At 40.6% G+C, this 57135-nt stretch carries 63 protein-coding genes and 5 pseudogenes (1 of these 68 running past the window's edge); 13 read left to right on the forward strand and 55 right to left on the reverse strand.

Annotated elements, in window-relative coordinates; translation table 11 throughout:
• Window positions 1-95: 95 nt before the first annotated feature.
• The 7 genes and pseudogenes from recD2 to GPK58_RS13285 form a co-directional block, all read right to left on the reverse strand.
• Window positions 96-2726: an SF1B family DNA helicase RecD2 gene (recD2, locus tag GPK58_RS04220; protein WP_215638262.1), complete on the reverse strand. Its 2631-nt coding sequence runs from the start codon at window positions 2724-2726 to the stop codon at window positions 96-98.
• 121 nt (window positions 2727-2847) lie between these two features.
• Window positions 2848-3540, reverse strand: a complete 693-nt coding sequence (locus tag GPK58_RS04225; RefSeq protein WP_114002500.1) for an MBL fold metallo-hydrolase — start codon at window positions 3538-3540, stop codon at window positions 2848-2850.
• A gap of 258 nt (window positions 3541-3798) precedes the next feature.
• Window positions 3799-4467: a deoxyribose-phosphate aldolase gene (deoC, locus tag GPK58_RS04230; RefSeq protein ID WP_215638263.1), complete on the reverse strand. Its 669-nt coding sequence runs from the start codon at window positions 4465-4467 to the stop codon at window positions 3799-3801.
• A gap of 12 nt (window positions 4468-4479) precedes the next feature.
• Complete coding sequence (locus tag GPK58_RS04235; protein WP_015526454.1) at window positions 4480-5670, reverse strand: phosphopentomutase; 1191 nt, start codon at window positions 5668-5670, stop codon at window positions 4480-4482.
• A 37-nt stretch (window positions 5671-5707) separates the two neighbouring features.
• Window positions 5708-6520, reverse strand: coding sequence for a purine-nucleoside phosphorylase (locus tag GPK58_RS04240; RefSeq protein ID WP_022427082.1), 813 nt, complete (start codon window positions 6518-6520; stop codon window positions 5708-5710).
• Between the two features lie 160 nt (window positions 6521-6680).
• Window positions 6681-7106, reverse strand: a complete 426-nt coding sequence (locus tag GPK58_RS04245) for a GNAT family N-acetyltransferase (RefSeq protein WP_215638264.1) — start codon at window positions 7104-7106, stop codon at window positions 6681-6683.
• 233 nt (window positions 7107-7339) lie between these two features.
• Window positions 7340-7450: pseudogene (locus GPK58_RS13285) on the reverse strand (8-oxo-dGTP diphosphatase MutT); the annotation flags it as partial.
• A 451-nt stretch (window positions 7451-7901) separates the two neighbouring features.
• Here GPK58_RS13285 and GPK58_RS04250 point away from each other — a divergent pair.
• The 3 genes from GPK58_RS04250 to GPK58_RS04260 all read left to right on the forward strand — a co-directional run bounded on the left by GPK58_RS04250 (window position 7902) and on the right by GPK58_RS04260 (window position 9220).
• Window positions 7902-8417: a helix-turn-helix domain-containing protein gene (locus GPK58_RS04250; RefSeq protein ID WP_092071021.1), complete on the forward strand. Its 516-nt coding sequence runs from the start codon at window positions 7902-7904 to the stop codon at window positions 8415-8417.
• Window positions 8418-8553: 136 nt separating this feature from the next.
• Window positions 8554-8835: a nucleotidyltransferase family protein gene (locus GPK58_RS04255; RefSeq protein WP_092071024.1), complete on the forward strand. Its 282-nt coding sequence runs from the start codon at window positions 8554-8556 to the stop codon at window positions 8833-8835.
• Entirely contained in the window at window positions 8816-9220 is a 405-nt protein-coding gene (locus tag GPK58_RS04260; protein WP_022426101.1) for an HI0074 family nucleotidyltransferase substrate-binding subunit, read from the forward strand. The genes GPK58_RS04255 and GPK58_RS04260 overlap by 20 nt, the downstream gene beginning before the upstream one ends.
• A 28-nt stretch (window positions 9221-9248) precedes the next feature.
• Here GPK58_RS04260 and GPK58_RS04265 read toward each other — a convergent pair whose 3' ends face one another.
• The 9 genes from GPK58_RS04265 to GPK58_RS04305 form a co-directional block, all read right to left on the reverse strand.
• Complete coding sequence (locus GPK58_RS04265; protein ID WP_215638265.1) at window positions 9249-9662, reverse strand: hypothetical protein; 414 nt, start codon at window positions 9660-9662, stop codon at window positions 9249-9251.
• A 15-nt stretch (window positions 9663-9677) separates the two neighbouring features.
• Window positions 9678-11204, reverse strand: a complete 1527-nt coding sequence (locus tag GPK58_RS04270; protein ID WP_215638277.1) for a Y-family DNA polymerase — start codon at window positions 11202-11204, stop codon at window positions 9678-9680.
• Window positions 11205-11246: 42 nt separating this feature from the next.
• Window positions 11247-11456 carry a DHHA1 domain-containing protein gene (locus GPK58_RS04275; protein ID WP_173739564.1) on the reverse strand — a complete coding sequence of 70 codons (210 nt, stop codon included), beginning with the start codon at window positions 11454-11456 and terminating at the stop codon, window positions 11247-11249.
• 18 nt (window positions 11457-11474) lie between these two features.
• A complete protein-coding gene (locus GPK58_RS04280) occupies window positions 11475-11816 on the reverse strand; it encodes an arsenate reductase family protein (RefSeq protein ID WP_021650098.1) in 342 nt (113 codons plus the stop codon).
• A 1-nt stretch (window position 11817) separates the two neighbouring features.
• Window positions 11818-12273 (reverse strand): YaiI/YqxD family protein, encoded by a 456-nt coding sequence (locus tag GPK58_RS04285; protein ID WP_015526463.1) that lies wholly within the window; start codon window positions 12271-12273, stop codon window positions 11818-11820.
• A gap of 10 nt (window positions 12274-12283) precedes the next feature.
• Window positions 12284-12652: a VOC family protein gene (locus GPK58_RS04290; protein WP_215638266.1), complete on the reverse strand. Its 369-nt coding sequence runs from the start codon at window positions 12650-12652 to the stop codon at window positions 12284-12286.
• A gap of 56 nt (window positions 12653-12708) precedes the next feature.
• Complete coding sequence (locus GPK58_RS04295) at window positions 12709-13119, reverse strand: peptide deformylase (protein ID WP_015526465.1); 411 nt, start codon at window positions 13117-13119, stop codon at window positions 12709-12711.
• A 967-nt stretch (window positions 13120-14086) separates the two neighbouring features.
• The gene (locus GPK58_RS04300) at window positions 14087-14503 is read right to left on the reverse strand and encodes a hypothetical protein (protein ID WP_215638267.1); all 417 of its coding nucleotides are present in this window, start codon (window positions 14501-14503) and stop codon (window positions 14087-14089) included.
• Window positions 14504-14524: 21 nt separating this feature from the next.
• Complete coding sequence (locus GPK58_RS04305; protein ID WP_015526469.1) at window positions 14525-14740, reverse strand: hypothetical protein; 216 nt, start codon at window positions 14738-14740, stop codon at window positions 14525-14527.
• A 394-nt stretch (window positions 14741-15134) separates the two neighbouring features.
• Between GPK58_RS04305 and GPK58_RS04310 the strand changes: the two genes are divergently transcribed.
• A complete protein-coding gene (locus GPK58_RS04310; protein ID WP_059086559.1) occupies window positions 15135-15971 on the forward strand; it encodes an AIM24 family protein in 837 nt (278 codons plus the stop codon).
• 243 nt (window positions 15972-16214) lie between these two features.
• Here GPK58_RS04310 and GPK58_RS04315 read toward each other — a convergent pair.
• The 5 genes and pseudogenes from GPK58_RS04315 to modA form a co-directional block, all read right to left on the reverse strand.
• Window positions 16215-16490, reverse strand: a pseudogene (locus GPK58_RS04315) (transposase); the annotation flags it as partial.
• A gap of 167 nt (window positions 16491-16657) precedes the next feature.
• A complete protein-coding gene (locus tag GPK58_RS04320) occupies window positions 16658-17899 on the reverse strand; it encodes an IS256 family transposase (protein ID WP_008369914.1) in 1242 nt (413 codons plus the stop codon).
• Window positions 17900-17953: 54 nt separating this feature from the next.
• On the reverse strand, window positions 17954-18979 hold the full coding sequence (locus GPK58_RS04325) for a sulfate/molybdate ABC transporter ATP-binding protein (protein ID WP_215638268.1): 1026 nt from the start codon (window positions 18977-18979) through the stop codon (window positions 17954-17956).
• Complete coding sequence (gene modB / locus GPK58_RS04330) at window positions 18979-19671, reverse strand: molybdate ABC transporter permease subunit (protein WP_161284933.1); 693 nt, start codon at window positions 19669-19671, stop codon at window positions 18979-18981. The genes GPK58_RS04325 and modB overlap by 1 nt, the downstream gene beginning before the upstream one ends.
• Window positions 19672-19761: 90 nt before the next feature.
• Entirely contained in the window at window positions 19762-20634 is an 873-nt protein-coding gene (gene modA / locus GPK58_RS04335; protein WP_215638269.1) for a molybdate ABC transporter substrate-binding protein, read from the reverse strand.
• A gap of 156 nt (window positions 20635-20790) precedes the next feature.
• On the opposite strand from modA, the gene GPK58_RS04340 reads away from it, so the two are divergent.
• Together GPK58_RS04340 and GPK58_RS13290 are read left to right on the forward strand one after the other, a co-directional pair.
• Window positions 20791-21003, forward strand: a complete 213-nt coding sequence (locus tag GPK58_RS04340) for a TOBE domain-containing protein (protein WP_161284935.1) — start codon at window positions 20791-20793, stop codon at window positions 21001-21003.
• Window positions 20996-21091, forward strand: coding sequence for a helix-turn-helix domain-containing protein (locus GPK58_RS13290; protein ID WP_331479237.1), 96 nt, complete (start codon window positions 20996-20998; stop codon window positions 21089-21091). The genes GPK58_RS04340 and GPK58_RS13290 overlap by 8 nt, the downstream gene beginning before the upstream one ends.
• Before the next feature lie 96 nt (window positions 21092-21187).
• Here GPK58_RS13290 and GPK58_RS13060 read toward each other — a convergent pair whose 3' ends face one another.
• The 3 genes from GPK58_RS13060 to GPK58_RS04355 form a co-directional block, all read right to left on the reverse strand.
• On the reverse strand, window positions 21188-21652 hold the full coding sequence (locus GPK58_RS13060) for a transposase (RefSeq protein WP_330366555.1): 465 nt from the start codon (window positions 21650-21652) through the stop codon (window positions 21188-21190).
• A gap of 70 nt (window positions 21653-21722) precedes the next feature.
• On the reverse strand, window positions 21723-22403 hold the full coding sequence (locus GPK58_RS13065) for an IS110 family transposase (protein WP_252195765.1): 681 nt from the start codon (window positions 22401-22403) through the stop codon (window positions 21723-21725).
• Window positions 22404-22618: 215 nt separating this feature from the next.
• Entirely contained in the window at window positions 22619-22831 is a 213-nt protein-coding gene (locus tag GPK58_RS04355) for a cation-transporting P-type ATPase (RefSeq protein WP_252195766.1), read from the reverse strand.
• A gap of 330 nt (window positions 22832-23161) precedes the next feature.
• Between GPK58_RS04355 and GPK58_RS04360 the strand changes: the two genes are divergently transcribed.
• The gene (locus GPK58_RS04360; protein ID WP_059086549.1) at window positions 23162-23893 is read left to right on the forward strand and encodes a DUF5714 domain-containing protein; all 732 of its coding nucleotides are present in this window, start codon (window positions 23162-23164) and stop codon (window positions 23891-23893) included.
• A gap of 33 nt (window positions 23894-23926) precedes the next feature.
• On the opposite strand, the gene GPK58_RS04365 is transcribed toward GPK58_RS04360, so the two are convergent.
• The 8 genes from GPK58_RS04365 to GPK58_RS04400 all read right to left on the reverse strand — a co-directional run bounded on the left by GPK58_RS04365 (window position 23927) and on the right by GPK58_RS04400 (window position 33093).
• Entirely contained in the window at window positions 23927-25102 is a 1176-nt protein-coding gene (locus tag GPK58_RS04365; RefSeq protein WP_015526491.1) for a DVU_1553 family AMP-dependent CoA ligase, read from the reverse strand.
• A 20-nt stretch (window positions 25103-25122) separates the two neighbouring features.
• Window positions 25123-26448, reverse strand: coding sequence for a radical SAM (seleno)protein TrsS (trsS, locus tag GPK58_RS04370; protein WP_215638270.1), 1326 nt, complete (start codon window positions 26446-26448; stop codon window positions 25123-25125).
• Window positions 26445-26879 (reverse strand): DVU_1555 family C-GCAxxG-C-C protein, encoded by a 435-nt coding sequence (locus GPK58_RS04375; protein ID WP_021650124.1) that lies wholly within the window; start codon window positions 26877-26879, stop codon window positions 26445-26447. The genes trsS and GPK58_RS04375 overlap by 4 nt, the downstream gene beginning before the upstream one ends.
• A 3-nt stretch (window positions 26880-26882) precedes the next feature.
• Window positions 26883-27416, reverse strand: coding sequence for a class I SAM-dependent methyltransferase (locus GPK58_RS04380; protein ID WP_092071070.1), 534 nt, complete (start codon window positions 27414-27416; stop codon window positions 26883-26885).
• Complete coding sequence (locus GPK58_RS04385) at window positions 27417-27638, reverse strand: DVU_1557 family redox protein (protein ID WP_005427475.1); 222 nt, start codon at window positions 27636-27638, stop codon at window positions 27417-27419.
• Window positions 27638-29932: a pyridine nucleotide-disulfide oxidoreductase/dicluster-binding protein gene (locus tag GPK58_RS04390; RefSeq protein ID WP_092071073.1), complete on the reverse strand. Its 2295-nt coding sequence runs from the start codon at window positions 29930-29932 to the stop codon at window positions 27638-27640. The genes GPK58_RS04385 and GPK58_RS04390 overlap by 1 nt, the downstream gene beginning before the upstream one ends.
• Before the next feature lie 101 nt (window positions 29933-30033).
• Window positions 30034-32796 carry a molybdopterin-dependent aldehyde oxidoreductase gene (locus GPK58_RS04395; RefSeq protein WP_015526496.1) on the reverse strand — a complete coding sequence of 921 codons (2763 nt, stop codon included), beginning with the start codon at window positions 32794-32796 and terminating at the stop codon, window positions 30034-30036.
• A gap of 36 nt (window positions 32797-32832) precedes the next feature.
• A complete protein-coding gene (locus GPK58_RS04400) occupies window positions 32833-33093 on the reverse strand; it encodes a hypothetical protein (protein ID WP_015526497.1) in 261 nt (86 codons plus the stop codon).
• Between the two features lie 209 nt (window positions 33094-33302).
• Here GPK58_RS04400 and GPK58_RS04405 point away from each other — a divergent pair, with 209 nt between their 5' ends.
• Genes GPK58_RS04405 through GPK58_RS04420 form a run of 4 tightly spaced genes read left to right on the forward strand, consistent with a single transcriptional unit; the run spans window position 33303 to window position 37218 of the window.
• Window positions 33303-34235: an NTP transferase domain-containing protein gene (locus tag GPK58_RS04405; RefSeq protein WP_021650129.1), complete on the forward strand. Its 933-nt coding sequence runs from the start codon at window positions 33303-33305 to the stop codon at window positions 34233-34235.
• Window positions 34228-35301 carry a histidine phosphatase family protein gene (locus GPK58_RS04410; protein ID WP_021650130.1) on the forward strand — a complete coding sequence of 358 codons (1074 nt, stop codon included), beginning with the start codon at window positions 34228-34230 and terminating at the stop codon, window positions 35299-35301. The genes GPK58_RS04405 and GPK58_RS04410 overlap by 8 nt, the downstream gene beginning before the upstream one ends.
• A gap of 31 nt (window positions 35302-35332) precedes the next feature.
• The gene (locus GPK58_RS04415) at window positions 35333-36358 is read left to right on the forward strand and encodes an XdhC family protein (RefSeq protein WP_021650131.1); all 1026 of its coding nucleotides are present in this window, start codon (window positions 35333-35335) and stop codon (window positions 36356-36358) included.
• Window positions 36355-37218: a TylF/MycF/NovP-related O-methyltransferase gene (locus GPK58_RS04420; protein WP_215638271.1), complete on the forward strand. Its 864-nt coding sequence runs from the start codon at window positions 36355-36357 to the stop codon at window positions 37216-37218. Before GPK58_RS04415 ends, GPK58_RS04420 begins: the two co-directional genes overlap by 4 nt.
• Before the next feature lie 162 nt (window positions 37219-37380).
• Here GPK58_RS04420 and mobA read toward each other — a convergent pair.
• From mobA to GPK58_RS04450, 5 genes and pseudogenes are all read right to left on the reverse strand, one after another.
• A pseudogene (gene mobA / locus GPK58_RS04425) lies at window positions 37381-38043 on the reverse strand (molybdenum cofactor guanylyltransferase).
• 7 nt (window positions 38044-38050) lie between these two features.
• On the reverse strand, window positions 38051-38539 hold the full coding sequence (locus tag GPK58_RS04435) for a MogA/MoaB family molybdenum cofactor biosynthesis protein (RefSeq protein WP_252195767.1): 489 nt from the start codon (window positions 38537-38539) through the stop codon (window positions 38051-38053).
• 6 nt (window positions 38540-38545) lie between these two features.
• The gene (gene moaA, locus GPK58_RS04440; RefSeq protein WP_215638272.1) at window positions 38546-39520 is read right to left on the reverse strand and encodes a GTP 3',8-cyclase MoaA; all 975 of its coding nucleotides are present in this window, start codon (window positions 39518-39520) and stop codon (window positions 38546-38548) included.
• 1 nt (window position 39521) lies between these two features.
• Entirely contained in the window at window positions 39522-40007 is a 486-nt protein-coding gene (moaC, locus tag GPK58_RS04445; protein WP_119248129.1) for a cyclic pyranopterin monophosphate synthase MoaC, read from the reverse strand.
• Window positions 39997-40452, reverse strand: coding sequence for an MOSC domain-containing protein (locus tag GPK58_RS04450; RefSeq protein ID WP_015526506.1), 456 nt, complete (start codon window positions 40450-40452; stop codon window positions 39997-39999). Before GPK58_RS04450 ends, moaC begins: the two co-directional genes overlap by 11 nt.
• A 120-nt stretch (window positions 40453-40572) precedes the next feature.
• Here GPK58_RS04450 and GPK58_RS04455 point away from each other — a divergent pair, with 120 nt between their 5' ends.
• Window positions 40573-41226: a formate dehydrogenase accessory sulfurtransferase FdhD gene (locus GPK58_RS04455; RefSeq protein WP_252195768.1), complete on the forward strand. Its 654-nt coding sequence runs from the start codon at window positions 40573-40575 to the stop codon at window positions 41224-41226.
• Window positions 41227-41393: 167 nt separating this feature from the next.
• Here GPK58_RS04455 and GPK58_RS04460 read toward each other — a convergent pair whose 3' ends face one another.
• The 3 genes from GPK58_RS04460 to GPK58_RS04470 are packed head-to-tail and all read right to left on the reverse strand — an operon-like array spanning window position 41394 to window position 43477.
• Window positions 41394-42131: a molybdopterin-binding protein gene (locus GPK58_RS04460; RefSeq protein ID WP_215638273.1), complete on the reverse strand. Its 738-nt coding sequence runs from the start codon at window positions 42129-42131 to the stop codon at window positions 41394-41396.
• Window positions 42100-42402, reverse strand: a complete 303-nt coding sequence (locus GPK58_RS04465) for a hypothetical protein (RefSeq protein ID WP_084449111.1) — start codon at window positions 42400-42402, stop codon at window positions 42100-42102. Before GPK58_RS04465 ends, GPK58_RS04460 begins: the two co-directional genes overlap by 32 nt.
• 49 nt (window positions 42403-42451) lie before the next feature.
• Entirely contained in the window at window positions 42452-43477 is a 1026-nt protein-coding gene (locus GPK58_RS04470; RefSeq protein ID WP_021650138.1) for a molybdopterin-binding protein, read from the reverse strand.
• A gap of 136 nt (window positions 43478-43613) precedes the next feature.
• Between GPK58_RS04470 and GPK58_RS13295 the strand changes: the two genes are divergently transcribed.
• Complete coding sequence (locus GPK58_RS13295) at window positions 43614-43859, forward strand: helix-turn-helix domain-containing protein (protein ID WP_092071104.1); 246 nt, start codon at window positions 43614-43616, stop codon at window positions 43857-43859.
• A 268-nt stretch (window positions 43860-44127) separates the two neighbouring features.
• On the opposite strand, the gene GPK58_RS04480 is transcribed toward GPK58_RS13295, so the two are convergent.
• The 15 genes and pseudogenes from GPK58_RS04480 to GPK58_RS04550 form a co-directional block, all read right to left on the reverse strand.
• Complete coding sequence (locus GPK58_RS04480) at window positions 44128-45384, reverse strand: RNA-guided endonuclease InsQ/TnpB family protein (RefSeq protein ID WP_015526510.1); 1257 nt, start codon at window positions 45382-45384, stop codon at window positions 44128-44130.
• A 17-nt stretch (window positions 45385-45401) separates the two neighbouring features.
• Window positions 45402-45812, reverse strand: coding sequence for an IS200/IS605 family transposase (gene tnpA, locus GPK58_RS04485; protein ID WP_180211310.1), 411 nt, complete (start codon window positions 45810-45812; stop codon window positions 45402-45404).
• A 221-nt stretch (window positions 45813-46033) separates the two neighbouring features.
• Window positions 46034-46606, reverse strand: coding sequence for a CDP-alcohol phosphatidyltransferase family protein (locus GPK58_RS04490; RefSeq protein ID WP_055057096.1), 573 nt, complete (start codon window positions 46604-46606; stop codon window positions 46034-46036).
• A complete protein-coding gene (locus tag GPK58_RS04495) occupies window positions 46596-47660 on the reverse strand; it encodes an FUSC family protein (protein WP_092071115.1) in 1065 nt (354 codons plus the stop codon). Before GPK58_RS04495 ends, GPK58_RS04490 begins: the two co-directional genes overlap by 11 nt.
• A 33-nt stretch (window positions 47661-47693) precedes the next feature.
• On the reverse strand, window positions 47694-48737 hold the full coding sequence (locus GPK58_RS04500; RefSeq protein ID WP_005347239.1) for a HAMP domain-containing sensor histidine kinase: 1044 nt from the start codon (window positions 48735-48737) through the stop codon (window positions 47694-47696).
• Window positions 48737-49447, reverse strand: coding sequence for a response regulator transcription factor (locus GPK58_RS04505; protein ID WP_059086533.1), 711 nt, complete (start codon window positions 49445-49447; stop codon window positions 48737-48739). Before GPK58_RS04505 ends, GPK58_RS04500 begins: the two co-directional genes overlap by 1 nt.
• A complete protein-coding gene (locus tag GPK58_RS04510) occupies window positions 49426-50859 on the reverse strand; it encodes a phospholipase D family protein (RefSeq protein ID WP_215638274.1) in 1434 nt (477 codons plus the stop codon). Before GPK58_RS04510 ends, GPK58_RS04505 begins: the two co-directional genes overlap by 22 nt.
• Window positions 50860-51148: 289 nt before the next feature.
• Complete coding sequence (gene cls, locus GPK58_RS04515; protein ID WP_055166960.1) at window positions 51149-52708, reverse strand: cardiolipin synthase; 1560 nt, start codon at window positions 52706-52708, stop codon at window positions 51149-51151.
• Window positions 52709-52740: 32 nt separating this feature from the next.
• The gene (locus GPK58_RS04520; protein ID WP_005347231.1) at window positions 52741-53421 is read right to left on the reverse strand and encodes a GTP pyrophosphokinase; all 681 of its coding nucleotides are present in this window, start codon (window positions 53419-53421) and stop codon (window positions 52741-52743) included.
• A 38-nt stretch (window positions 53422-53459) separates the two neighbouring features.
• Window positions 53460-54437 (reverse strand): choloylglycine hydrolase, encoded by a 978-nt coding sequence (bsh, locus tag GPK58_RS04525; protein WP_215638275.1) that lies wholly within the window; start codon window positions 54435-54437, stop codon window positions 53460-53462.
• 134 nt (window positions 54438-54571) lie between these two features.
• A complete protein-coding gene (locus GPK58_RS04530; protein WP_021650147.1) occupies window positions 54572-54976 on the reverse strand; it encodes a hypothetical protein in 405 nt (134 codons plus the stop codon).
• Between the two features lie 7 nt (window positions 54977-54983).
• Window positions 54984-55280 carry a hypothetical protein gene (locus GPK58_RS04535; RefSeq protein ID WP_021650148.1) on the reverse strand — a complete coding sequence of 99 codons (297 nt, stop codon included), beginning with the start codon at window positions 55278-55280 and terminating at the stop codon, window positions 54984-54986.
• A 9-nt stretch (window positions 55281-55289) separates the two neighbouring features.
• Window positions 55290-56021, reverse strand: a pseudogene (locus GPK58_RS13300) (DUF6017 domain-containing protein); the annotation flags it as partial.
• 388 nt (window positions 56022-56409) lie between these two features.
• Window positions 56410-56601, reverse strand: a complete 192-nt coding sequence (locus GPK58_RS04545; protein ID WP_015526519.1) for a hypothetical protein — start codon at window positions 56599-56601, stop codon at window positions 56410-56412.
• Window positions 56602-56622: 21 nt separating this feature from the next.
• Window positions 56623-57135 (reverse strand): annotated as a pseudogene (locus GPK58_RS04550) (aldo/keto reductase) (it continues 492 nt past the right edge of the window).

Below are 57135 nucleotides of genomic sequence, written 5' to 3' on the forward strand. Positions count from 1 at the left end.
CCCACCTGAAGAGGTGGGAGAATTCTTGCTACATTTGTTAAAGATATTAAAGGGTTGCGGCTATAGAAATCAGCCCCCAAAGCTGAGACGTTCTCTCAATGAATTTCCCGACCGATCCATTCCATGATCACATTTACAACATATTCCTGCTCCGCTTCTGTCAATTCCCGTCCTTTCGGAATACGATGCCATTTTTCCAGACATCCCCTGCAACAGGTAGCTGTGGCATGCTGGGCTACAAAAACCGGATGCCCTCTCATCGGTGTCTGTTTTCCATCATTTGGTATTTCTGCCGGTGCAAGACGCTTTCTGATAAAATCACAGGCATGCTCACGTACTTTCTCCATTCCCTTTTCTGATACATAACTCCGATCGTTTGCCTTCAGGGAAAAACTGCTTCTGAACTTTGACTGCGACAGGCGTTTCCAGAGATTTCCCTCATAAACTGCCGGTGTCTCACATACCATAGAAGGCTGGATGCTGCCCTTATAGACGATCATCTTCTTACTGTCGCTTCCGTTCTCATTTGCGGTCTCGTCTACTGCTTCTTTCAAAAGCTGTGCCTTCACTTCCTGTGCTTCTTTGCTGTCCGGCTGCAGACGTCTTGCCAGACATGTATTTCTGCCAGTTGTCGTTTCATTTTTTATCGCATAATACACAGCTTTCTTCTCTCCGACAAGTACCAGGATCTTTTTCGCCCTGGTCACACCCGTATAAAGGAGATTTCTCTGCAACATGACAAAATGACTCATAGTAAATGGCATGACAACGATTGGATATTCGCTTCCCTGGGATTTGTGGATCGTCACTGCATAGGCAAGCGCCAGTTCGTCCAGCTCTGTCACATCATAGACTACTTTCCGTTCATCAAACAGAACTGTCAGTTCCCGTTCTTCCACGTCAACTTTTGTGATAGTACCAATATCTCCGTTGAATACTTCCTTATCGTAATCATTCCGGATCTGCATCACCTTATCCTTCAGCCGGTACTGTGTGCCGCCTCTCCGCAGAAAGATCTTTGACGGATTCATGGCTTCCTGCAGCACCTGGTTCAGATTTACTGCCCCACATTCGCCTCTCTGCATCGGAGTCAGCACCTGAATATCCTGCAATGGATCTACATGATAGTATCTCGGCAGGTTCGTCTTACAATATTGGACGATAGTATCCACCACTTCCTGATTACTCTCTTTGGTGGCAAAGAAAAAGTCGGCATCTTTCCCACCTCTCATATCAATGCCTTCCCCTCTATTGATCCGGTGTGCATTCATGATGATCCGACTTCCCTGTGCCTGACGGAAAATCCGTGTCAGACGAACTACCGGAACACATCCGGAATCAATAATATCTCTAAGAACATTGCCCGCTCCGACACTTGGCAGCTGATCAATGTCGCCTACCAGAATCAGAGACATCTGCTGCGGCAATGCTTTTAAAAGATTATACATCAGCATAATATCGATCATGGAACATTCATCCAGTATCAGCACATCTCCTTCCAGCGGATGTTCTTCATTTTTCTGATAGCCTTCCGGAGGTTTATATTCCAATAACCGGTGAATCGTTTTTGCTTCCATTCCAGTTGCTTCTGACATTCTCTTTGCTGCTCTTCCAGTCGGTGCAGCAAGAATGATCTGACATCCAGCCTGCTTATATGCAGAAATAATTCCCAGAGTTGTTGTAGTCTTTCCGGTTCCAGGTCCACCGGTCAGCACCATGACCTTAGAGGAAACCGCTGTCTTTACCGCCTGCCACTGAATCTCGTCATAAGTAATTTCTGATGAAGCTGCTACTTTCTTCAATATTTCTTCCGTATCCTCAGATTTCTTCTTTCCACAGGACATCAACCGAAGCAGCCGCTTTGCACAGCCACTTTCTGAAAAATAATATGGGGGCAGATAGATTGCTTCCCGATCTTCTGCTTCATCTCTGATCACATCATTCGTGCGGATCATCTCATCCAAGGTGATCTCCAGCTCCGGTTCTTCCACTTCCAGAAGTTCCTTTGCCCTTCCAGTCAGCTGTTCTCTTGTTGTATAACAATGACCTGCTTCTGCCAGCTTATTCAATGTATAAAAAATACCACTGCGCAGACGGACAAATTTGCCTTTGTCAATCCCCATCTTCTGTGCAATGGAATCCGCTGTCTTAAATCCAATTCCCCAGATGTCATCTGCAAGCCGGTATGGGTTCTCCTTTACGATTGCAATGCTCTCACTTCCATACGTCTTGAAAATCTTTGTCGCATGAGAGGTGCTGACCTCATGACTCTGCAGAAAAAGCATGATATTCTTGATCTCTTTCTGCTCCTGCCAGCTTGTTTTGATCCGGTCTACACGTACTTTTCCTATACCTGATACTTTGAGCAGTTCATCTGGTGTCTCTTCAATAACATCCAGTGTATCCTTCCCGAATTTTTCCACAATTCTTTTTGCAAACTTTGGACCAACGCCCTTCACCAGACCGGAACCAAGATATTTTTCGATTCCATATACTGTAGCAGGAAGTGTCTCTTCAAATTTCTCCACCAAAAACTGCCGCCCATATTTGGCATCCATCTTCCACATACCTTCCAGAGACAGCACAGAACCAACATGGGTATCCGGCATCGTGCCAACTACTGTGACAAGATCACTGTAATTCTTCACCGCACATTTCAGAACCGTGTAGCCATTGTCGGCATTCTGATATGTAATTCTCTCAACTACACAACGTAAGTGCTCCATGCCCGTCTCCTTCTCTCATAATTCATCACAAATGACCACAGAATAAAATGCTCTGATCCATAAAAGATCACCAACATACATCCGCTTTACGGCAGAATCTCAAGCCAGTAGCCATCTGGGTCTACGATGAAATTTCTTCTCCTTTTGTACATTCTGTGTTTCTAATGCGTGACTTATATTGCGGATATTCAGTAATAAACCGCTTAATTACATTGGCATCATTCCAGTAATGCATTGGAAAAATGACATTGCAATCTACATTTTTAAGGAAATACAGTATCCCGTCAGCATAGTGATCTCCCTGTCTCGGATCCAAGGGAACAAATGCAGCGTCAAAATGCATACCCTTGATTTTCCTGATCGCCGCGCGATATGCTGAAGTAAGTCTCTGGTTATCAGCTTTCGACCCACCATCCCAATACCAGTCGTTTAAATCACCGGCATGATAAATGGTACCTTCCTTTGTTTTGACAATAAATGCGACACCACTATCGTTAGATAGCAATGTATCAACTTTGGTTTCATTATCCAAACTATAAGCTTGATCATGATAAACATATGTGATCTTCATATCCGACAAATGATTCCTTTTTCGTATATCATTCGCCAGGATTGCCTGATAAGTCATTCCCATATCATCAAGGATCCCAAAAATTTGTGGGTTAAAATGATCCTTATGGAAGTGACTGCAAAAAACGATCACTTCTTTCTCCTTGTCAAGATTCGGTAATTCACCCTTGTAATAATCAAAAATATAGTAGCAGTCTCTGGTCTCAACCAAAAATCCACTGTGGTTAATGTAAGTAATTTTCATAATATCACCTATATAAATTAACGCCGGTACCGGATAGCAAATCTTTCTTTGCCATGTTTATTTTTCCTTTTTCGAGCGTTTGTAAATTTCACGACAACAGCATTTCTAATGCAGATTTTATCGTATTTTTTAGATTCCGTCCATCCTTTATCCACAGCTGGTAGAAAAATGTGAAATGATACTTTTACAAATTCTATTACTTGTTGTTAGTTCATAATTTATGTATAATCCTGTCTTTGACAGTCCTCTTTCACAGTGTTAATATCCTGCACCAGTGTCCGTATTTTTCAGGATCTTAATAAGACGGCTTGTTCCAAGACGCTCTGCGCCAAGACTGATAAATTTTTCTGCATCATCGAAAGATGAAATTCCACCTGCTGCCTTAACTTTTACATCTTTTCCAATATATTTCTTCATCAGCTCTACATCTGCAAAAGTTGCTCCCGCTGTAGAAAATCCGGTAGAAGTTTTGATAAATTCTGCTCCTGCATTTGTAACGATCTCACACATTTTAATTTTCTCTTCTTCGGTAAGAAGGCATGTCTCAATAATGACTTTGAGGATTCTTCCATCACAAGCTTCATGGATCGCACGAATCTCATTCTCTACTTCCTCATATCTTCCATCCTTTAAAAATCCGATGTTAATAACTATATCGATTTCTGAAGCACCATTTGCAATGGCGTCTTTTGTTTCAAATACCTTTACAGCAGTTGTATTATATCCGTTCGGAAAACCGATCACTGTACAAATCGGAAGTTTTCCCGCTACATATTCCGCTGCCTGTTTTACATAAGCAGCCGGAATACATGCAGATGCAGCCTCATATTTCATGGCATCATCCAGGATTCCTCGAATATCATCCCATGTTGCAGTCTGTCCAAGTAATGTGTGATCCACCTTTTTTAATATATCTTTTTTATCCATTTTACGTTCCTTTTACTTCAGCTCATCCAGAAGAGAACTTCCAATTGTTCCCTCCGGCATCTTAACTTCAAAATTATCTGCGATCGTTGCACCGATTACTGCAAAAGTATTCTGATCTTCCAGTTTTCCGTATCCCTCCATAGATGGAGAATAAGCAAAAAATGGTACTTTTTCTCTTGTGTGATCAGTTCCTGTATGCGTCGGATCATTTCCGTGGTCAGCTGTAATGATCAGAAGGTCATCCTCACGAAGCTCATCAAGAAGTTCACCAAGTTTTACATCAAATCTTTCAAGTTCCTCTGCATATCCCTTTACATTGCGTCGATGTCCCCAAAGAGCATCGAAATCTACAAGATTTACAAAACAAAGCCCCTCAAACTCTCTTTTCGCAATGTCAATTGTCTGCTCCATTCCATGAACAGAGCTTTTTGACTTATTGGACTCTGTCAGTCCCTCGCCGTCAAAAATATCAAAAATCTTTCCAACGGAGATCACATCATAACCTGCATCCTTCAATGCATTAAGCGCAGTTTTTCCGTAAGGCTTCAGTGCATAATCATGGCGGTTGCTGGTACGTTTGAACTCACCTTTTTTCTTGCCAAGGTAAGGTCTTGCAATAACACGTCCGACTTTCCACTCATCCCTCATGGTGATATCACGGGCGATCTCACAGCAGCGATACAATTCATCCAGTCCGAAAGTCTCCTCGTTTCCGCAGATCTGCAATACAGAATCAGCAGATGTGTAAACGATCATATGACCGGTAGCGATTTCTTCCTCAGCCAGTTCATCCAGGATCTCTGTTCCGCTGGAGCTCTTGTTTCCAATTACTTTATGTCCCGTTCTCTTCTCAAGCTCATCGATCAGCTCTTTTGGAAATCCGGTCTCTGTAAAAGTCTTAAACGGTTTTGTGATATGAAGCCCCATCATTTCCCAGTGTCCTGTCATAGTATCTTTTCCGGTACTGGCTTCTTTTAAAAATGTATAATACCCCATTGGTCGCTCCACTGCTGCAACCTGTTTCAACGGATGAAGATTTGCAATTCCAAGCTTCTGAAGGTTTGGAATCGTAAATTCATCTACATTCTGGGAAATATGTCCCATAGTATCTGTTCCTTCATCCCCGTACTGGGCTGCGTCCGGCATTTCTCCTGCCCCAAAGGAGTCTATTACAATAGTAAATATTCTCTTATATTTCTTCATAATTTTTGTCTCCTTTCTGCTGTCTTACTTATGGATCTTACATATTTACAACAACTTTTGTTACTAATTCCTTGAAGGATTTCGCTACGCGGTCTGCTGTTTCCTGCACTTCTTTATGGTTAAGCTCTTTTTGGGAAATTCCTGCTGCCATATTTGTGATGCAGGAAATTCCACAGATTTCCATTCCCATGTGTCGGGCAGCCATAGCTTCGCATGCGGTGCTCATTCCAACTGCATCTCCACCCCATCTCTGTGCAAGTCTTACTTCTGCAGGAGTCTCATAATTTGGTCCTGTAAACTGTACATAAACACCTTCCTGAAGTTTGATGTCACATTCTTTTGCACATTTGCGGATCACATCCTGAAGACGACGGCTGTATACCTCACTCATATCCGGAAATCTGGTTCCCAGCTCATCCATGTTCGGTCCTATCAGAGGGCTTGGAACTCCCGTTGTAATGTGATCTGTGATCATCATGAAATCTCCCGGTTTATAGGAAGGATTAGCTCCTCCTGCTGCATTGGTGAGAAGGATTTTTTTCGCACCGAGCATTCCCATAAGACGCGTTGGAAGAACAACATCTGACATTGCGTATCCTTCATAATAATGAACACGTCCCTGCATAATTACAACCGGTGTTTTCTCCACATACCCAAACACAAAACGTCCCTTATGTCCTTTTACAGTAGAAACCGGAAATCCCTCGATGTCCGTATAGTCGATGGTCTGTTCAATCTGAATTCCATCTGCAAAATCTCCAAGTCCGGATCCAAGGATCAGTGCAACTTCTGGTTTGAAATCAATTTTCTTTCTTACGCTTTCCAGGCATGTCATTAATTTTTTATACATGATTACTTCTTCCTTTCTTTTGGGTGTTGTCATTATATTTATGCTTTTTTCATAAAGGCAATTCCTCTGCAATGGTCTTTCCAATGCCCTGCGCGCCTCCCGTCACAATCACTACCTTATTGTTAAACTCCATATAAAATCCTCCCCAAAAATCCGCTTTCTATTTCTGTTGCCACAACATTGTGTATTCTTTTTCACCAGTAGCATCATCGAATCCTTCGCACTGAATATCGAATCCTTCTCTTTGGTAAAAAGAGATGGCTCTGGTATTCTTCTGGTATACGTTTAATCGCAATCTAGCTTTTTTATTCTTGATATACTCTAATAAAAGTTTACCTATGCCACATGACTGCATTTCATCAGAAACAAAAATACCTTCCATGTATTCGTTACTTAATCCGACAAATCCCTGAATCATTTTATCATCTTCATACACATAGACTTCCGCTTGTAACATCATTTCTTTCACTAATTCATAATTACTTGTCCAATATTGCTCAGGAATAAAATAATGTGCTTTTAAATTGGTCTTTAACCATATGTCAGCAACTCTATCAATATCTATGTTCTGCATCTTTCTGATCATAACAAATATTCTCCACCAACTTTGATTTCTCTGTAACAACCAATCAGCTATATCGTGAATCTCAACCAGAACCACAACCAAAATCTAATATCCTTGAACCTACCGGAAGCATTTTAGTGAACCGCTCCTGTATAACCGTAAAATCTACCAAACGAGTCCCCTAGACAAACATATCCGCATTTTTATTATAATATTCTATTGTTTTGTCCAGGAAGTTTCTCCTCGATCTTAGCTTATTTCATGTACCTTCGGATTTTATCTATCAAAGTGACGTCTGCCGGTAACCAGGCAACACTATCTAACTGATCCCTTGTAAGCCATTTTGCCGCTTCTGCTTCCTTTAATTCAATTCATTGATCACATTCGCATCCATTAATGTAAATCTCCCTCTCGTTTCGTGGTGAGCAAAACAAAATACTCTACTTTATTATACCTTATGGGAGAGGGTTTGTCATTGAAATCTCCAGGAAGCAAGTGTGGCAAAGGCAGCCGAAAGTAACGATAGCAACAAAAAAAACAGTTCCGAACATACTGAGGTTAATCAGTGTATCTGAACCTGTCTTTTCTATGGTCTTTCCAATGAATAGCTGGGCTGGCTTTCCCTTGGAATGGATTATTTAATTGTAAAAAATTCCCGTGAAATGATTTATAAAATAGGTAATTTTACAAAGTCTATTACTTGTTGTTAATTCATAATTTATGTATAATAAAATTAATACAAGAAATACACGCTCAGCATGCGGCCTGGAACATAAATAATCTGCAAGTTTAGCGATATACGAGGAGGAAATTCTCATGGGTAAACAATCCACCAGGGAAAACAAAACAATTTACCAGCTTTGCCGAGAAGCGGCAGGACTTACAAGAGCAGAAGCCAGTGAAAGAATGGATGCTGTCTCTGATTCAAAAATTGAAAAATTTGAATATGAAACACAAGAACCTACGCCTTATGATATCCTCCAGATGGCAGATGCCTATAAAAGACCAGATCTTTGCAATTATTATTGCTCTCACAAATGCGAAATCGGCTATCGTTATGTTCCAGAAATAGAAATGACCGATCTGTCAAATATCATTTTGGAGACAATTGCCAGTTTAAATGAAATCAATCCTCTTACCGGTCGTCTGATCCAGATTGCCCGTGACGGTAAGATTAGCGATGATGAAATGAAAGATTTTGCTTATATCAGTAAAAAACTTGATGAAATTTCTTTAGCCATAGACTCTTTGAATCTTTGGGTAGATAAAACAGCTGGAGAACAAGGGCTCAATCTTGAACTCTTAAATGCCGAAAAAGAAAAATTAAAATAATCCATAACACCACGAAAGGATTACGACTATAGAATAACACCAACCGCAGTCAGTATCTTTAAGGTTGAATTAATCTATAGAAACTGCTATCATATTTTATCAGAATTTTCCAAGTAAAGGAGGACATGAGTGGATCATGAACGTAATGCCCATTTCCGAAATCATCGAAAAAGTAACCATGATTTGCAAAAAAAATAACGTAAAACGCCTTGATTTATTCGGTTCCTTCGCCACAGGCACTGCAACCCCCACCAGTGATATTGATTTTGTAGTATACGGCTGTGATAATCTAATGCAGTTAGAAGATGATCTTCAGCAGATTGAAACGCTAAGGAAAATTGATATTTTTGACTTTGACAGTATAAAAAATGAGTATTTATTGGAGGATATAAAAAAATATGGAAAACAAATTTATTAACCGCTATAACACTTTCTGTAAAAGTCTCTCCAATCTTGCAAAAAGCAAAACAGCCGACCCCAAGACCGATTTTGTTCTCGAAGGAACTGTTCTCAATTTCAGTCTTACTTTCGACATCTCCTGGAAAGTTATGAAAGATATTCTGATCAAAAAAATGGGAATTCTTGATTTTGCAGTTGGCTCTCCACGCGAAACTCTGCAGCAGGCATTTACCAATGGTATTATTGATGATGACACCTGGCTGCAAATGCTGAAATCCAGAAATCATTTGTCTCATGATTACGATGGTACTTTCGCCGCAGAGAAATTTCAGGACATTATAAATATTTATTATCCTCTTTTTGAAAAATTCAAAAACGATGTTGCGAAATACTATAAACAGTAAGTCAACACCAGTGAAACATTTTTCACATTTACCACTCTTCACATTTAATATCACTTATCTGTTCGACTGGAATAACCGTTTGATCCGTCATAATGATGGTATGCTCGTATTCGTCTATCTTTTTTACAATACCAGAGCACGTAACATAGGAGCCGCCTGCTTTTTTTGCATCGGGAATAAAATAAGTTATCGATACTTTCTGTTCTATACCGATATTATTTCTGATTATATTGATTTTTTCATTCAGCTGAGCAATCGCTTCCTCGCTCAGTTCCAATCTTTCATCGGTTAATCTTGCCGTTTCCTTTATCGCAGCATCATGTCCGGTCAGGGCTGCAAAAGGAGCAAATTGCGCTGCCCGATCCCGAAGAGACATTTGCGGATGATTCTTAGAGACCGGATGCGGTAAATTAATGATATCGTCATAAGAATTATTTTTCATCCTCTTTCAACTCCTTTACGCCTTATGACCGCCAATCTGTTCATTTCTGTTCCTGGCGGTTGCACCTTCCTGAAGATTCATCCCCTTCAGTACAGCGTTTTTTCCAAATTTCTTTTTGATACTGAGCATTGCTTCCTGCATACGTTTTTCGCGATCCAGCGCAGCCTCTTCCTCTTCCTGCTTTTTCCTTTGCGCCTCATAATCCGTAAAAAGATCCAGCTGCTCATATACTTCTTCTTTCTTGACAGAACTTTCATCCACAAGCCTGTTCGCTGTGATATTGATTCTTCTGACAAGCAGGTTTCTGTCAACGATTCTGTCATATAACTCTATTACTGCATCCGTTATCATCTTGGTTGAGGAAGTCTGTCGTTTCAGATTGGTCGTTCCATGTGCATGTTTCGGAATTCTTCTTCCATAACGGTCGATCGTAACCTCTCCATGATACTGCTTTCTCCTGTCTGCATTGTTCAGATTCTCAATATCATAACCAACCGTCAACACAATCTGGTCCGTTACAAGCTTCTTATCCACCAAATCCAAAACCATCTGGTCCGTCATCTCTTTGACAACTAATTTTGCTTTTTCAAAATCATAAGGGCAATGAAGTACCTGCCCGGAACAAACACTGTTCGTTTCCGGCTTATAAGCCTTGACCATTTCCATGGTACAGGGCTCATATCCCCAGGCATGGTCGATCAGCAACTCTGCATTAACACCAAACAACCTATATAACAGGTCTTCATTATATAACTCATTTTCTTTTCCGATGGAACATCTGGCAATATCTCCCATTGTATAAAGCCCATATTCTTCCAGCTTCTTTGCATATCCTTTTCCTACTCTCCAAAAATCAGTAAGTGGTCTGTGACCCCAGAGTTTCCTTCGGTATGACATTTCATCCAGTTCTGCAATTCGTACACCATCTTTATCTGCTTTAATGTGCTTCGCCACGATATCCATCGCAATCTTACACAGATACATATTCGTTCCGATTCCAGCAGTTGCCGTTATACCTGTCGTTTTCAGCACATCCTGTATCATGGTCATTGCAAGTTCTCTTGCTGTCATATTATAAGTATGCAGATAATCCGTTACATCCATAAATACTTCGTCGATCGAATACGGGAAAATATCTTCCGGCGCAATATATTTCAGATAAATACTGTAAATTCTGGTGCTGTATTCCAGATAGAGAGCCATCCGGGGAGGAGCAACAATATAATCAATCTCCAGTTCCGGATTGGTATCTAATTCTGTGCTGTCATCAGAGGCTCCGATAAAAGTTCTGTTCGGCACTTTCCACCTGCGGGCGCTATTGGCTTCTTTTACTTTTTGAACAACCTCAAATAAACGAGCCCTTCCTGGTATCCCATAACACTTTAATGCTGGCGATACCGCAAGACAGATTGTCTTTTTTGTTCTGCTTTTATCTGCAACCACAAGATTGGTTGTCAAAGGATCGCGATTTCGTTCTTTACATTCCACAGACGCATAGAATGACTTAAGATCGATTGCAATATAGGTTCTTTTCTTTTCCATCATTCTACACCTCCCGATTCTCCTGTGTTCTGTTTCTAATTCTTATTTATCATGCCCGGAAAACTTTCTCATCATAACAATCCACTCAAGGATTTCCTGCCTGAATTTTTCAACATCATTCGTCCGTTTGCGCACACCAACTGCTGCAGCATGTCCACCTCCGCCAAACGTCTGCAGGAGTTCGTTTACATTGATCCATTTTCCATCAGACCGGAAGGAACAACGCCAGCGATTTTCTTCTTCCTCATACATGGTAAAACATCCTGTTTCTTACTTCCACGCCTTCCAGATATCCGGCTGATATCCAAGAGTGGATTGTTTTCCATTACGAACCACCGGTGTCTTAATCACCTGCGGATTTTCCAGCACCTTCTTAAGTTTATCTTCCTCTGCAATGTACTTAATGAGCGCAAGCAGATCCTTATCCTTGCCCTCCCAGTTTATCATATTTTCCAGTCCACCATTTGCCTGGGCAACCGAATTGAATTCGCCCTTGCTCATGCCCTTTTCTTTCATATCAATAAACTGAAACTTGATCCCACGTTCCTTAAAGAAACGTTCTGCTTTCTTTGTATCATTGCACTTCTTTGTTCCAAAAATCTGTACGTTCAAATCAATTCTCCTTATCCATTGCCATATGTATCATTTTCTCAAAGGATTCTCTAAAATGCTCATCATCCTCCGATGTTCGTTTTCGTGGTCCTTTTAAATGATTCTTTCCGGATGCCCTTCGTGCTTTCTTATTCAGATGCCGTTCCATAAGCATCTGGTCAATATTTTCATTGGTATACCATTTCCCGGATTGATGAATCGCATACGCATTTTTTCCTAATGCCATTGCAGCCACACCGTAGTCCTGTGATACAACAATATCGCCTTTATGGCAAATGCTGATCAGTTTATAATCCACGGCATCTGCTCCGGCTCCAACTACGATCACTTCACTGTAATCAGAAGATAACACATGATTGGTATCACACAACAACGTTACCGGAACACTGTGCTCTTTTGCAACTTTTTCAACAATACCAATTACCGGACAGGCATCTGCATCAACAAAAATCTGCATATCTTCTCCTTTAATTACACATAAATGGCGTACGAACCTCGATGAGATTACCACTCGGATCATACAGCCTTACAAGCTTCTGCCCACCTGCAAGTTCTGTTAGTTCAGTGGCATATCGGACGAAATACTTACCAGATTCATATTTTGCAAGCAATCCATCTATATCAAAATCCTCGAAATACAATTCCATCCTGTTATTGAATGGTGTAGAAGTTTCATTCAATGTTCTCCTCCATATGTCGGCATCCTGCAAAACAAGTCCCTCTGATAAGATTACATTACCTTCATTCTTAAGAATCACTTGCAGTCCAAATAAGTCCCTATAAAACTCTATGGATTTTTCTATATCATCTACCACAATCAGTACGTTTTTCAGCATATCCGTCACCTCACAATCCACTTTGAGTCAAGCGAATATTCGCAATCCGCATGCGGTTAAATAATCTTTCCAGACAAATGATCAATTTCATGCTGGCAAATCTGTGCTGTCCATCCTGACAATTTCTGGCGCTGTTTTTTCCATTTGAAGTCATAATACTCTACTTCTATTTCCTGGTATCTGGTCGTCTTACGAACACCATCCAGCGACAGACAGCCTTCTTCTGTCTCATACATGTCACGTTTTGAAACAATCACCGGATTGAACATCACAACATTTATGAATCCCATATTCACAATGATGATATTCTTCTTTACACCAATCATGTTCGCCGCCATACCAACACAACGTTCTCTGTTCGCCTGCAGCGTATCCTGCAGATCCTTTCCAACCTGGATGTCAGCTTTCGTGGCCGGTTCAGATGGCTGGCCTAAGAAGAAAACATCTCTTACTATTTGTTTTACCATTTACTTTCTCCTGTACTCTAATTCTTATCTATCTTGACCAGAAATCTTTCTCGTCATAACAATTCGCTCAAATATTTCCTGTTCCTCTTTCATTGTTCCAATATTTTATTATCTAACACCACTTTACAACTTTTTCATAAAAAAATATCGTACAGAACTTTCTGATGTATAATGAATTTGACCCAAAACATTACAAAGGAAAGTGACCCTGTACGACAAAAACATTATACAACGAAAAAACACTGATTGGTAGACTTCATCAATATTTTTTGATTTATTTTGAAACTTTTTCTGTTCCGACAGCAGATACCTTATTTCTGCTGATATTATCCATACTAACCTTGTGTTATAACCTTTCATCTGCCAGTCCTCCTTGGATTTTTCTTCTTTTTTGATGTTATCATCTTACAATAAATAGCTGTGCGAAAATCCCGACAACCAACTGGTTCTATGGCGGAGATAATTGGGTCCTATGGCAGATTAAACGCTGATTAAAGGCCTTTAATTGCCAACTAAACTACGAAGAATTCAAAAATCATGTTGCAGATTTGGAGGCTTCCATTCACGCCACCGATAATAAGATTCAACAAACGAGGCTGGCAATTCAAAATCAACAAGTAATTCAGAAACACTGTGAAGTCTATCGGGCCTGTCGTGACATCATACGTTCTCAGAATTTGGTATTCACAAACTTCCGTCGGCTGAAAAACTGCAGCGACAACAGATGAAACTGGAAGAAGAACTGTCCTCAGCAAAAAAAGAAAAGCAGGATCTCCAGAAGCAACAGAATACCCTGCATATAATTGAAAAAAATTTTGATGCTATGATCCGCAAAGCTGGTATCAAGGTTCCGGAGAAAGCGCCTTCACCAAGAATCTTGAGCTCTTAAATGCCGAAAAAGAAAAATTAAAATAAGCCATAACGCGACGAAAAGCAATGAACCATTTCTGACTCATTGCCTTTTCCTTTACATACGCTGTAATTGATTGACGATACTTTCTGTTCTTCGAATAGCTTCTTCTACCTGTCTTTTTGCATTATTGATTCGATCCTGGACCACCCAGTCCACAACAAATCCATCAAAAAAATAATCCGCAAAAGAAAGAAAATCTCCAGTATCGATATTCAAGTTACATACCATATTTACATCATTTAATTCTCTACTGAAATTACGAAGATCATACTTTGCCTGTTCCATATTCCGTTTGGCCTGATCAATTCTAGAATGTTTTAGCATCGTAGTGAAAAAACCACCGCCAAACATATCTACCAGTCCCCAGTTCTTTGCACTGTTTAAATTTTCTTTTGCTGCCTGAAGACTGTTCAAAGCTCTACGTCCAGCTTCAATTGCTTCTCTTTTTTCTTTTTCAATATCATATACCATTCGTTTTCTCCTCCTGATCGATTATGAATGTGACGTCACCAATGCTATAATGCCACCGACAATCAACAATGGAAAAGCAATGTACATCAGTCCACCTACAACCATACCAATCAATATCACCGGGAAGAAAATAACTGTGCAAAGTAATTTCATAATTCCCCAGGATGCTCTTAACCCAAAAACAAAAAATTTTCCAACAAACCAAATCATACAAATTGCAAATAATAACGATAACATTTTTTACTCCTTCTGAAACTCATTCTGATATGTGTCTTTCATTTTTTCTGTTCTTTTTCTGCTAAATATTCAGATGTGTTCTTTATGCCAAGCTTATTACTGAATGCCGGATTTTTCTCCATCTTTTCTATTATCCGGATTAATCGAATTCTCTGTGCCGCTTCCATCTGATCACCCCATTTATATTCTGTTTTTTTGTTGATATTGTCACTATAACAAATTTATTTTTCATAATACACATCCACCATGAGGAATTGCATCTTTATATTTCTCGAATTTTGAGAATTCTGTCTTTATATTTCTCTGCACGAATTGTTTCCTATCTATGCTGCCTCTTTTATAATAAGCATATCCGAGCAACATCATAAATTATTATTAAAAGGGAGATTATGCTATGCGAATTGAAAACTTGCAAAATGAAAACAGAAAATATGCGAAAAGTATCGAAAACTTCCATGTGCTTGAATATGTGCAGGATGCCAGCGTTTCGCCTATGAATGCAATGAATGAGTATTTCATGAGTAAAATGAATGTCAGAAGAAGACAGGTTGTTATTGATATTGATAAAGACCATTCAGCTGTTATCCAGGCTGGTGCCATGCAATGGATGGGTGGTAATGTACAAGCCACATCTGGTGTAAAAGGTATCGGAGATTTCCTTGGAAAGGCACTCAAGGGTGCGGTTACAAAAGAAACCGCAGTTAAACCGGAATATGTTGGTGAAGGCTGTCTGGTATTAGAACCGACATACAAATATATTATCCTTGCAGACATTGGCAAATGGGGACCAGCCGGAATGACAATTGAAGATGGCATGTTCCTGGCTTGTGATGCAAATGTAAAAAGTAAAGTTGTAGCCAGAAAGAACCTTTCATCAGCAGTATTAGGTAGCGAAGGTCTGTTTAATCTGAGTTTGCAGGGAAATGGTGTAGCTGCACTGGAGTCTAATGTTCCCGAAGATGAATTGATTGAAGTCATATTGGAAAATGATGAACTGAAAATTGATGGAAACCTTGCTGTATGCTGGTCATCAAATCTTGAGTTTACCGTAGAAAGATCTACAAAAACACTTGTCGGATCTGCAGTTAGCGGAGAGGGTCTGGTAAATGTTTATCGTGGAACAGGACGGGTACTGATGTGTCCGGTCGCACCGACAACTTCCTTGTTTGAGTCCACTAACACCATGGCAGCTAAAGCTGCTGCTAAATCCAGCAATACATTTGGAAAATAAGTGTAAAATACATTCTCTTGTAACCAACAAACGCCGAGGTAGTGTAAATTATTCTGTGTAAACCTCTCAGATTGATGATAAAATCATAGGTTTATAGAATACAAAAATATAATGTGATGGGCTGAATGGCATACTTTGCTGTTCAGCCTGTTGTTTATTTAGTAGCATGGATTCTATTGCATGTCAAGGGCGCCCGAGAAAATCGGGCGTTTATTTACCCTTGATATGCGATTGGATCTGTGCTTAATCGATATCCTCTGGCTGGATCCGATCCCCAAAATAGATGCATAACTGATCCAGTGTCAGACCCCAGTCCCAAGCCTTTCCGGTCCATTTTTTTGTAGCATCCATCATTGCCAGATAGAGCATCTTGAAAAGTGCATCATCGGTCGGAAAAATAGTCTTGGATTTCGTAACCTTGCGTAGCTGGCGGTTAAAATTTTCGATAGAATTTGTAGTGTATATTAATTTACGTATCTCAGATGGATATTTAAAATAAGTGGATAATTGTGTCCAGTTATTTCTCGAGACTATGAGAAAAAGTCTGTAAATAAGATTCTTCTATGATATGTAAGGGTGGTAAGCCTGAAAATCAGGCTTCTCACCCTTGTTTTATATATAACAGTTGTTGAATGGCATGTCAAGAGCAGGCGGTTTTCCGCCCGTTTTATTCGCCTGTTTATTCGTTACTCTGGGAGGCGTCCTTCGTACATAATACTCAGTTCACCATACACCTGTGCCCAGTTGCGGATCGTACTGGTCCATTTCTTCGTAGCTTCAAATGTGGCAAGATACAGTGCCTTTAATAGAGCTGTATCGCTTGGAAATACGCTTCTCTGGCGATTCAGTTTCCGGTAGGTAGAATTCAGGGATTCAATAGCATTTGTAGTATAAATCACCGTTCTGACCGTCGTTGAAAATTTAAAGATCGGCGAGATTGCGTCCCAGTTATCCTTCCAGCGCTTCATGGAATTCGGATATTTCGGTGTCCATTTTTCTGTTACACGCTCTAAGGCTGCCAGAGCTTTCTTTTCATCTGTGGCCTGATAAATGGTTTTCAGATCCGTAGCAAAGGCTTTTCTGTCTTTATCCGGGACATATTTCAACGTGTTTCTTACCTGGTGTACAATACAGCGCTGGTATTCCGTCTTTGGAAAAGCTGCTGCGATCGCTTCTTTGATTCCGGTTAAACCATCGGCACAGATAATTAATACATCTTTGACACCACGATTTTTCAGTTCATTCATAACGGAAAGCCAGTATTTTGCGCTTTCGTTATCGCCAACACTGATGGTTAAAACTTCTTTTTTTCCTTCCGTGTTGATTCCCAGAATCACGTAAGCAGCAAGCTTTCGGATCACGCCATTATCCCTTACAGAATAATGGATTGCATCAATGTAGAGAATGGGATAGACCTCGTCCAGTGGCCGGTTCTGCCAGTCTTCGATCTGTGGCAGGATCTTATCAGTCACATCAGAAATAAAACTTTCAGAAGTTTCAAAGCCATAAATATCTTCGATGGTTTCGGAAATCTGCCGGGTAGTCATTCCTTTGGCATACATGGAAATGATCTTCTGATCAATATCGGAAATATCTTTCTGACGTTTTTTCACAACCTGTGGTTCAAACGTTGATTTGCGATCCTGTGGCACTTCGATTTCCATCGAGCCATACCGGCTGTTGACCTGTTTCCGCTTATAACCATTGCGATAATCATCATTATCTGAGCGTTCGGATTTTTCGTAACCAAGATGATCATCCATTTCAGCTTCCATCATTTCCTTAATGGTGCCGCCTAAAAGATCCTTGAGCGCATCCTGAATGTCTTCTGCAGACTGGATATCGTACTCTTCCAGGAGCTGATGGATGATGTTTCGTTTTCCTTCTGTCATTTGTACACGATGTACAGGTTTCTTTTGTCTTGCCATAATAAAAGGCCCTCCTAATGATATTTATTGTATCATAGAAGAACCTTATAAACATTATTTTACAGAAAAAGTTTCATACTCTCTGAAATCGGAGGACTCCCGGAAATTAGATTTTGGCCGCATCCACCAGAGAACAGCCTTTGAATCTGCATCCGGACATTTAATAAGATATTGATGTTCGAAGGTAGTTTCTATATATTCCTGCACTTCAAATGGAATGCAATTCTGCCCATCGGTTTCGACAGGTCTGATCCAGTGCCCCCTGATGGCAATATGAGTAAATTCATCTGTTACTTCCCGGGTAGTGCAAAGCCTGATTCCCCAATCAATTGCTTCCACCTCATAAGGTCCAAGCTTACGGATCCTGGAGTTATTTTTGCAGCCGGTAAGGCGAGCGGCTTCGATGAGCCCCGGCTGTTCAAAAATCTGTCTGGTCTCTCCGAAAGTCAGAGTTCTTCCGTCTTTAAGGAGCATAAGCTCTTTGCAGAACCGGAAGGCCTCATCTCTGCTGTGCGTTACCATGATCATATCACCCTGATATTGTTTCAGGAAATCTTCCATATCTTTCTGAAGCGTATCTTTGAGATAACCGTCAAGTGCAGAAAATGGTTCATCAAGAAGAATTACCTCAGGCTCACCGATCATCATTCTCGCCAGAGCCACCCTCTGCTGCTGTCCACCGGAAAGCTGAGACGGATAACGGTCTTCCAGGCCTTCAAGCTGATATCTTCTGATGAAATCCGTCACTTTTGCATCCAGTGTCTCTTTTGCACCGCGAAAACCGCATGTAATATTATCCCTGACTGTCATCGTCGGAAAAAGTGCATAATTCTGAAACAGATACCCGATCCGGCGATCCTGTGGTTTGAGATTGATTTTTTTTTCGGAATCAAAGACAGTTTTTCCATTGATGATGATCTTTCCTTTATCCGGCTTTTCAATTCCACAAATACATCTGAGCGTCATGCTCTTGCCGCTTCCGGATGCTCCAAGTATTCCTGTCGCAGAGCTTTTGCTGTCAAATGCTGTCTTTAATGAAAACCCCCTGAAGTTCTTTTCTATTTCTACATGTACTGCCATCAGATCCACCTTCTGCTCTTCATTCCCCTTCCGGAGACGATATTGATAAGTACCACGATCACAAATGAGATCACTACGATCACCACAACCCAGAAACCGGCAACGTCATAATTTCCTGCTGCTGTTTCTGATGCAATGGCCACAGATACGGTTCTTGTCTTGCCAAGGATATTTCCCGCAAGCATGGAAGTCGCACCATACTCTCCGATTGCTCTCGCAAATGCCAGCACAGTTCCGGAGGCAATTCCCGGACCCGCAGCCGGTACGATCACCTTCCAGAAAATCTTTCTGTCACTCATTCCCAGAGTCTGTCCTGCATAGATCAGGTTCACATCCACCTGTTCAAAGGCAGCCCTGGCATTGCGGTACATCAATGGGAATGCGATCACTGCTGCCGCGATCACACATCCCTTCCAGGTCTGCACCACCTTAAAATCAAAGCTGTCCATCAGAAATTTACCGAATGGCCTCCGAAGACTGAAGATCAACAGGAGGAAAAATCCTGCAACAGTCGGCGGAAGAACCAGCGGCATAGTGAGAATGCCGTCCAGAATCGCTCTTGAAGCCGGTTTGAGCTTCATGATTTTTCTTGCACAGAAAATTCCCAGAAAAAAGGCAATTGTCGTTGCAACTACACCTGTCTTTAACGATATCCACAGTGGACTCCAGTTTATTTCCTGTAAAAATTCCATCGTTTCTCATTTCCCCTTTATCAGAAAAAGAGGCAGCTGTAACTCCTGCCTCTTTCTGACTGTTTGTCATATTCAAGAATGCCTTACGTATTATTCTGCTGCTTCTTCTGTCTCAGCTGCCTCTATAGTCTCAGCGTTTTCTTCTGCATCCTCTGCTTTTTCTTCTGCTTTGTATGGTGTAAATCCATATTCTTCGAATACTTTAAGAGCTTCATCTGTCTGGAGATATGCAAGGAAGGCATCTGCAGCTGCTGCTTCAGAGTCAGAAGCCTCTTTATCCTCTGTCAGTCCCACCGGATAAAGAACCGGTGTCTTAAGAGATCCTTCCGGAGCTTCCGCAATGATATCTACTTTATCTGCAACAGAAGCCGCATCTGTTGCATATACGATACCAACTTCGTTACTTCCCTCACTCACGGATGCAAGAACTTCTGTTACGTTCTTTCCTTCGTTGATCTCCATCTTATTTACGTCATCTTCGATTCCCAGGTTCTTAAAGATTTCACGTGCATACTGTCCAACCGGTACATCCTCTCCTGCAAGAGCGATGTTCGCTGCATCTGTGATATTCTCAAAGCCTGTTACCTTTGTCTCGCCACCCTTTGGCTTGATCAGGACAACTTTGTTCTCAAGAAGATCCACTACAGAATCTTTCTTTGCCAGTTCTTCGTCTACCAGTGCATCCATCTGTTTGGTTGCTGCTGAGAAGAAGATGTCACATCTGGAGCCTTCTTCAATCTGTGTCTGAAGAGTTCCTGAACTGTCCGCATTATACAGGATGTTTACATCCGGATAATCCTCATTGAAATCCTTCTGGATTTCTTCCATTGCGTTGTTCAGACTGGCTGCAATAAACACATACAGATCACCACTTGTATCCTCTGCTGCTGCCTGTACACTTCCTGCGCTCATGCCTGCTGCAAGCAAACCTGCAAGCATTACTGAGATCATCTTTTTCTTCATATTTGTTCTCCTTTGCCTTTTATTGTTGTGTTTCGTTTTGTTTCGTTCTGTTTTGTTTATTTTAGTTCAAATAGTCATTCTTGTCAAACTATTTGCTCTGTGCTATGATAGAAATTGTTAATAAATACCAAAAATATTTTTTAGGAGGAAAATTCAATGAAATTAAGTGCACGTAATCAGTTAAAAGGAAAAGTGATCGACATCAAAAAGGGAGCTGTCAACTCTATCGTAACCCTTGATATCGGTGGCGGCAATATCATCGTTTCTACCATCTCCTGCGCCGCTGTAGATGAACTCGGACTGGAAGTAGGCTCTGATGCTTATGCAGTGATCAAAGCTACTAACGTTATGGTTGGTATTGATGAATAAACTTTATACTGCTCAGGAAATCGCCGACAAATTAAAGATCAGGAAAACAACCGTATACGAATTGATCAAACGAGGCGAGCTGTCCTGAAAACGTAGTTCAGCGATAACCTATAAACAAGCATTCTAAATAAGCTCGCCTTTTGGCGGGCTTATTTTCTTCTCTTAATTATACAGTTAAAGAGATTCATTTCGGCTGAATCATTACATTTACCCCTAACTTTTCTAATGTACGAATATTCCTATTGATTATCTTTTCTTGATTGATAACGGAGTAGTAGTCCGCTCCAAGGTCATGATAAGGAACTTTCTCTTTTAGTATATGATAGATCGCGATTAACATGGTATGGGCTACTGCAATTAAAGCCCTTTTCCCACCTCTGCGCGCGGCAATTCTTTGATAACGGGAGTAGAGATAACTTTGCTTATTTCGTATTCCAGCACGAGCACATTCCACCAGCGTTGCTTTCAAATATTTATTTCCTTTCCGTATTCGTGTACTCATCTTTTTTCCGGCGCTTTCCTTACACTCAGGCACAAGCCCCGCCCATGAGCTGAAACGGGATTCATTTTGAAAGTGCTCCATTTCCACACCAGTTTCCGCTAAAATTCGTTCTGCACTTTTTCTTCCAATCCCAGGCATATCATCCAAAGCTTCGATTGCCCAGTTTATGGATTCTGTTTTTTTTTAATATCCGCATCTAAATCTATAATTAAAGCGGTCAGGCTTTCAATATGCCAAGTTGATGTTTCAACATTTTTTGCTGATGTTCTGATATCCGTCCTTGTAGGGATTTCTGCATTTCTGGAATTTTATCTCTGGCTCTTCCTTCGGCAAGTTCACTTAAAACAACCGGATCTGTTTCTCCAGATACAATTGCCTTTAAAATTGCCATACCGCTTTTTCCGCTGATATCGGTAATTACACTGCTCAATTTAACATTGCAGCCTTCTAAAACAGCCTGAATTCGATTTAATTCACGAGCACGTTCTTCAATTACCTCCTGGCGGTAACGGGTTATTTCTCGCAGTTCTCTTTGATCCCTATTTGGTATGTAACTTGCCTTTACTAATCCATGGCGTACCAGATCGGCAATCCACTCTGCATCTTTTACATCCGTCTTACGTCCGGGAACTCCTTTGATATGCTGCGCATTCACAACCATGATCGGTATCTGTTCTTCTTCAAATATGTTATATACAGGTTTCCAATAAGAGCCCGTACTTTCCATGGCAGCCATCTCACAATCTGTTTCTTTCAGCCACGAAACTAATTGGAGAATATCTTCCGTCATTGTTGAAAACTGACGGATTTCTTTTTTTCTGACACTCGTAAAAATACAGGCTACCATCATATTTTTATGAATGTCAATCCCACAACACCGCTTATACAATACTTCCATAAAGCAAACCTCCTTCGCATAAGCCGATGCAGCTCCTTGCTTAATTGTTGGCTGTCCTGCGTCCTCATCAAAACCCGATGGAAACAAAAAGTGGTACACCTAAGGAGCTGAAAATCAGTCTGTCGGACGGGCTTGTAAGCACCAATCCCCTTCCGATCTTATTCGGCACCTTAAGTATACCACTACATAACGTATAGCTAGTATCCAGTTTTCATTTATTGTGGTGAGATTTTCTCATGATTGTCTGTCGGGAAATAGACAGCTCCTTCAAAGAAAATCTGCAGGATACCTTTCTTCTTTCCTTCTGTAAGTTCATTCCACCCACACTTTTCTCTGGATCTTTTCACCTGTTCACTTGTAAGCCCAGATTTCTTGCCATTCACCCTTTCAAGAACCTCTTCTACCGTCTGCTGATAAATTTCCTTCATCACTTCCGCCTCATCGTTTCTAAGTATTTACTACCTGAATTTCTTATGCAATGAAAGACCTCTTTGAAAAAAATATAAAAAAAAGACCTTCATTGCATAATAAAAAATGCAATAAAAGTCTCACCATTTCCTTATGATACCGGATGCTTCCACCGTACTGACAACATCACAAACGCAATTTGTTAAGCGCAGGTTACTCCCCTTTATTGGATCAAATCATATACCCAAAGTAACATGATTGTCAAGATACTTTATCATTACTTTTTCATTTTATGTTATACTTTTTACATCGTTAACACTATTAAAATAAATTCTCCGGAGGTGAATCAAATGGATCATACGAATAATTCCTGTTGTTGTGGTGAAGCGGAACATTTTTCCGGATGTCTGATTTGTGGTGCTCCTATTACGTATCGTGCTGAAAGCTCTATTCAGACGTGTAGTATCTGCCATAAAGAGCAATTAACCAATGCGGTCTGTGAAAATAGTCACTTTATCTGTGATGCCTGTCACAGCTATGGCACATATGCTCCGGTAATCGCAGCGCTCAGAGACAGTACCGAAAAAGATGCTTTGCTTCTTCTGGAAAAAATTATGGATCTTCCATCTGTACATATGCATGGACCGGAGCATCATGCAATTGTCCCATGTGTTCTTCTGACAGCGTTTCGCAATAATGGAGAACATATGGATTACGATGCTGCACTATCTGAAATCTGTAAAAGAGCGAAGCAGGTTCCGGGCGGTACCTGTGGTTACTGGGGTGTCTGTGGAGCTGCTGCCGGAGCCGGTATTTTCATGTCCGTTATGACTGGATCCAGTCCACTTCACAAAGATGCATGGCCGTTTCCTCAAAAACTTGTTTCCATTATTTTATCCAGACTGGCAGATGTTGGTGGACCTCGCTGCTGCAAACGTACCAGCAGAATTGCCATCGAAGAAGCCGTTCATTTTTACAGTCAGTTTTGTTCTGTAAACATTCCGTTGTCTTCTATAACGTGTAAATACTGCGAAGATAATCGCGAATGCATCCAGGAAGATTGTCCATACTATCCTGAATAACAGGCAAGGCAGTGATTCCATGATACCACGAAATCACTGCCTTGTAACTCGTTTGCCAGGATACAGCGCCCCATCTTCCCACTTTGCTTTTTTGCAGTTCCATGAACGAATATCCTTCTCTTCCAAAACACTCCTGATTCGTTCTTCTCCATTGTCCGATGTAAAAAGCGCTGTAATTTCCTTTTTTCCATCTACAATTTTCACACAATAATCTACCAGTTCCGGAATCTCAAACAGCAATTCATCCATCTCTCTGATACTTCCCAATGGATCCATCCGCTTTACAAAGTCCAGGCGTTTTATTTCACTTCCACAGAGGCATCTTCCTGGAATGATCCTTGACCAGTCACCGGTTCGATATCGAATCAACGGCTGTGCTTCCATTCCAATGGTTGTAATCACCAGTTCTCCCCATTTACCGTCCGGCAGCACATTTCCGTTCTCATCTATAATCTCTGTAATACAATGGTTTTCCCGCATATGCATGCCCTCATGCGCCGTGCAGCAAATGGCACCTCCAAGCCCCATCTCTCTGGAACCATAGTGCGGCCAAAGTCGTGTTTGCAGAATTTCTTCGATTGCTTTCATGACAGTTTTCGGACAGGCATCTCCGGATACCAGTGCTCTTTTTATACTGCCTTTTCCGCACATTCGAAGCATGGACAGCAATGCCGTCGGCATTCCCACATACGTATCCGGCTGCTCCTCTTCCAGAATCCTGTTCAGTTCGCCATAAGTTCTTCCTGTCCCGGTTGAAAGAGGTTTTGCTCCCAGACGTCTGATTGCCTCCGCGATCAGTTCTCCTAATCCAAAAGGACCTGAAAATGGCATAGCCACCATCGTTATACTTCCAGGATAAATAAATTCACCCAGACCTGCCATAAAAAGTTCTATGGTGTGTTCACAGTCTCCCTCTGTATAGAATACACGTTTACCGGCACCGGTAGTTCCGCTTGTCTGTTCTGATATCACTTTCTGTACTTCCCCCTGGGAGCAAAGCAGCATCCTGCCTCCATCTCGTGCCAGATCTGTTTCTGTCGTAAAAGGAAGGCTTCTCAAATCTATCAGGCTTTCCAGTCTTTCCGGCAAATCTCGGTAAAAACCCTCTCGTTCTTTCTCTCTCTTCAGTACAATATTTAATTTCTCCAGCTGTATTCTGTGTATTTCATCTCTTGTAATCTCTGTAATACCTTCCTGCTTACAGATCATTGCATCTATATTCGATCGTTTCACTTTCTGTATAAATATATTCCTTTCGAATTCGTCAGATTATATGCACAAAACGGCACCATTCCATAATCAGAATCCACCTCGCAGATATAACATCTTTTCAGACGTTCAAGATCCAGATTCCATGCATCCTGAAAAATCATCCCTGATACTGCAAAAGTTTCATTATGAACCCGGATCAGGAATTCATCCAGCGCATCTGTCTGTGTCATTTCTCCATCATCAAATTTTTTTGTGCTATAGCTCCACTGATTTTCCACATACTGTCTGGAATTATCGCTGGTAGTACAACAACATCCTCTGCCTGATTTCTTTTCCAAAAGTTTCAGTTCCCTCTCACCTTTTTTCAGATAACTTGCATGAAAAGAACAGTATGGATTCTCTGCTCCACCACCGGCGAAATCCTTGCTTTTCATAAGCCCGTCAGTCTGTTCCTCGATCAGCTTCAACATCTTTGGTACGGTAATCGGAGCTTGTGGACGCTGCTGAGAACATCTGCCAAAATAGCTGATCGGCTGGAAATGTACTCCTCTTACAAATGGCATATGATCCATCGCAAACTTCAGAATATCTCCAACCTGCATGTCATTTACTCCTGGCGCAATGACAGGTACCAGGGCAATTCCCAGTTCCGCTTCCGAACAGTTTAACACAGCCTTTTCTTTCAGTTCTATCATAGAGCGTCCGCGCAATGTCTGATACACATCATCTGTGACACCGTCAAACTGAAGAAATACTGTATTCAGTCCTGCTTTTTTTAGTTTTCTGGCATATCCTGCTTCCTGCGCAAGACGGATTCCATTGGTATTCAATTGAAAAAATGTAAACCCTTTTTCTCTGCCCATATGTATGATCTCCGGAAGATCCTCCCGCATGGTTGGTTCTCCACCTGAGAGCTGAATATTGAATGGTCCTCCATGATCCATCAGAAAATCATATTGCTTTTCTATTTCATCAATTGAAAGATCACCGTTTTCCAGACATTCTCCTGCCGAAGCAAAGCAGACCGGGCAGTGCATATTGCAGCGCTTTGTCACTTCCAGTATCATACAACAGCCTTTTCTTTCGTGCTCCTCACAGAGTCCACAATTATCCGGGCAGGATTTCTCTTTGATTTTGGGATTTACCGGAGTCTCCGCAGACAGGTTTTCTCTTCCCCAGGAAAGATACTCTGCTGCCGTTCCTTCCCAGATCAGTGTCTGAAACTTTCCGTGGATATCACATTCTTTCACCAGATAAATGCCATCTTCACCGATACATTTTTTAGCCGTAAGTACTTTCATACATATCGGGCATACACTTTTTGTTTTACCCAGCGTAATCATAGTTCCAATATTCCCCGTTCTGTCAGTATTTCTATCACTTTCGTATAAGTATCTGCAATCAGCGCAGGACATTGCTCCATAATCACTCCCCAATCCAAATTAGAAGTGATATCCTTACAATAAAAAGCACCAAATTCTTCTTCGGTCTTCTTATGGAACCACTGATATAATTCCTGCACAGCCGGTTTCATCTGTATATCTTCTTTCTCCTGCGGAGCCAGATTGCCAAGGAACAAACCTATCGCACAGGCTCCTCCTGTCAGGCAGCCACAGGTATCTCCACAATAACCGATCCCGCCGCCAAGACCTCCCAAAGCCTTTACAAGCTGTGGATTTTCCTCACCTATGGCTTCCAGTGTCATAATCATAACCATTTGTGAGCAATGATAACCCATACTGCTAAGTTCTATGATTCTTTCATAAAGATCCATGTGCTACTCCTTTCTGCCAACCAACATGGTATAGCGCAGCTTCTTTCCTTTATACTCTTTCTGCAGGAGCTTATACTCGTCGCAGCAGAACGAATCATTCCAGATTGCTTCCAGATAATATTCCCGCCAAAGTAACGTCTGATCCTCCTGTCGGAGAATGGTAAACCCTGTCTGTTCTGCCATTTCCAAAAGATTTCCGGTATCCAGATCTGATAATAAAAGAAATCCTCCCTTTTTCAAAACACGCCAACATTCAGATAGTGCATTTTTCTGATCTCTGCTGACAAAAAATGCACACTGGCTGATGCAAAGATCTATACTGTCTGATGAATACTGCAAATGCAGAAAATCGCCTATTTCCACATCACTGCCCCGTGGGAAAAGATCCACGCCATGTGCTTCCAGCCCAAATGATTTCAGGATTCGTACCGTGTCTCCTTCTCCTGCTCCAAGATCCAGTGCTTTCATTTCTTTTTTCCATTCTATGTTCTCCAGAAGATGAAGCGTCTGCGCTTCCCCTCCCGGATGCCTGTTCATCTATTTATCCTCCAGTGCACGCTCCACCGCGAGCACTTTTCCAAGTGCGAGTTCTTCCGGAACATACACAAACCCACACTTTGGGCAGACAGGCATTTCCACAGGAAATCCATTTTCCAGATACATAAATTTTGCTTTTCCTTTTACAAGAGGAACCTTACATTTCATGCAGGTCAGCTTTCCTTCCGGATCAATCGTATAATATGTTCTCTCTACTGCCATTACTGTCCCACCCTTTTCATAATATTCATTCGATGACTGTATGCTCTGTGTACCAGATATCCGTCTTCTGTTTCCACAAACCGCACCCAGAATGTGACATTTCCCAGTCTGCTTCTTGTCACCAGTTCTTTTGTTTCTTCATCCAGGATTGCCTCCTGATTTTCTCTGTAATCTGATAACACACGTTCCACATCACTTTTCAGTATCATGCGCTCATCCATCATATGGATTGCCTCCTCTGTATAGGCAACAGTATAGTCTTTTTTCTCCATGACCGATTCCTCATTCCAGATGTTTTTTAAAAGTGTTTGTTTCAATATGAGCCTGTTGTAGCGTTTCTCACTGATATCAGGCATATTGCTGGCATTTGCCCCATACAGAAGTTCAAGTATATGTCGGGATTCTCTTCCCTCTCTGGCAAATCGGTCTCTGCATGCCATGCAGTATGTAATATATGGTGCATCGGAACGTTCCAGACACTTTTCTGTCATTTTCGCTGCCATATCTTTATTGGCATATGCCGTCAGACCTCCATATCCACAACATGGAGACAAATCTCTGGAATATTCTGTATCTTCAACGATACATCCCATATCCGACAAAAGTTGTCGTATCATATCTTGTGTCTGTGCATCCCCTCTGGCACCACAGGCATCATGTATGGCAACCGGTATCTCCAGTCCTTTCGCCTGCTGTGGAAGTCCGATTTTTCTCAAAATTTCCCAGATTCCTATAACATGTGCTCCAATACTTTCTTTTAGCTGCTTCATGCAGCTTGGACAGCCTGCAATGATGATCGGATCACCAAGCTTGGCCAGTTCCTGTTTCAGCTGCTCATTTACTTTTTCTGTCATTTCATAGCGGCCTGCCCATTCGCTGATTGCACCACAGCATCCCAGCATCAGAGCAACGCCTCCAGCTACCCGATTACTTAAATCTTCGTATGCCTGTATAACCACATCCGGCGCTATCGCACCTGCCTGACAGCCCGGGAAAAATACATATCTGCAAGTTTCATATCCCGGCTGGAGTCTGCTCAAAAAAGCCTCTGAATTTGAAAATAACATGTCCATCAGTGCAAATTCATGTGGCGCCAGCGGCATCTTATCTGTGGATACCATATTTTCTCTTGCTGACTTACACACCTGACTCATATCAAATCCATTCGGACAGATCACCGTACACTGTCCACAGAGGGCACAGGCATTCATCGGTTTGTTCATCGGATGATCTCCCATGATAATCTGCGTATTATTATAGATCTCACGGGCTAATAAACCCGGATGTTTTTGATATTCACTTAAATACACACAGCCTTTCATGCATTCGTCACAATGACACTGAATACATCGTTTTGCTTCTTCTACAGCTTCTTCTTTTGAATACCCATCCTGACCACAGAAAATCTTATTCGATCCATGGATTCCTTCCATGTTCGTATAAAGCTTGGTAGTCACTGCTCCTTCACTACCTCTGTTGCTGTGCGGCGATAAATTCTGTACCAGAAGATCCACTGTCAAAGCTGCCCGCTTTGCGGCAAAAGCCGCATCCATCACAGATTCCGCAGGTCCGCTGACAATCTTTGCCTGTTCTCTTAACATAATCTCGACATCTGCTGCTTCTTCCGGAGCTAACATTTTTGCCACTTCTTCTGATGCGCATACCACATCTGCCAGTTCCATTTTTTCTCTGATAAACGAAAGATTCAAACTGCATCCAAATTCAAAAGAAAGATCCATAGATTTCAGACGTTTCGCTTCATTGCTGCGGTCTGATTCCAAAAGATGTCCGGCTGCCGCTGCAATATAGCTTTCATAATCTTCTTCCTTACAATAAATTGTCGTAGGATACATTTTCTTTTCCAGTTCCCCTGCAAGAAACAGTGGAAATAATCCAGAACCAAAGATTGCTGCCCTTTTCTTCTTTCTCATGCGAAATACACTGCTTCGTCTTCCCGGTTCTCCATACCGGACAATCGCACGTTCTACTTCTCGTATGGAGACACCATCACCAAGTTCACAAAGCTTGCAATTATCTTCGCAAGGTGCCGTACATCCATCACAGAGAATCATTGGAAATGGTGTAATTTTCTCATAAATTGCCAACGCTTTCTTAAAATTTCCTTTTGCAGCATAATACAGCATCTCTTTTGTATCCATTTTGAAAGGACAGGCTGCAACACAGTAGGCCGGCTGTTCATGGACGCAGAGACTGATCATATGATCCATCTCTTCTTTTGACATTCGATTTACATGATAAACGTGAGTAGAACCCCTCTCCTGTATGTATGTCATAACCTGATACTCCTTTCGTCTGTAAAGGGGAGGCAGTTTCCCGTCTCCCCTGATTATATCGCAGTTGGCAGCTTTTACTCCAACCACATTATGAATTAAGCTTATTTCTCAAGTTCTTTTAATGCTGCAAGAACCCTTTCCGGACGGGCAGGGATACGTGTAATACGTGCACCTGTCGCATTAAAGATTGCATTCAGGATTGCAGGATGTGGAGCATCCAGTGGAGCCTCACCACAACCAGCCGCACCGTAAGGACCACTTGGACGATATGTTTCATTGAAGTGAAGTTCAATATCATCCGGAGCATCCTTTGGATATGGAATACCACAATTCTTCAAAGTGGTGTCATGGTTCAAATCTTCAAAATCTTCCGAAAGAGCAAGACCGATACCCTGTACAAGACCACCATAGAAATTACCTTCTACAAGAAGTCTGTTCATGATCGTACCTACGTCAGCTACGCAAGTAAATTTCTCAACGGTAACTTTACCTGTTTCTGTATTAACAGCAACTTCCGGCAGGAAGATAGTATACATATAAGTTGCAAATGGATCGCCCTGTGCGGTATCCTGATCGATCGGATGATCTGCACAGAATGTAGTTACCCAGTTACCTTCATATTTTGTTGCAAGCCCTTCTGCTACCATCTCATCATAAGTACGGAATGTTCCGTCTTCTTTCTTCATTGCTGCTACAAGATTTTCTGCAGCCAGACGACATGCATTACCTGACATAACCTGTGAGCGTGATCCTCCTGCAGGTCCTGCATTCGGACATGTCTTCGTATCATTCATAACCAGTTTAATCTGTTCCGGTCTGATTCCTGCCTGACGCAGTGTTTCATGAGATGATACAAGAACACCCATATCAGCCCCCTGTCCATGATCTTCCCATGCAGCATACATCGTAACGGTTCCATCCGGATTTAATTCTGCAAATGCATTTGATGTATCAACACCATCAAGACCACAACCGTATACTCCAAGAGATACACCGATACCATATTTCATCTTTCCGTCAGAAGCTGCATTCTTTTCGGCAACACGTTTTTTCGCCGCTTCATACAATGGACGTGCTTTCTTAAACAAATCTTCCTCACAATATACCTCCGGTGGATAACCTGTCGGGATGGTAGTGCCCTCTGATTCTTTATAGCAGTTCATTTCACGGATATCAAACGGATCGATTCCCATCTTAGCTGCCAGCACGTCAATCGCAATCTCAGATCCCATATAAGACTGTGGTGAACCATAAGCACGGAATGCGGAGCCCCATGCATGGTTTGTAAATACGGTTGTTGATTTATTACGAATAGAATTAATTCCATAACCTGCGCCTGTAAACTGAGAAAGTCTCATGGTAAGCAGATCGCCAAATTCTGAATATGGACCGTGATCTACATAGTTGTTACCCCAAAGTGCTAAGAGTTTACCATTTTCATCTGCTGCAAGCTTAATATTCATAAATGCAGGAGATCTCTTTCCTGTATAAGTAATGTTCTGGAACTGATTAAATACCAGCGATACCGGACGTTCCAGAATCTTAACAGCTGCACCAATCAGAGCCTCATTTGTCGGTGAGAACTTGTAACCAAATGTTCCGCCTGCATGGTTCTGAACAAGTCTTAAGTTTTCCATTGGTACACCGATACCATCTGCGATCATAGGCATATGAAGATGTATACCGATAGATTTGGAATGCACTGTTATCATACCGTCTTCATCAATATATCCATAGCCACAGTCCGGCTCAAGGTGAAGATGAGGCTGGCGTGAACAGTAGGACTCGATCTCAACCTGCTGTGAATCCGGAATGCTGTCCCAGTCAAAGTCCGGTCCCTTGATACAGTTTGTCTCAAAAAATGCGTTTGGAGTACCAGGATGGATCTCTGCTGCATCCGGTGCGATTGCATCCATTGCGTTCATATATGCAGGAAGTTCTTCGATCTCCACCTTAACTGCATCTGCTGCTGCACGTGCATGCTCTTCTGTGTCGGCAGCTACGATCGCAATCGCATCACCAAACTGAAAGATCTTTTCGTCGCAGAGTACAGGACGCTCAAATCCGTCTGTCTTATTGTGTTTCGGAAGCATTACAAGACCATTGATCTTGTTGGTTCCGCCTGCTGCCTTAATGTCCTTCGCTGTAATAACACGAACAACTCCCGGCATACTCTCTGCTTCTGTTGTATCGATACTGAGAATATTTGCGTGAGAAACCTTGGCCTGTGTAAGTGCAAGACGAAGAGTTCCCTCCGGCATCTTTAATGCATCATCTGCACCGAAATCCCAGGTACCTGTTACCTTCTGTGCTGCTGATGGACGGATATAGTTTGTACCGACGATAGAATCACCTGTCTGCTTGAATACGAGGTCTTCTTTAGTCATCTCGCCACGCATAACTGCTGCTGCCGCCATGGTCGCATCGATAAGCGGCTTGTAACCTGTACAACGACAGAGATTACGCTGCTTGTTAAACCAGTCCCTCACTTCTTCACGGGTAGGGCTCGGATTATTATCGAGAAGAACCTTTGCTGAAATAATAAAACCTGGTGAACAGAAACCACACTGTGCACATCCATATGCCATCCATGCAACCTGTATCGGATGCATATCAGAAATTGTTCCCACACCCTCGATTGTTGTGATCTCTGCATTGTCCGGAACACGGCTCATCTTGTAAATACAGGATCTTGTAACTTTTCCGTTCATAATAACATTACATGCTCCGCAATGACCTTCTCCACAACCGATCTTACATCCTGTAAGAAGAAGATGCTCACGAAGTACCTGAGCCAGTGTCTCATCCTTATCAAGAATAAGGATTCGCTCCACACCATTGATCTTCAATGTCTTTTTAATCATGTTTCATTCCTCCTTTAAAAAATACACGTTCCGATGTTACAAATCTTCTGACTTATGTGTTCCACATGGATCATGATCGGCTCCCTTACCCGTCAGATCTTTAAGTCTTTCCATTCCTCTGACAGAATAGAAAACAATGGAAGAACTGCTTCCGTCCAGATTCTCACCGCTGAGTTTTAAAACATTCGCATTCTCATAATAATCAATCGGAAGTGTCCGACTGTATTGCTCTCCTGTGCGCTCATCTTTTACCTGTATCGTAACTTCTTTTGCGGTAATTTCAAAAATCTTATCCATGGAAACGTTCTCCTGTTTACATTATTTTGTATAATTTCATGTTATCATAATTTTGTACAGTTTTACAAATTGTAAATAATTATTAGTTGGCTATTTTTTGTTCTTTTTTATATTGTTTTATTACTTTGTCGAAAAATTTTACTATTTATTCCCACTTTTCATGCTATAATAATATCAAATTTGTACAATGTTATTTTTAGGAGGTATCTATGATGCAGACAGGTGCTCTCATCGTAGCTGCAGGGAAATCGTCACGAATGGGAGACTTCAAGCCCATGCTTCAGCTTGGATCCATTTCCATCGCGCAGCGTGTGATTAATAACTTCCGGCAGGCCGGAATCTCTAAAATAGTGGTGGTAACCGGATACAATGCGGATGCTCTGGAACGCCACCTTGCTTCCAATCATGTTATTTTTCTTCGAAATGAGGACTATGAAACTACTCATATGTTTGATTCTGTCAGGATTGGACTGGAATATTTAAAAGACAAAGTGGATACGGTACTCTTTACACCTGTAGATGTTCCACTATTCACAGCACATACCGTTACACAAATGCTTTCTCTTGGACAGCCTCTTGTCACTCCGGTCTGTAACGGAACTCCAGGTCATCCGATCCTGATTCGTTCCTCATTAATTGAGTCCATTTTAAGCAATGATGGAAACACTGGTCTGAAGGGTGCTGTAGAACATTGTGGAACTCCCATGTATTGTTTAAATGTAGAAGATCCTGGAATCATTCATGATGCGGATACACCAGAGGATTATGTAGAACTTCTTCGTGCACACAATCAAAGTCTGATCCGTTCAGAGATTCAGATTCAGCTGGCACGGGAAAAGGTCTTCTTTGATGAACAGCTTTATTCGCTGCTTACACTGATTCATGAAACAGGATCTGTTCGTGATGCCTGCGAACGCATGCACATTTCCTACTCCACCAGCTGGAATCTGATCCATACATTAGAATCTCAGCTTCATGAACCGCTGATTATTCGAAGTCAGGGCGGTGTAAAGGGCAGTCACAGTGAGCTGACACCATACGGAGAAGAATTTTTGAAGCGATATGCCCGTTTTTCAGAGGAAACACGTACCTGTTCCGAAGCAATATTTGAAAAGTGTTTCAGAGGATTTTTCAATGCGTAATCTTTATCTTATTCGACACGGAAAACCACAATATCCAGATGAACATTCTTACTGTATCGGTCAGACTGATTTTTCTTTATCTATGCTTGGACATCTGCAGTCAGTCCTTCTTCACGGAGAACTGGATGATAAAATAACTGCTGTTTACTGCAGTCCTTTATCAAGAGCTATGGAAACGGCTGCACATATCACACCTGATCTTCCACATATCACTATCTCAGATTTAACAGAACGAAATCTGGGAGAATGGGATGGTCTTTCATTTGATGAGATACGCAAAAGATGGCCGGACATATATGAAGCACGTGGAATGAATCCTGATTACCCGATTCCAGGAGCAGAAACTCCTTTCGCATCTGGCATGCGTTTTTCGCAAGCAATTTATGAGATTCTTCGTTCTTCTGAGGGTGATATTGCGATTGTTTCTCATACAGATGTAATTTCTTCTTATCTGTATTTGCTTGATTCAAAACAGCATGCCAGACAGTATTTTCGTCTTCCATGTGGTTCCTATTATCATCTGAACGCAGACGATAACGATCATGTTGCCTTATCTGATTCGACTTACCTGCTGCCTCATCCTGACTTGCATGACGAACTATGCCGGATGCTTCGCGATTCGGTGTCTCTTCCTCATCATGTACAAGCGCACAGTGATGCAGTGACTGAATTGGCTTGCCATTTCTGCGATCTGCTGGAATCTCATGGTTACTTTTTTAATAAAAAACTGATTCGCTCCGGAGCACTCCTTCACGATATTGCCAGACTTCAAAAACATCACACCAAAACAGGTGGTGATCTTTTCTTACAATTAGGCTATACTGAAATCAGTCAGATTATTTCACAACATCATGGTTTACAGAAGACACTTCTGAATGAAGCGGCTATCGTCTTTTTATCAGATAAACTGATTCAGGAAACCGAACGTGTAACCATCGAAAAACGATTTGCGGACAGTCTGTGTAAGTGTAACAGTCCCGAAGCTTTGAAATCTCATGAACGACAGCTTAAACAGGCTCTTGATCTGCAAAATATGATACAGACCATCTGTCACATGACGATATGACTTATAGAAAATTACAGGAGGTGTTTTATATATGAGAACTTTATTTCAGATCATACAACAAGAATTTCAAAAAGAAAACGACCTTGTGCTTGCATCCATCGTTGCTTCCTCAGGATCAACGCCAAGAGGTGCCGGTTCCCGTATGTTGGTTGGAAAAAAAGGCCGAGTTGCCGGAACCATAGGCGGAGGTTCTGTCGAACATCGTGCAGAGCTTATGGCACTTGATATTCTTGAAAAGAAAGAATCCTGTGAACATGAATTCCGGTTGAATCGCAAAGATGTTGAGAATATCGGTATGATTTGTGGTGGTGATGTTACCGTATTTTTCCAGTATCTGGACCATAATGACCCTATTATTATGGAACTTGCAGTAACTGCTGAAACATTATATAAAGAACGAAAAGATTTCTGGCTGATCTGTGATCTTCATGCTACATCCGGTATGAGTCTTTACAGTGCATCCTATGGATTGACTGGAAATGCTGATGTTCCTTCTTCCATCTTATCTTCCTTATCTGCAAGACCATGCCGTCATCGCAATGAAACCTGTGACCTGTTTACAGAACAAATCGGTACATCCGGAACTGTCTATGTATTTGGAGGCGGGCATGTTTCACAAAAGCTGGTACCAATACTTGCAAGTGTTGACTTTCACTGCATCGTTCTGGATGACCGTCCGGAATTTACAGATCCTGCTCTTTTCCCGGATGCAGCGGAGACAATCCTTTGCGATTTTGATCATCTGGATCAGAGCATTTCTATCACAGATGCTGATTATTGCTGTGTCATGACACGAGGTCATGCCTATGATACGATTGTGCAGGCACAACTTCTTGCCACACCTGCATGCTATATCGGCGTCATTGGAAGTCTCGCCAAAAGAGCTGGTGTATTTCATCGTCTCGTAGAAGAGTATGGAATCGATGAGCGAGAATTAGACCGTATTATCACGCCTGTGGGACTTAATATTAAAGCAGAAACACCTGCTGAAATCGCAATATCTATCACAGGACAAATGATTCAGGTTCGAGCTGAAAGAAAGGCTGCTATGAAATGATGACAAAACATGTCTACAAAACTATTATATTCGGTGCCGGACAAATTGGGCAGATGACTGCCCGACTTCTTGGAAATTCCTATCAGATCATGTGCTTTGCCGATAATGATCCGCGCAAACATGGACAATTTATTGGTAATATCCCAATCTGTTCTCCATCAAAGGCCGCTGCTCTTCTTCCTGATCTGATTATTCTTGGTGTATTGGATGAAGAGCGGCGTGGTTCTATGATGCAGCAGATGGAGCACTTGGGCTATCACGGTTCATTTTGTGATCCTTCTGCACTTCGCATGTTCGATGCACGGGTTGCGGTTATGCGCCTTTTAGCCGAACAGATGCATCAACAAAATATCCCTGGAGATGTGGCAGAATTTGGTGTTTTCCAGGGTGATTTTTCTTGCCTGATCAGTACAGCCTTTCCAGATCGAAAAATACATCTTTTTGATACTTTTAAAGGCTTTTCAGAAAAAGATATTGCCGTAGAAACCTCCAGGCATCTGTCTCGCGCTAAAACAGGTGACTTTTCTTCTACAGATGTAGATTCTGTTCTTCGCATCATGCCTGATCCATCACATGTGATCATCCATAAAGGATGGTTTCCGGATACTTTTTCCGATATTACCGATGAAACTTTCTGTTTTGTATCATTAGATGCAGATCTCTATGCTCCAACTGCTGCTGCATTACCTCTATTTTATGAACGTCTGTCTATCGGCGGAGTTCTCCTGATCCATGACGTATACAGTACCCAGTTTTCCGGATGTAACAAAGCTGTAGACGAATTCTGCCTGAAACACCACCTGTTTGCAGATCCTGTATGCGATCTGCATGGAAGTGCTATTATCCGAAAAATCATTTAAAACCTAATTGGAAGCCTTTCATAATCCTATACGCCTTCTGTATTATGCTATTTTACGAGATACCCTTCAGTCTTTAAATATGTATCAGAATCGTTAATATTCTGAAAATATCCCTCATTGGATTCCGTATAACAAACAAAAATTTCTACAGTATTTAAAAATCTATAGTTTAACGGATTCCTTTGTGAAAATATCAGCAATTTCGCATTCCGTGCAGACTTTCTTATAGATTTCCGGATCATTGATATTCTGAAAATAGTTTTCCGGTGCACTGGTATGGTATAGGGAATATCCCACTGTATTTAAAAAACGATACACCGATGATCTTCCTGATTCCAGAAAATCTGTGATCTCTTTATAAAGTCTGGCATCATATACCGCTATCAGCGATTCTTCTTTTCCATTATGACACAGCATAGTCACCGGTTGGTCGGCTTTTTCCATTGCGAACTTCAACAGATTTTGAAGTTCTTCCACAGGTACCAGCGGCGTATCTACCCCCAGCACCAGGCATTTTTCTGTCTTTGCCCTTCGAAAACAGCTCTCCAGGCCGCCAAGTGGACCCTGACCGGAAATTCGATCCGGCACAATCTCTTCCCCTCACTGTGTTCCACGATATCCAGAAATTAAGATCTGTTTTGCTCCCAACTGACATCCTTTTCCGATCTGTATCTCCAAAAATGTCTGTCCATCTAAAAGCAGATCTGACTTCTCCCTTCCCATATGGCTGCTGGCACCACCTGCCAGGACTACCAGCGTAAAATCTGATGGCAATTGCTGTTCTGCCAACTGACCGTTTTCTAATTCAGATATATCAGTCTGCATTTTCCGATTATTTTCTGGCACAGTTCGTTGCCTCCCCGGTCAGGATCTGTAATCCATGTTCCAGCGCTGGAATAATATATTCCAGACTTTCTCTGACTGCTTTCGGGCTTCCCGGCAGATTCACGATCAGTGTTCCTTTTCGAATACCTGCTGCTGCACGACTGAGCATAGCTCTTGGTGTAATCGTCATACTATATGCTCTCATTGCTTCCGGAATCCCCGGCACTTCACGTTCTATAATATCCTTTGTTGCCTCCGGCATACAGTCTCTCGGCGAAAATCCGGTTCCACCCGTAGTTACAATCAGCTCTGCTATTCCCTCATCTGCTATACGAGCCATCTCATCTGCCAGCATCTTTCTGTCATCCGGCAAAAGAATGGTATGCACCACTTCGTAATCGTTCGCTTCCAAAATTTCCTGGATTACCGAGCCACTTTTATCTTCTCTCTCTCCTGCATATCCAGAATCACTGGATATGATAATCGCAGCTTTCATAATTCCTTATCCTCCTATCTGGGACATTAATTTACATTCATCTGTCTCAATCTCTTCCGATGTAAAATGATGACTGACCGGTTTTTCCCATATTACTTTCTGTATTGCCTCTGTCAGTTCATCATCTGTGCATCCTGAACGCATCAAATTCTTCAAATCCGTTCCAGTCTGATATTGCAGACAGGCTTTTAAAAATCCTTCTGCTGTCATACGCACACGATTACACTGGTCGCAAAACTTATGCGTCATCGCACTGATAAATCCTATTTTACCCTGAAATTCTTCTATTTTATAATAATGACACGGTCCATTCCCATATCGTTCTTTTATTGGAGTCATTCTTCCATATGCTTTCTCTAATATTTCGCATATTTCACTTTCTCCCCGAAACTGAAAATCCTTTCCATATCCAATCGGCATCATTTCAATGAAACGAACATGAATCGGATATTGCTTTGCAAGTCTCGCTATCGATACCAGATTTTCCTGCTCTTCCACTACCGACACACAATTAATCTTCAATCCAATCTGCGGATACTGTAATGCCGCCTGGATTCCCTCCAGCACCCGATCCAGACTTTCTCTCCTGGTTACCTTTGCAAACTCTGCTGCATTTAAAGTATCCAGACTGATATTTATATCATCAAGCCCCGCTTCTGCCAGATCTGCTATCTGTTCTTCGAGCAATACACCATTGGTCGTTAATGTCACTTTTTCGATGCCAGGAAGTTCTTTTAACATTCGAACCAGTGTGGCACAATTCTTTCTAATTAACGGTTCTCCTCCGGTCAGTTTGATCTTACGTATACCTAAACCAGTCATACATCTGCTGATTCTGGTAATCTCATCATAAGTCAGAATTTCTTCATGCGAGATCTGCACAACTCCATTTTCCGGCATACAATAAACGCACCTGAGATTACATCGATCTGTAATGGATATCCGCAGATAGTCAATCTCTCTTCCAAATCTATCCTTCATACTATTCTTTCGGGTTTCGATATAACCCGCTTTTTCCTCCGCTTTTTTCTACCAGATGAATGTCCGTCAGCTCCATGGACTTGTCAATTGCCTTACACATGTCATAAATTGTCAAAAGTGCCACATTCACACCAGTAAGCGCCTCCATCTCCACACCGGTCTGACCTTCCGTTTTGGCTGTACAAATTGCCGTAATTTCAAGATTTTCTTCATCCAGTTCAAAATCTACCGAACACTTCTGAATCATCAGCGGATGACACATCGGAATCAGATGAGATGTCTGTTTTACCGCCATAATGCCAGCCACTCTTGCTACTCCAAGTACATCTCCTTTTTTCACAGTCCCCTGTTTCACTGCATCCATCACAGCCTGACAGACACGAATCTTGCCTTTTGCTACTGCTGTTCTAGATGTCGGTATCTTTCCGGACACATCCACCATAACAGCGTTACCCTTCTGATCAAAATGATTCAGCTTATTCTCCATCTGCCTCACCTGCTGCCTTCTCTATCACAATTTCATCGCCTTCTGTCAATACGCCACCATGAAGTACTCTGGTAAAGATACCTTCTCTTGGCATAATACAGTCACCCATAATTTTATAAATCTCACATCCACTATGACATTTTTTCCCGATCTGTGTCACTTCTAATAATACCTCTCCGCTGCGAAGTCTGGTGCCAACCGGCAATGCCTTCAGATCGTATCCACTTACAATCAGGTTTTCTCCAAATGCTCCGTCTTCGATCGGTGCTCCCTTTGCCTTGAATTCTTCTATTTTTTCATAAGAAAGAAGACTCACCTGGCGATGCCACTTGCCGGCATGGGCGTCCTTCTCGATTCCAAATTCTTCCATCAGTCTGGCACTATGTACATTCTTTTTCTGTGTACCTTTCTTCTCACTGATATTTACCGCCATAATCTTTCCCATTTTATTTCCTCCTTCATCCCTCAATTCACTCTTTCGAAATAAAGAGATGTCCGTTATACTAGATCTAGTATACCACATAGTAAACATGATAAAAGAATTGTTTTTTCAATTGGAGAAATTATGTATATTAACGAACATATGATGGATGTCTATATAAATGATCATCTGACTATGAAACTTGTTTGCCTGCCCCAGCATCTGACTGAACTGGTTCTTGGAAGATTGCTGACAGAACAAATCATCACGTCTTCCGAAGATGTAGATCATATCTATATCTGTGAATATGGAAAACGTGCAAAAGTCTATTTAAAAAATTCGGCACGCAGCACACAATCCTCATCGGATGCCTTTGTAGAAGTAACTCCTACCTGCTGTACCGGCAATCATATTTTAAATGATTACTTTGTTACATCCAAAGAGCCGCAGTCACTTACACCGATTTTCTGGAAACCAGAATGGATCTTTCATATGGCGGATGCCTTTGCGGATGGTTCTCCTCTCCATGGCATTACCTTTGCCACACATAGCTGCATTCTCGCTCAAAAAGATCACATTCTGTTTTCCTGCGAAGATATCGGACGGCACAATGCTTTGGATAAAGTGATCGGCTACGCTCTGCGGCACAATATTGACCTGCATCAATGTATGGTATATTCCAGCGGCAGAATACCAACTGATATGACTTTAAAGGTCATCCATGCAGGGATTCCAATTCTCTCCAGCAAGGCTTCTCCTACTTCTGAAGCAATTGATCTTGCAAAAAATATCACCTGACCCTGATCTGTGCAGCCAGAAGGGATCGAATGAAAGTATTTACGAAATAATGTTTGACAACCGCATATTAAACCACCGGAACTGGATATTGAAAGCTTTTTCGCATTTTTCACGAAAGAATCACCGTATCATAGATTACCTCAACCTTGATACGGTGATTCTTTCATTTATTTTAATAACATCACATCTTTTTCATCTATCCCAATCCATATCTTATTTCCAGAAATATGCTTTTGGTACTGCTGCCATTGTTCTTTCGTCACATCTACGCGAATCCTGGCTTCTTCTTTCGTAGATACGATCAAGATATACGAAAACACGTCCTCAATCACTCTTTCCACTTTACATGGAAATACGTTTTTCGTTGTGCCATCTGCTTCCGGTAGTACCGGATATATAAAGTGACTTCGCACTCCTACACTGCTGGCGTCTTCTTTTCCTGTGGTATCACACTGCAATGTAATTCCCCAGTCCAGAGCCATGACTTCGCCTGCTGCTGTCATAGCCTGCGGGCGATCCTCTATGGCTGCCACTTCCACCAGTTCTGCACCAAATTCTTTCATGCGAGCCGCCAGAAGTCCCTGATTACAATCATAAATCTTCCCCGGAATCAATCTTTTTCCGGGTGCCATTACTTCATCTCCGATAGTCAGAACAGCTGCTCTTACCCGACGATAAACCTTCACTTTTATGACTCCCATACTGGCCAGTATACCTGCTTCAATAAATCCGATTTTGTCACCCTTTTTCAAAAGAACCGTTCCATTTTTAAAATTCTCTCCCTGATAACAGTAATTCTGCCACTGTCCGGTCGGACGGAAGATTCTGACAGTCTCTTCTCCATAATCTGTATCCTCCTGACGGACACAGCAGTCACAGCCTTTCGGAATAGCTGCGCCTGTCATAATCCGAACCGCCTGCCCCCTTTTCCACTGTGACTCTGGAATACTGCCCCGCATCAATCTCTTCCAATACCGTCAACTGTACCGGATGACTTTCTGATGCATCCGTTATATCCTCCGCTTTGCAGGCATAACCATCCACAGGTGATCTGTCAAACGGCGGGTTATCAAATCCTGCAATCATATCCTTTGCCAACACTCTTCCACATGCCTGCAAAAGTGGTACAGTTTCCGTTTCCTCTATTACTTTTGTATGTTCCAGCAGTGCTTCCAGTGCCTACTCTACCGTAAGCTTTTCCATGCTTATTCCTCCTGTCCTGCTCTTATACGCCCTTTCCAAAGCTGCAGTTCGGATAATGACATTCTTTGCAACCAAGACAGAATCCGCCATTTCCCATATGTGCCAGATCTTTTTTTGTCACTTCTATACCTGCGATAATACGTGGCAGAACAAGATCAAATACGGTGGCTTTTGCATACATCACACATCCCGGCAGTCCCATTACCGGTGTGCCATCTTCCAGATAGGATAACAGGAACATCGCTCCCGGAAGTACCGGAGCACCATAAGATACGATTCTCGCTCCTGTATTTTTGATCGCGCCCGGTGTCTTATCATCTGGATCCACGCTCATACCACCGGTACAGACAATCAGATCTGCCCCTTCTTCTTTTAATTTCATAATAGCGGCAGTGATTTTTTCCATATCATCATTGCACAGAATATGTCCGTGAATTTCAGCACCGTAAGATTTCATTTTTTCGATGATTACCGGTGTGAAAGTATCCTTAATTCTTCCATAAAATACTTCATTTCCGGTGGTTACAATTCCTACCTTCCGTTTCTTATAAGGTGCCAGCGATACCAGCGGTTTTTCTCCTGCTGTTTTCTTCACCAAATCCATTTTTTCTTTTGCAATCACCAGCGGAATCACACGGGTTCCTAAAAGACGGTCACCTTTTTTTACCGGGAAATTTGTATGACGGGTGGCAATCATAATCTCATCGATCTCATTAATAGCATCCAGCCTCGGCACATCCACCTGAAATACTCCGTCACAATCTGCAATCAACTCAATTTTTCCTTCTTTTACATCCGTTGGATGCATATTCTCATTGATGCACACATCACACAGAATCTGCGCTGCTTCATTTTCATGCAAAGTATTTTCATCCTTCTCCCACACATAAAGATGGTCTTTTCCCAGAGATAGCAAAACCGGAATATCTTCTTCCTGTACAATATGTCCTTTACGAAAGGCTGTATCTTTTACCACATCCTTCACAATTCTAGTAATATCATGGCACAGTACATGTCCTACCGCGTCCGTTGTTTTAATACACTTCATGACGTTCCCCTTTTACTTTCTGTCCAGAAAAGTTATAAATTTATATGGAGTAATTGTAACATATTGCCAAGAAAAACACAACTTTCATAAACACGGGAGTTTGACACATTGAAATCCAAAAAAATACCGCAAAGCCTTGAACACGGGATGTAATTATTCTTCTACAGCGAATAAATATGGTTGCTCCTACGGACAAGTTTATGCATGGGTTAGAAAATATAAAGATAAAGGAATCGAAGGATTATATGATCGACGAGGTAAGAACAAAGCGATTTCTCAATTATCAGATATTGAGAAGTTGAAAGCTGAAAACCGACTACTAAAAGCTCAAACACAGCAGCAACAAATGGAGATTGATTTCTTAAAAAACTCGACGAAATAGAGAGGAGGTGAACCTGACCAAGACACGCAATACAACAAAATACCTTGCAATCAAAGAATTATAGATTATTTCTGGCTTTCCATACTGGCAGTCATAATTGTTATCTCCATAATCATCGCATATATCATAGTATGAACAGGATCTTTTTATAATGATTTATTTTCTATGTGAACTACTCGGCAACTGAGTTACCAGAGCATCTGAATTAAGGCGGGATACCGCCTTTTCAGGGTGCGTCCATGACACCACTACTGTTTGCTCTTTAGAGCTATACAGCTACTTTTATTATTTCTGGCGTTTTTAGTCCGGTTACGGACAGTTCCTTTTTCTCTCCGGATACGGAGAGATATTTTCTCAGGATGTTATATGCACCTACAGCATCTGCGTTATACTTCCGGTTTCTGTCCCTGTACAGTCCCCTTTGTTTTCGGTTGCATGGCTGTGCATATCTTTTTTCCACCTCTGGTGACAGCGGACTGCACTGGCTGGTATAGCTTTCTTCCTGTCTTACAAAACGGATCCCGTACATCTTAAGCTTATATTCCATCATGCTATAGAGCCTGTTATACGGCAGATTGTGGAACTTCTGGTTTGTTCTGTGTCCCAGGTCTTTTCCTTTCCGGATATTCCGGATATCCCCTGCCACAACACAGGTAATTCCCTGTTCACGGCAGTATTTTGCAAAGTATCTTGTGATCTTGTGCAGATAATCCGTTACCGAGTTCTGCTTTTTCTGATATAATCTGCGAATATGTTTTGATGTGACTGGATGTTTTATTTCCTTCACAGACTGCTGTCCATACCATTGTGCCTGCACCCTTGCAATCTCTTTATGAAAATATCTTTCCAATGCAAGATATCTTCTGCCCAGGATAAATGTATTCCCATTCCCGGAATCATAGCATGTCATAAGATTATGAAGTCCCAGATCAACTGACAGATAGTGTCCATTCTGCGAAAGTTCTTCCCTCTCTGAAATCTCATAAACAACAATAACTTTACATTCACCTTTTTCCGGTGGGTAGATCCGCAACTGTTTGATCTGATCCATGCCCCTGAAAATCTTATTTTCAAGATAAAGAAAGTTCTCATGGATCTGATACGTTTCTTCCATATATCTTTTTAATGCTTTTGGAAGGGACAGACGGACTTTTTCTGTGTCCCATTCATGTACAATTCCCATCTGCATATAGGTAATGGGGATACTTTCCTGTTTAAACCGCGGTGGTCTGGGATTCTCAATCCCTCCGGATCTTTTCAAGGCGTAAAAAGATTTCCATGCTTTATCCAGCAGCTTGCAGACTTCCTGGGCTGTCTGAGATGGAAGCTGTTTATACCACAGATCCTCTCTATGGGATTTTTTCTGATAATACCAGTCCGGGTATTTCTCCATTCCCATTTCTTTGTAATGCTGACGTTCGTAATTACAGACATTCCAGAGCTTGGATGCCGCATAACACATATGTCCGATGACGTTTGCATATTCCTGACTGACCTTTATGGATGTTTTCTTTGACAGCAGCATTTCCCACCTCTATGATCTCAATAAACTTTACTCTGATGCTCAATATATCTGCGGATGTTTTCTTCCGACACAGACCCGACCGTTTCCACATAATAGGAATGGTTCCACAGCTCTCCTTTCCAAAGCTGTTCTCTTATTTCCGGAAAACGTTCGAATAATTTCCTGCCGGTGATCCCTTTCAGATATTTCACGATCGCAGTTATGGATAATTTGGGAGGAGCAGACACAAAACAGTGCACATGGTCTCCTTCCCCGCATTCAAACAAATGGACGGTAAAACCTTTATCCGCTGCGATCTCCTGCACCAGCTCCTGAAGATATGCTTCAATCTCCGCATTCAATATCTTCCGCCAGTATTTCACTGACCATACCATATGGTAATTAATATTGCACACACAAGTGCGGTAATGTATAAGATTCTCCTTCATACATATAGTATAGCATAGTATTAAGAATATCACAATAAAATGCCGAACATATTTTCTTTTTTAATAAAGCTGGATACAGCATTTTTTAGTAAAAAAATAAATATATTTTACTTATAATGTGCAGATATGCACAGTTTACGCTTTCATCTCGGCAATTGAATTACCGAGGATTCCCGCTTATCTTCCTAAATATTTTTCTAGTCATTGTAATATAAAATTGCTTATACAGTCTCTTCCTTAAGAGTCCTGGTATTCTGGATAATATACAGAGCGACCGATATGACCATCATTATAGCACACAAACCAATCAACAGATCTGATACCATCGGTGTAATGTGGAACCATATAATATGCACCGCTGCAGTTCCATATAATAAAAAGGTTACTATCTTTCCATGCCAGTCTGCACCATGTACTTTTCCTGTCTTTCGTATCACAAGACATCCACTGACTACCATATACAGCTCCTTACCTGCCATTATTACGATTAAAAGAAGCACATGCGGAAAACGAGTAAACAGACAGATTAACATCGCTGCCTGTGTCAGCTTATCAGCCACCGGATCAAGTATTTTTCCTAAATTACTAATCCTATGGAATCTTCTTGCGATATATCCATCAGCAAGATCCGTAAGACCAGACAGCAATAAGATTTCACCAGCTAACAGAGGATTTTTCTTTACACAATAACTCCATATAATTACCGGAATCAGACAAAGCCGAAAAAAAGAAAGAAGATTAGGAACCGTAATAATTCTATTCAAATTTTCTTCCTGATTCACTTCACTCTGCATGTACGGTCATCTCACTTTCCTTTTTTTTAGACATAAACCAATAAAATATAACACAAAATGCTAAAGCAAACACAACACCAAAAACATTTTGAATTACTCTAAGACTAACCGCTCCTTGTAGTCCATAAGTCTCTGCAGCAATGGCTAAAGCACCAAATGTGTTAAATACTGCCTGCCAGCCATATTGTGCTGAAAATCCTACACCGATTCCACCAAGAATTCCTATATATGCATAGATTGACGAAGGAAGCAGAAAATATAATACTGTAAAACATATAACACCTGCAATATTTCCGACAATCCTTTTACGGACTCTGTAGTGCATATCTTCCATAAACGGCAAAATCGCGGACATGGCCGCAATACCAGCCCACATTGCACGTGGCATATTACAAAGTTCTGCAATGCAAAGGACAATCGGTACGCATAAAATCTGACATATCTGCCATTTTGTTCTGGAAGAAGTGATATCAAATTCTTGTATCAGATCTTTCAGATTTCTTTTATAAGTTCTGTTTTTATGATTTCGATAAAATACGAAGCAGGTAAGTGCTGCACCTAAAGCCATTCCGACTAATCGCATCTGATAGCTTTTTCCCGTAACATCATAACCATATAGCAGCAGATACCCAAGAACCAATGTAGATTGATTAAACATGAATGGATTATGGCATCCGAACAGAATCAACACAGCCAGTGCCGCAATATTTAACAGCATTCCCAATACCGGTGAAAACTGATTTGCTAAATGCGGACATACAGTCATAATTACAAAGAACAAAGCCAAAAGCATCGTAGATTGTCCGGTGTGGATCCCCAGATCCGCATTTCTAAACACCATGAGACATAATAAGACTACTACACCTACAATGCTGTTCTCATTTCCAAATAGGATGCTGAAAATACTAACAAAGAAAAAACAAAATGCCATTGTAACAGCTATCTTCACCAGATATACCCACATATGATATAATTTTTCTTTTAGTGTTTCACTCTTTTTCAACAGGTTTTTAGAACCTGCCTGATTTAACTGCAACTCCTGATAAAATGTCATATAAATCCTCCCATCTTCTAATTTATCTTAAAACTATATAATCTCATCTTTCTGCTTTGGCAGCTCTATAACAAATCTGCATCCACCATATTCACGGTTTTCTGCTTTGATTGTTCCTCCGGCACTATCTACAATCCGTTTTACAAGTGCAAGACCTAGGCCATTTCCTTCTGCTTTATGAGATCCATCTACCTGATAGAACTTGTCAAATATTCTGGATTTTACATCATCCTCTATTCCTGGTCCTTCATCTTCCAGAATGAACTTAACAGAATCCTGTTCTTGTTTCAGAAACATCGTAATTGTCCCCTTTGAAGGGCTGAACTTAATCGCATTATCCAAAAGATTTATCCAGATATGCATAAAAAGTCCTTCATTCCCAGTATATTTAACTTCCTCCAATTCTACCTGAAAACCAATTTCTTTTTCTGTCCATTTTGTTTCCAATGAAAGAAATGCCTGGCGGATCTGTTCATCCAGACGATATTCTGTTTTTTTCATTGGTATATTCTGATTCTCTAACTTGGATAACAGCAAAATATTACCAACCAATCCGGAAAGTCTTTGGGTGTTAAATAAGATTTTTTCTACATATTCCTCTTGATCCGGAGACAGTTCTTCTCCCTGAAGCAGCATTGTATATCCTTCAATGGCATTAATCGGGGTCTTAAACTCATGAGAAACATTAGATACAAAATCCATCTGCAGCACCTCTGTTGCACGAAGTTCTTTTGTCATAACGTTAAAACTTTGATAAGATTCTCCAACTTCTGCTATACGGCTGTTCGTTTCCAAATGCTGTTCAAAATCTCCCTGAGAAACTTCCTTCATTGCTTTACTAAGTCTGGTAATTGGTTCCAGTAACTTTGCATTGATAAAGGAAGTGATCAGCCCTGCAATCAATGTATTGAAAATCAAAAGCCAGCCAAGCACAGGTATGCTGCCCGGCAGATTAAAAAAATGATTCAAAAAAGCAAATAATAAAGCAGATATGACTGTTGAAAATACAAGTGCCAGCCAGATTGCACCAGTCAGACAGGATCGGATCCGCAATCCTTTTTCTTTCTTTTGTTCCATTATTTTTTCACCACCTTGTATCCAATTCCACGCATTGTTACGATTTCAAAATCAGGGTTATCTTTAAAACGCTCTCTGATTCTTCCTATATGTACCTCTATTGTATGTGGGTCTGCCTCCGTCTCGTATCCCCATACTTCATCCATCAACTGTTGTTTTGTAAATGTTCTGCCTGGCGAAGCTGCAAGCTTATATAAAAGCAGGAATTCTTTTTTAGGCAAAACAAAACTTTCCTTATCAGTTGTAACCGTCATTGCATCATAATCAAACTCTGTTGAACCGATCACAATTTTGTGTTCATTCAGTATCTGTGCACGGCGAAGCAGTGCTACGACTCTTAAAACCATTTCATTCACATTTACCGGTTTTACCATATAATCGTCACTTCCCGAAAGAAATCCCTGGCGCATATCATCAAAGGAACCTTTCGCAGTGATCATAAGCACTGGTATCTGATATCCTGCTGAACGAAGTTCTGACACCAGTTCATAGCCATCCATAACCGGCATCATAATATCAGAAATGATCAGATCAATATATTCCTTATCCAATACTTCTAATGCCTGTGCTCCATCCGATGCACTTTTGACTTGATATCCATTCTTCTCAAGCACTTTTTGGAATAGCTGGCTTAATTCTTTATCATCTTCTACAATCAATATTTGAAACACGTTTTCCTTCCTCCTTATTAAAACAGATACCTTGCCCATCCAAGCAGATGCTGTACCAAAAATATTTTTCTCTGACGTTTCTTTGTTAATTCGATTGGCTCTACATGATATGGATCATTATAAGTTCCGCCTTCTAATATCTGGCGGGACACTTTTTCATATTCCATCATGCCCTCTTCCAACTGTTTATTAATATCTTTACTGCGAATTACAAGCATCAGTTCCGTATCCAGATATGTACTTCTCATGTCCATATTAAAGGAACCGATTACAGACAGATCATCGTCAATCAGAATACTTTTTCCGTGGTATGAATAACCGCCTTCATATTCCCAGATATTAATTCCTGTACTTAAGATTCTATTTCTGTTTTTCGCATAATCGGCAGCCCCAAATGGATTCCCATTATTCGCAACTGAATTTGTCATGATAGAAAAATCTGAAACGTTCTCTGCAATCTCCTCCCATGTATTATACATCATATCATTACAGATAATATATGGCGTGTGGATCTTCACACGATTTTTTGCATTTTTCATCAATTCTCCCAACTGATACCACACTACTGGTTCTTTGGAACCTGTGTGAATAGGATTTGACACTAATGCAATCTTTTCTGTCTCAAAAGTTTCGTCCGTGTAATCGGTATCGCAGATTCTTTCCTTATTCTCTTCAAAATATTTCTGATAGCCGTTCTGCAGCTCTAAAACTGCGTTCTTTACAGATTTTCTATTTGCCAGTTTTTTATTGTCATGAAAATAACCACTGTCTTCTTGTTCCCATATCGTTTCAAAATACTCTAACAACTGGTTAACTGAATTTTCTTTCTCAGGTTCATCGCAAACCACTAACACATCTCTGTCATAGTTCTTATGTCCCAGAAAATCACCCAGGAAATAATTGTATGTATTTCTTCCACCAAGAATATATGTCTTACCATCTGCAATCAAATATTTATCATGCATTCTCCCCATCATCTTCCATGGTTTCAACGGATTGGCCTTATTATACAGTTTAATTTCAACATTCTCATGGGAAGATAATCCATAGAAATACGGATTTCCTTCCATATCAATCCAGCTCTCCATTCCATCTACTAACAGACGAATATGTACACCTCTGTCTGCCGCATCATGCAGTGCTCCTAAAATCAATTTTCCACTTTCATCGGATTGAAATGCAAAAGTAGAAAGAATAATTTCCTTTTTTGCATTCTTGATCAAACGCACTCTTTGTAAAAGCGCTTCTGGATTCTTTTCTATGATTACTGCCCGTTCTGTATTTTCACTGCATTCGTTCCATGACCCATTTTTTGTTTCTTTTTTGGTTGTATTGGACACTTCCGGCTGCTTTTTATATGCAACGCAGATTCCGAGCAATTCATAAAAAGCCACACATAAAAAAATTGCCAGTATAACAAGAAGGATTTTACATATTTTATGCTTTTTCATTGTACATCACCTGATTCCTTTTTATTTCATACTTATACAATACAAAGTCAATCTCAATTTAACCTCAACAAAATTTATTTTTCATAAAAAATATGACCGGCTTCTTTTTAATGAAACAGTCATATTTTTATTCTAATATATGAAGGAGCTTTTCTTACTCCGTTGTATTAATCACTATCCATGCAAAATCTTCTTTGTACAACAGACTGTTAGATATAGCAAAAACGGCCTTTCAAAAACAGTTAACTTCTAAATCAACTGTTTTTTGAAAGGTCGTTTCATCAGATTCTTATAGCAATCCAGCAAATAATCTCATAAATAATTGTCCCAGTCGCAAATATGCACTTCGTCCGGTTTGATATTGGTCTGTCACATCACGACATTCTCCCATCGTTCTTATCAGATCATTTTTTATTTCCACAACTGCCTGACAATCTGCCATAAAACAGCCGTTTTCAAAATGGTGATATAAACTTCGATAATCCAGATTAATTGTTCCACAAGTTGCCATACAGTCATCTGCCACACTCATTTTTGCATGGCAAAAACCAGGAGTCCACTCATAAACACGAACACCATGTTTAACTAATCCATGATAAAAAGAACGAGTTATATTATAAATGAATTTTTTATCAGGGATACCAGGTGTGATAATTCTTACGTCTACCCCTCGCTTAGCAGCCAGACATAACGCATGCGTCATTTCATCTGTTATGATTAGATATGGAGTCATAAACCAACAATATTTTTCAGCTTTATTTATCATACTGATATAAACTTCTTCTCCTACTTGCTCATTATCCATAGGGCTGTCTGCATAAGGTTGAACAAACCCAGTTTGCTGTGCCGCATAATCATAGTGGAAAAGATATTTACTAAAATCAGAATCATTAGCATCCTTATCACTTACTGCATTCCACATTTCCAAAAATGTCACCGTAAGCGACTGAACAGCATCTCCTTCTAAACGAATACCTGTATCTTTCCACTGTCCATACGGGTGTGTGTAATTAAAATATTCGTTTGCTAGATTATATCCACCTGTAAATCCGACTTTTCCATCAATAACTGTTATTTTTCTATGATCACGATTGTTCAAAAACAGATTTAAACCTGGCATAAACGGATTGAATACACGGCAATGAATTCCTATTGCTTCCATCTTTTTCACAAAATCTGTGTTAATAAAGCCTATAGAACCCATATCATCGTAGAATACTCTAACTTCCACACCTGCTTTTACTCGCTCTTCCAGAACATCTTGAATCTTATGCCATGCTTCAGCGTCTTCTATCGCATGATATTCCATAAAGATAAACTTCTGTGCTTTCTCCAAATCCTTAAGCTGTGCCTCTAGTCCTTTCACTGCTTCATCAAAATACACAATGTCCGTATTCTGATAGATTGGATACTGCGAATTTCTTTGTATGTAACTTGCTATATTTCCTGCTTTCGGAATTGTTTCTTTTATTTTGCTCAAACACTCCTGACTGTCCGGAAGCATTGGTAACAATTTGCTATCAATTTCTGCATATCGCTCACGCATTTTATGTGTGCCACCATTCAAACCAATCAACAAATACAGGCCTACACCCATAATTGGGAAAATTAGAATTAAGATGACCCAAGGCATTTTCATAGAGGATGTCTTATTTGATGCGTACAATCCCAAAACCAAGATCCCACTCAAAATCCTTGTAAATAAATTTATGATTTCTGCATATTCATTCAAACGTGTTACGATAGTAATAATAAAAATCACTTCCAAAAGAATGCAGATTATGGAAAAACACAGCCGTTTTACCCCATTTTTTGTTTTTGCTTTGCCCTCTAAAGTATCTTGTTTCATATATCCACCTTCCTACTTGCTCAGTTTTCTCCCTAAATTTCGTGGAACATACCAATTTTGTCTTTTATTCTCTGCATTTCATTATCTGCTTCAATGATAGCTCTTGCAGAATGAAGTAATTCTTCACTTATCTCATCATAGCCAGGCATTTCTTCAATTCCTTTTTTATAGCGAAGTTGATGTTCCAATGTTGCCCAGAAATCCATACCATTGGTTCGAATCTGTAATTCTACACGCATAGGTGTTTTACCCTTAGCAAAAAATACTGGTATTTCAACAATCATATGATAGCTTCGATAACCATTCGATTTTGGATTTTTTATATAATCTTTTATTTCAATAACTTTAATATCATCCTGTTGGGTAATCAAATCTGATATCATATAAATATCGTCAATAAACGCACAAACTATTCGAACGCCTGCTACATCATTGAGATATGTCTGTATATTTTCTGTTGTAAATTCATATCCCATCTTCTGCAATTTATCGTAAATACTATTGGGCTTCTTAATTCTTGTTTTTATAAAAGAAATAGGATTTCGATTGTTCTCAACTGAAAATTCATCATCCAAAACCTCAAGTTTAGTTTGTATCTCCCGAATAGCACAACGATACATCATCATTAAATTATAAAATTTTGTAGCATTATTTAAAAACTGTAGTGATTCCGGACTGTTCATCCTGAGTTTTTTTACTTCATCTTTTGTCATGGAACTTTCCTTTCTACCTCATCCCTGATTTCAAAACATTATTTATTTTGATAGTTGATTCGTTCTCCTTGAATTACTGGATAACAAATCATTTTATCACTATCCAGATTTTCTACATGCATATCTACTGCACTGATCTGATGGTTTTCATAAGTATTGTAATAATAAATACCTTTTGTAACATTACAACACGACGTATACAATGTGATTTCATATTTTCCATCCGCTACTTCGCAACATCCTCGTTGCTGATCCACAGATCCGAGAATGTGGAAGAATTGGCTAACGCTTTCTTCCTCTGATTCACCTGAAATTGCATTTACCTTTGTAAAAGCTACACGTACAAAGCGTGAGGAAGATGAGAGATCTCCCGGAAGACCTAATCCTCCCATACCTCTACTATATGCATCAAGAGCCAAATTTTCGCAGAAAGTATTTCTGGGCTGTTTAGGAGATAAATACATATAATTATTTAGTTGAAACATCTGCTGTGGAAATGGCGGATTATTCGTAAGCACTCCTACTGGATTGTCATAAATATGCAAACCATCCGACATAGATTCTACCGTAATTGACTCATTCTCATCAGAAATGATCCAGTGTAATTGTGCTAATGGTAATTGCTCGCTGAAAGGAGTATTAACAATATTAATTCGTTCAAGAAGCTCGCGAACTTCAACTAAAGAAGAACACTGACTTAAAATCCACGGAATAAATTCAAACTGTGCAATATTTTCCACATCTGGCTTAATCGCGGAATAAACAGCATTTCCGACAAAATTCAGTCCTGCCATTGCCACTCCTTTTTCATTCATAGCATCATAATACAAAGGATAATCCTCTGCAACATGAGCCATTCCAATAATTGCATAATGATTTTTCATATCGTTAACATGGCGAAAATTAAACGCATAATTACGTGGTGTAATTACTATCTGATCACCATAAGAGAATTCATAATCGAGGGTTCGTCCAAAGTAAAAATCTTTTGTTTTATAAGTTGCTGCTGTACACATGATCATTTATCCTCCTAAATAGATTGAAATATGTCAATGAGTTTTTTTCTTGAACAATAGTATAGCACAATCTTTTATTCTGTTCCAACTTCATACATGATCATAACATGTAAACTTTAAACTATTTTCCTAGATTATTTCTCCATCAGTTTTTCAAACCAGGTATCCATAGCTAGGATGAATTGACCTACGTCTGGCAATTCTTGCAGCATTTCGTTTAGGGTTTTGTGCTTCACATATTTCTGCACATACACCCAACAGGCAACGCTACTGGCTTCTGATACAATGTCAGCTATGGTTTTGCGCATAAGCTCTTCAAATTCAGCAATTTCTTCTTTTGGGACAACATCATACAGTGTTGGTGCCTGATGACTTAATTTTACGCCATTTTCATTTGCATCTTTAAGCAGATTCTTAACTTTTTCTCTTGAATTCTCCGGTACTTTCATGTACTCCCACATAAATGCTACCACATCGGACGGTGTGTCTTTTTTAAGTGGTGGTAACTGAATATAATCATTGTTTTCGCTCATTTTCATATCCTCCTCACGATATAATAAAATCAATAATACGTTCTCTTGTCATGTCCAGTACAGTATCTACGAACACTCCTGCAAACAGGATCAGATACAGAATAACACTCAGCGCAAACAGGAATACAACCTGTACCCAGTCATGGTAACAGTATGCAGTTGCTATAATCAACAAAGCGAATATAAAACCAAGGATTCCCCTTACAACCGCATAAGTCTGTACTGTCATCTTCACTGCCAGGCCGATCACAAAAAGGATCAGCCATACCGGCAGTAATAATATCTTTCCAGCAAGTTTTAAAATAAACATGTGCACCTCCTATCTTACCAGTCCTGGCATATCATGGTTCACCTCTGCCTGATAATACCCGTTCATCGTTGACGGTGCATTAAACAGGGCTGCTAATAAATATTTCTTGATGTTCTTCACCTTTGTGGTGTTACCACTCATACAGTGTAAGACATACTCGATATGTGAATAGGTCAGCATCAGAAATTTTTTCTTCACCAGTGATGCCGGATACCAGTTGCTGGCAATCAAGATCTTGTCATTTTTACACATCACAGTCTCTACGATCAGGTTCACGATTTCATCTACCTGTCGCATATCGTCATGATGGGTTACTTCCAGTGATTCATAATCAACAGTCTCTTTGACCAGTTTTTCATAAGCCTGATATTCCTCAGTGGAATTATCGCCATCGGATCGATTCTCATCTGCAGATACGATTTGATTAGATTTATTATCATTCATTTCAGTATCACTAAGATTAGTATTATTAGGGTTTGAAATGTAAACTTCTTGAAGTTTGTTTTCGGGACTTCATGAAGTTTGATTTTGGGACTTCATGAAGTTTGAATTGTAAACTTCTGTAGATTCCTCATTTTCCACAGAAGTTTGTTTTTTAAACTTCTTTAATTCCTCTCCAAATTTTTTCTTATCTGTTTTCTCAGGCATAAAGGTTTTCACGTAGATAACGTTCACCTTTCCAAATCCCTGTCTGCGTTTCTCAATCAGACCAATTCCTGTTTCGTCATCCAGTTCTCTGACATTTCTTTGTCCTCTTTTCTTTGAATTATGAAAGAAAAATTATCCCTTCATATAACGAAACGCTCAGAGCCTGTTTTACAGTGGTCAAAAGCAAATTTTTTTACTTTTTTTCTTACAAGTTTTCTTGCGAGTTTTTTTTAATGCTACTCGTAAGAAACTCGTAACATTAGATTTCTGCATTTTCTTGAAATTAAGTAAAAGAAAAAGAGCATATGGAATTGAATCCATACACTCTATGATTACTGAAACTTTATTTCATTTTTAATTCAACAAACTGGAAGTTGACTATCAACTGATAATCAAAAATATCATTCCTAAAATTGCAAATTCTTCACAGATCGCAATTATCTAAAATCTGTCGAGCTCTTCGTATAGAAAAACAGTAATTTCATTCTTTCGAAATTTTTAATTCTACGTCTCCGTTACTCAGCAATTCTACAACCTCACGCTCTGGCATATTCATTTTTCCCAGTCTTACCTCTTGTTTATCATCGTTCACGGAATCCTTGTTAGAACTACCACATGCAACCAGACAGGCTGTGAGGATAATTTCCAGAATAACTGATAAATATTTCTTCATATGGCTACACCTAGTTCTTTATTATTTCTTTTCATCAAGCAAAATAACACCTTGTGCCGGATTTTTATCAATTGCACCAACTATCTCATGTGGAACATATGGCTCTTCAAGATATGCAAGGTCTTCGGCAGTTAATTTAATGTCAAATGCTCCGGCTGAATCATCCAGATACTGCGTTTTGGTTGCCCCAATAATAGGCGATAGAATTCCCTTTGCCCACTGCCATGCAATGGCTATCTGGGACATTTTGCAGTTATACTTTTCGGCAAGCTCCGCTACACGTTTAACTATCTGCATGTCTTCCGCTTCAGTCTTATCATATTTTCCCATGGCAACCCTATCCGTGGTTCCACGAAGAGACTCTGATTTCCACTATGGTCTTGCCAGATGTCCGGCTGCAAGAGGGCTATACGGCATTAACGAAACTTTCATTTGCTTACAAATTGGTAGCAATTCTCTCTCATCCTCTCTGTAAAGCAAATTATAATGATTCTCCATCGCAGAAAATGGTGTCCATCCATTGTCTCTTGCGGC

Source organism: Blautia sp. MCC270 (assembly GCF_018785605.1).
Lineage (GTDB): Bacteria > Bacillota > Clostridia > Lachnospirales > Lachnospiraceae > Blautia_A > Blautia_A fusiformis.

Bases quoted from the DNA above. Each gene is read 5' to 3' on its own strand.
- GPK58_RS04385 (WP_005427475.1), bottom strand. From the start codon at position 27,638: ATGGCAGTAGAGAGAACATATTATACGATTGATCCGGAAGGAAAGCTG.
- GPK58_RS04270 (WP_215638277.1), bottom strand. From the start codon at position 11,204: ATGGAAAAGAAAAGAACCTATATTGCAATCGATCTTAAGTCATTCTAT.
- GPK58_RS04380 (WP_092071070.1), bottom strand. From the start codon at position 27,416: ATGAACAGGCATCCGGGAGGGGAAGCGCAGACGCTTCATCTTCTGGAG.
- GPK58_RS13065 (WP_252195765.1), bottom strand. From the start codon at position 22,403: ATGGAAGTATTGTATAAGCGGTGTTGTGGGATTGACATTCATAAAAAT.
- deoC (WP_215638263.1), bottom strand. From the start codon at position 4,467: ATGGATAAAAAAGATATATTAAAAAAGGTGGATCACACATTACTTGGA.
- modA (WP_215638269.1), bottom strand. From the start codon at position 20,634: ATGAAGAAAAAGATGATCTCAGTAATGCTTGCAGGTTTGCTTGCAGCA.
- GPK58_RS04460 (WP_215638273.1), bottom strand. From the start codon at position 42,131: ATGACAGGCGCAGCTATTCCGAAAGGCTGTGACTGCTGTGTCCGTCAG.
- GPK58_RS04495 (WP_092071115.1), bottom strand. From the start codon at position 47,660: ATGACATTTTATCAGGAGTTGCAGTTAAATCAGGCAGGTTCTAAAAAC.
- GPK58_RS04470 (WP_021650138.1), bottom strand. From the start codon at position 43,477: ATGAAGTGTATTAAAACAACGGACGCGGTAGGACATGTACTGTGCCAT.
- GPK58_RS04535 (WP_021650148.1), bottom strand. From the start codon at position 55,280: ATGTTTATTTTAAAACTTGCTGGAAAGATATTATTACTGCCGGTATGG.
- GPK58_RS13290 (WP_331479237.1), top strand. From the start codon at position 20,996: ATGAATAAACTTTATACTGCTCAGGAAATCGCCGACAAATTAAAGATC.
- GPK58_RS04520 (WP_005347231.1), bottom strand. From the start codon at position 53,421: ATGACAAAAGATGAAGTAAAAAAACTCAGGATGAACAGTCCGGAATCA.
- GPK58_RS04365 (WP_015526491.1), bottom strand. From the start codon at position 25,102: ATGATCTGTAAGCAGGAAGGTATTACAGAGATTACAAGAGATGAAATA.
- GPK58_RS04295 (WP_015526465.1), bottom strand. From the start codon at position 13,119: ATGGTAAAACAAATAGTAAGAGATGTTTTCTTCTTAGGCCAGCCATCT.
- GPK58_RS04340 (WP_161284935.1), top strand. From the start codon at position 20,791: ATGAAATTAAGTGCACGTAATCAGTTAAAAGGAAAAGTGATCGACATC.
- GPK58_RS04510 (WP_215638274.1), bottom strand. From the start codon at position 50,859: ATGAAAAAGCATAAAATATGTAAAATCCTTCTTGTTATACTGGCAATT.
- recD2 (WP_215638262.1), bottom strand. From the start codon at position 2,726: ATGGAGCACTTACGTTGTGTAGTTGAGAGAATTACATATCAGAATGCC.
- GPK58_RS04400 (WP_015526497.1), bottom strand. From the start codon at position 33,093: ATGGATAAGATTTTTGAAATTACCGCAAAAGAAGTTACGATACAGGTA.
- GPK58_RS04455 (WP_252195768.1), top strand. From the start codon at position 40,573: ATGTATATTAACGAACATATGATGGATGTCTATATAAATGATCATCTG.
- GPK58_RS04500 (WP_005347239.1), bottom strand. From the start codon at position 48,737: ATGGAACAAAAGAAAGAAAAAGGATTGCGGATCCGATCCTGTCTGACT.
- GPK58_RS04395 (WP_015526496.1), bottom strand. From the start codon at position 32,796: ATGATTAAAAAGACATTGAAGATCAATGGTGTGGAGCGAATCCTTATT.
- GPK58_RS04490 (WP_055057096.1), bottom strand. From the start codon at position 46,606: ATGCAGAGTGAAGTGAATCAGGAAGAAAATTTGAATAGAATTATTACG.
- GPK58_RS04255 (WP_092071024.1), top strand. From the start codon at position 8,554: ATGAACGTAATGCCCATTTCCGAAATCATCGAAAAAGTAACCATGATT.
- GPK58_RS04275 (WP_173739564.1), bottom strand. From the start codon at position 11,456: ATGTATGAGGAAGAAGAAAATCGCTGGCGTTGTTCCTTCCGGTCTGAT.
- GPK58_RS04305 (WP_015526469.1), bottom strand. From the start codon at position 14,740: ATGTTATCGTTATTATTTGCAATTTGTATGATTTGGTTTGTTGGAAAA.
- GPK58_RS04450 (WP_015526506.1), bottom strand. From the start codon at position 40,452: ATGGGAAAGATTATGGCGGTAAATATCAGTGAGAAGAAAGGTACACAG.
- GPK58_RS04250 (WP_092071021.1), top strand. From the start codon at position 7,902: ATGGGTAAACAATCCACCAGGGAAAACAAAACAATTTACCAGCTTTGC.
- GPK58_RS04435 (WP_252195767.1), bottom strand. From the start codon at position 38,539: ATGAAAGCTGCGATTATCATATCCAGTGATTCTGGATATGCAGGAGAG.
- moaA (WP_215638272.1), bottom strand. From the start codon at position 39,520: ATGAAGGATAGATTTGGAAGAGAGATTGACTATCTGCGGATATCCATT.
- GPK58_RS04505 (WP_059086533.1), bottom strand. From the start codon at position 49,447: ATGGGCAAGGTATCTGTTTTAATAAGGAGGAAGGAAAACGTGTTTCAA.
- moaC (WP_119248129.1), bottom strand. From the start codon at position 40,007: ATGGAGAATAAGCTGAATCATTTTGATCAGAAGGGTAACGCTGTTATG.
- bsh (WP_215638275.1), bottom strand. From the start codon at position 54,437: ATGTGTACAGCAGCAACTTATAAAACAAAAGATTTTTACTTTGGACGA.
- GPK58_RS04265 (WP_215638265.1), bottom strand. From the start codon at position 9,662: ATGAAAAATAATTCTTATGACGATATCATTAATTTACCGCATCCGGTC.
- GPK58_RS04300 (WP_215638267.1), bottom strand. From the start codon at position 14,503: ATGGTATATGATATTGAAAAAGAAAAAAGAGAAGCAATTGAAGCTGGA.
- GPK58_RS04480 (WP_015526510.1), bottom strand. From the start codon at position 45,384: ATGCTGCTGTCAAAGAAAACATCCATAAAGGTCAGTCAGGAATATGCA.
- GPK58_RS04285 (WP_015526463.1), bottom strand. From the start codon at position 12,273: ATGCAGATTTTTGTTGATGCAGATGCCTGTCCGGTAATTGGTATTGTT.
- GPK58_RS04235 (WP_015526454.1), bottom strand. From the start codon at position 5,670: ATGAAGAAATATAAGAGAATATTTACTATTGTAATAGACTCCTTTGGG.
- GPK58_RS04530 (WP_021650147.1), bottom strand. From the start codon at position 54,976: ATGAAAATGAGCGAAAACAATGATTATATTCAGTTACCACCACTTAAA.
- GPK58_RS04310 (WP_059086559.1), top strand. From the start codon at position 15,135: ATGCGAATTGAAAACTTGCAAAATGAAAACAGAAAATATGCGAAAAGT.
- GPK58_RS04225 (WP_114002500.1), bottom strand. From the start codon at position 3,540: ATGAAAATTACTTACATTAACCACAGTGGATTTTTGGTTGAGACCAGA.
- GPK58_RS04260 (WP_022426101.1), top strand. From the start codon at position 8,816: ATGGAAAACAAATTTATTAACCGCTATAACACTTTCTGTAAAAGTCTC.
- tnpA (WP_180211310.1), bottom strand. From the start codon at position 45,812: ATGAAGGAGAATCTTATACATTACCGCACTTGTGTGTGCAATATTAAT.
- cls (WP_055166960.1), bottom strand. From the start codon at position 52,708: ATGAAACAAGATACTTTAGAGGGCAAAGCAAAAACAAAAAATGGGGTA.
- GPK58_RS04240 (WP_022427082.1), bottom strand. From the start codon at position 6,520: ATGTATAAAAAATTAATGACATGCCTGGAAAGCGTAAGAAAGAAAATT.
- trsS (WP_215638270.1), bottom strand. From the start codon at position 26,448: ATGATTACGCTGGGTAAAACAAAAAGTGTATGCCCGATATGTATGAAA.
- GPK58_RS04375 (WP_021650124.1), bottom strand. From the start codon at position 26,879: ATGGATCTTTATGAAAGAATCATAGAACTTAGCAGTATGGGTTATCAT.
- GPK58_RS04415 (WP_021650131.1), top strand. From the start codon at position 35,333: ATGAGAACTTTATTTCAGATCATACAACAAGAATTTCAAAAAGAAAAC.
- GPK58_RS04405 (WP_021650129.1), top strand. From the start codon at position 33,303: ATGATGCAGACAGGTGCTCTCATCGTAGCTGCAGGGAAATCGTCACGA.
- GPK58_RS04545 (WP_015526519.1), bottom strand. From the start codon at position 56,601: ATGAAGAAATATTTATCAGTTATTCTGGAAATTATCCTCACAGCCTGT.
- GPK58_RS04290 (WP_215638266.1), bottom strand. From the start codon at position 12,652: ATGCTGAAAAACGTACTGATTGTGGTAGATGATATAGAAAAATCCATA.
- GPK58_RS04245 (WP_215638264.1), bottom strand. From the start codon at position 7,106: ATGATCAGAAAGATGCAGAACATAGATATTGATAGAGTTGCTGACATA.
- GPK58_RS04325 (WP_215638268.1), bottom strand. From the start codon at position 18,979: ATGGCAGTACATGTAGAAATAGAAAAGAACTTCAGGGGGTTTTCATTA.
- GPK58_RS04410 (WP_021650130.1), top strand. From the start codon at position 34,228: ATGCGTAATCTTTATCTTATTCGACACGGAAAACCACAATATCCAGAT.
- modB (WP_161284933.1), bottom strand. From the start codon at position 19,671: ATGGAATTTTTACAGGAAATAAACTGGAGTCCACTGTGGATATCGTTA.
- GPK58_RS04320 (WP_008369914.1), bottom strand. From the start codon at position 17,899: ATGGCAAGACAAAAGAAACCTGTACATCGTGTACAAATGACAGAAGGA.
- GPK58_RS04390 (WP_092071073.1), bottom strand. From the start codon at position 29,932: ATGACATACATACAGGAGAGGGGTTCTACTCACGTTTATCATGTAAAT.
- GPK58_RS04420 (WP_215638271.1), top strand. From the start codon at position 36,355: ATGATGACAAAACATGTCTACAAAACTATTATATTCGGTGCCGGACAA.
- GPK58_RS04360 (WP_059086549.1), top strand. From the start codon at position 23,162: ATGGATCATACGAATAATTCCTGTTGTTGTGGTGAAGCGGAACATTTT.
- GPK58_RS04355 (WP_252195766.1), bottom strand. From the start codon at position 22,831: ATGAAGGAAATTTATCAGCAGACGGTAGAAGAGGTTCTTGAAAGGGTG.